54 protein-coding genes (2 of these 54 only partly in view) are annotated in these 55,976 nt (G+C 59.5%); 30 read left to right on the top strand and 24 right to left on the bottom strand.

Annotated elements, in window-relative coordinates; all coding sequences use genetic code 11:
* Window positions 1-154 carry the 5' end (the start) of a ribonuclease P protein component gene (gene rnpA, locus AC1DXW_RS03605; RefSeq protein ID WP_056727027.1) on the bottom strand. The gene continues 248 nt to the left of window position 1, outside the view, so only the first 154 of its 402 coding nucleotides appear in the window; its start codon is at window positions 152-154; the stop codon falls past the left edge of the window.
* 16 nt (window positions 155-170) lie between these two features.
* Complete coding sequence (gene rpmH / locus AC1DXW_RS03600; protein WP_003213577.1) at window positions 171-305, bottom strand: 50S ribosomal protein L34; 135 nt, start codon at window positions 303-305, stop codon at window positions 171-173.
* A 566-nt stretch (window positions 306-871) separates the two neighbouring features.
* On the opposite strand from rpmH, the gene dnaA reads away from it, so the two are divergent.
* From dnaA to gyrB, 4 genes are read left to right on the top strand one after another with little or no spacing between them, the layout of a single operon-like run.
* Window positions 872-2,392, top strand: a complete 1,521-nt coding sequence (dnaA, locus tag AC1DXW_RS03595) for a chromosomal replication initiator protein DnaA (RefSeq protein WP_477759768.1) — start codon at window positions 872-874, stop codon at window positions 2,390-2,392.
* Window positions 2,393-2,431: 39 nt separating this feature from the next.
* Complete coding sequence (gene dnaN / locus AC1DXW_RS03590; RefSeq protein ID WP_007969885.1) at window positions 2,432-3,535, top strand: DNA polymerase III subunit beta; 1,104 nt, start codon at window positions 2,432-2,434, stop codon at window positions 3,533-3,535.
* A 20-nt stretch (window positions 3,536-3,555) separates the two neighbouring features.
* Window positions 3,556-4,659, top strand: a complete 1,104-nt coding sequence (recF, locus tag AC1DXW_RS03585; protein ID WP_007985068.1) for a DNA replication/repair protein RecF — start codon at window positions 3,556-3,558, stop codon at window positions 4,657-4,659.
* A 5-nt stretch (window positions 4,660-4,664) separates the two neighbouring features.
* Window positions 4,665-7,082 carry a DNA topoisomerase (ATP-hydrolyzing) subunit B gene (gene gyrB / locus AC1DXW_RS03580; RefSeq protein WP_057397325.1) on the top strand — a complete coding sequence of 806 codons (2,418 nt, stop codon included), beginning with the start codon at window positions 4,665-4,667 and terminating at the stop codon, window positions 7,080-7,082.
* Between the two features lie 62 nt (window positions 7,083-7,144).
* Here the strand turns inward: gyrB and AC1DXW_RS03575 are convergent, their stop codons facing one another.
* Window positions 7,145-7,861: a response regulator transcription factor gene (locus AC1DXW_RS03575; RefSeq protein ID WP_477755070.1), complete on the bottom strand. Its 717-nt coding sequence runs from the start codon at window positions 7,859-7,861 to the stop codon at window positions 7,145-7,147.
* A gap of 170 nt (window positions 7,862-8,031) precedes the next feature.
* On the opposite strand from AC1DXW_RS03575, the gene AC1DXW_RS03570 reads away from it, so the two are divergent.
* Window positions 8,032-9,567 (top strand): sensor histidine kinase, encoded by a 1,536-nt coding sequence (locus AC1DXW_RS03570; RefSeq protein ID WP_477755069.1) that lies wholly within the window; start codon window positions 8,032-8,034, stop codon window positions 9,565-9,567.
* 203 nt (window positions 9,568-9,770) lie between these two features.
* Here the strand turns inward: AC1DXW_RS03570 and AC1DXW_RS03565 are convergent, their stop codons facing one another.
* From AC1DXW_RS03565 to glyQ, 4 genes are all read right to left on the bottom strand, one after another.
* Window positions 9,771-10,550 (bottom strand): lysophospholipid acyltransferase family protein, encoded by a 780-nt coding sequence (locus AC1DXW_RS03565; RefSeq protein ID WP_477759767.1) that lies wholly within the window; start codon window positions 10,548-10,550, stop codon window positions 9,771-9,773.
* Between the two features lie 91 nt (window positions 10,551-10,641).
* Complete coding sequence (gmhB, locus tag AC1DXW_RS03560) at window positions 10,642-11,187, bottom strand: D-glycero-beta-D-manno-heptose 1,7-bisphosphate 7-phosphatase (protein ID WP_477755072.1); 546 nt, start codon at window positions 11,185-11,187, stop codon at window positions 10,642-10,644.
* A gap of 4 nt (window positions 11,188-11,191) precedes the next feature.
* The gene (glyS, locus tag AC1DXW_RS03555; protein ID WP_477755067.1) at window positions 11,192-13,246 is read right to left on the bottom strand and encodes a glycine--tRNA ligase subunit beta; all 2,055 of its coding nucleotides are present in this window, start codon (window positions 13,244-13,246) and stop codon (window positions 11,192-11,194) included.
* Complete coding sequence (gene glyQ / locus AC1DXW_RS03550) at window positions 13,243-14,196, bottom strand: glycine--tRNA ligase subunit alpha (RefSeq protein ID WP_003187265.1); 954 nt, start codon at window positions 14,194-14,196, stop codon at window positions 13,243-13,245. Before glyQ ends, glyS begins: the two co-directional genes overlap by 4 nt.
* Before the next feature lie 81 nt (window positions 14,197-14,277).
* Between glyQ and tag the strand changes: the two genes are divergently transcribed.
* Together tag and AC1DXW_RS03540 are read left to right on the top strand one after the other, a co-directional pair.
* Complete coding sequence (gene tag / locus AC1DXW_RS03545; RefSeq protein ID WP_477755066.1) at window positions 14,278-14,835, top strand: DNA-3-methyladenine glycosylase I; 558 nt, start codon at window positions 14,278-14,280, stop codon at window positions 14,833-14,835.
* A gap of 40 nt (window positions 14,836-14,875) precedes the next feature.
* Entirely contained in the window at window positions 14,876-15,763 is an 888-nt protein-coding gene (locus tag AC1DXW_RS03540) for a lysophospholipid acyltransferase (RefSeq protein ID WP_477755065.1), read from the top strand.
* A 59-nt stretch (window positions 15,764-15,822) separates the two neighbouring features.
* Here the strand turns inward: AC1DXW_RS03540 and AC1DXW_RS03535 are convergent, their stop codons facing one another.
* The 5 genes from AC1DXW_RS03535 to def all read right to left on the bottom strand — a co-directional run bounded on the left by AC1DXW_RS03535 (window position 15,823) and on the right by def (window position 20,554).
* The gene (locus tag AC1DXW_RS03535; protein ID WP_223459118.1) at window positions 15,823-16,146 is read right to left on the bottom strand and encodes a tetratricopeptide repeat protein; all 324 of its coding nucleotides are present in this window, start codon (window positions 16,144-16,146) and stop codon (window positions 15,823-15,825) included.
* Window positions 16,147-16,324: 178 nt separating this feature from the next.
* Complete coding sequence (gene trkA, locus AC1DXW_RS03530) at window positions 16,325-17,701, bottom strand: Trk system potassium transporter TrkA (RefSeq protein ID WP_429386834.1); 1,377 nt, start codon at window positions 17,699-17,701, stop codon at window positions 16,325-16,327.
* 22 nt (window positions 17,702-17,723) lie between these two features.
* Entirely contained in the window at window positions 17,724-19,034 is a 1,311-nt protein-coding gene (gene rsmB / locus AC1DXW_RS03525) for a 16S rRNA (cytosine(967)-C(5))-methyltransferase RsmB (RefSeq protein ID WP_477754539.1), read from the bottom strand.
* Window positions 19,031-19,990 (bottom strand): methionyl-tRNA formyltransferase, encoded by a 960-nt coding sequence (fmt, locus tag AC1DXW_RS03520; RefSeq protein WP_477754538.1) that lies wholly within the window; start codon window positions 19,988-19,990, stop codon window positions 19,031-19,033. Before fmt ends, rsmB begins: the two co-directional genes overlap by 4 nt.
* Before the next feature lie 57 nt (window positions 19,991-20,047).
* A complete protein-coding gene (def, locus tag AC1DXW_RS03515; protein WP_477754537.1) occupies window positions 20,048-20,554 on the bottom strand; it encodes a peptide deformylase in 507 nt (168 codons plus the stop codon).
* Between the two features lie 173 nt (window positions 20,555-20,727).
* Between def and AC1DXW_RS03510 the strand changes: the two genes are divergently transcribed.
* The 3 genes from AC1DXW_RS03510 to tsaC all read left to right on the top strand — a co-directional run bounded on the left by AC1DXW_RS03510 (window position 20,728) and on the right by tsaC (window position 23,352).
* Window positions 20,728-21,552, top strand: a complete 825-nt coding sequence (locus AC1DXW_RS03510) for a peptidoglycan-binding protein (protein ID WP_477754536.1) — start codon at window positions 20,728-20,730, stop codon at window positions 21,550-21,552.
* Between the two features lie 81 nt (window positions 21,553-21,633).
* Window positions 21,634-22,740: a DNA-processing protein DprA gene (gene dprA, locus AC1DXW_RS03505; RefSeq protein WP_477754535.1), complete on the top strand. Its 1,107-nt coding sequence runs from the start codon at window positions 21,634-21,636 to the stop codon at window positions 22,738-22,740.
* A gap of 54 nt (window positions 22,741-22,794) precedes the next feature.
* Entirely contained in the window at window positions 22,795-23,352 is a 558-nt protein-coding gene (tsaC, locus tag AC1DXW_RS03500; protein ID WP_347909892.1) for an L-threonylcarbamoyladenylate synthase type 1 TsaC, read from the top strand.
* An 87-nt stretch (window positions 23,353-23,439) separates the two neighbouring features.
* Here the strand turns inward: tsaC and AC1DXW_RS03495 are convergent, their stop codons facing one another.
* Entirely contained in the window at window positions 23,440-24,417 is a 978-nt protein-coding gene (locus AC1DXW_RS03495; RefSeq protein ID WP_477754534.1) for an NADPH:quinone reductase, read from the bottom strand.
* A gap of 163 nt (window positions 24,418-24,580) precedes the next feature.
* Between AC1DXW_RS03495 and hemF the strand changes: the two genes are divergently transcribed.
* Together hemF and aroE are read left to right on the top strand one after the other, a co-directional pair.
* Window positions 24,581-25,495 (top strand): oxygen-dependent coproporphyrinogen oxidase, encoded by a 915-nt coding sequence (hemF, locus tag AC1DXW_RS03490; protein WP_477754533.1) that lies wholly within the window; start codon window positions 24,581-24,583, stop codon window positions 25,493-25,495.
* Window positions 25,496-25,508: 13 nt separating this feature from the next.
* A complete protein-coding gene (aroE, locus tag AC1DXW_RS03485; RefSeq protein ID WP_477754532.1) occupies window positions 25,509-26,330 on the top strand; it encodes a shikimate dehydrogenase in 822 nt (273 codons plus the stop codon).
* Between the two features lie 131 nt (window positions 26,331-26,461).
* On the opposite strand, the gene AC1DXW_RS03480 is transcribed toward aroE, so the two are convergent.
* The 3 genes from AC1DXW_RS03480 to betC all read right to left on the bottom strand — a co-directional run bounded on the left by AC1DXW_RS03480 (window position 26,462) and on the right by betC (window position 30,672).
* Window positions 26,462-28,030 (bottom strand): SulP family inorganic anion transporter, encoded by a 1,569-nt coding sequence (locus AC1DXW_RS03480; protein WP_477754531.1) that lies wholly within the window; start codon window positions 28,028-28,030, stop codon window positions 26,462-26,464.
* A 190-nt stretch (window positions 28,031-28,220) separates the two neighbouring features.
* Window positions 28,221-29,141, bottom strand: a complete 921-nt coding sequence (gene choX, locus AC1DXW_RS03475) for a choline ABC transporter substrate-binding protein (protein ID WP_477754530.1) — start codon at window positions 29,139-29,141, stop codon at window positions 28,221-28,223.
* A gap of 16 nt (window positions 29,142-29,157) precedes the next feature.
* Entirely contained in the window at window positions 29,158-30,672 is a 1,515-nt protein-coding gene (betC, locus tag AC1DXW_RS03470) for a choline-sulfatase (RefSeq protein WP_477754529.1), read from the bottom strand.
* A gap of 114 nt (window positions 30,673-30,786) precedes the next feature.
* Here betC and AC1DXW_RS03465 point away from each other — a divergent pair, with 114 nt between their 5' ends.
* Entirely contained in the window at window positions 30,787-31,737 is a 951-nt protein-coding gene (locus AC1DXW_RS03465) for a choline sulfate utilization transcriptional regulator (protein ID WP_477759766.1), read from the top strand.
* On the opposite strand, the gene AC1DXW_RS03460 is transcribed toward AC1DXW_RS03465, so the two are convergent.
* Window positions 31,734-32,396 carry an NAD(P)-dependent oxidoreductase gene (locus tag AC1DXW_RS03460; RefSeq protein ID WP_477754527.1) on the bottom strand — a complete coding sequence of 221 codons (663 nt, stop codon included), beginning with the start codon at window positions 32,394-32,396 and terminating at the stop codon, window positions 31,734-31,736. The genes AC1DXW_RS03465 and AC1DXW_RS03460 overlap by 4 nt on opposite strands.
* Window positions 32,397-32,482: 86 nt before the next feature.
* Between AC1DXW_RS03460 and AC1DXW_RS03455 the strand changes: the two genes are divergently transcribed.
* Window positions 32,483-32,809: a DOPA 4,5-dioxygenase family protein gene (locus tag AC1DXW_RS03455; RefSeq protein WP_477754526.1), complete on the top strand. Its 327-nt coding sequence runs from the start codon at window positions 32,483-32,485 to the stop codon at window positions 32,807-32,809.
* Here AC1DXW_RS03455 and AC1DXW_RS03450 read toward each other — a convergent pair whose 3' ends face one another.
* Window positions 32,810-33,211: a GFA family protein gene (locus AC1DXW_RS03450; RefSeq protein WP_477754525.1), complete on the bottom strand. Its 402-nt coding sequence runs from the start codon at window positions 33,209-33,211 to the stop codon at window positions 32,810-32,812.
* Window positions 33,212-33,577: 366 nt separating this feature from the next.
* Here AC1DXW_RS03450 and AC1DXW_RS03445 point away from each other — a divergent pair, with 366 nt between their 5' ends.
* The 9 genes from AC1DXW_RS03445 to AC1DXW_RS03405 all read left to right on the top strand — a co-directional run bounded on the left by AC1DXW_RS03445 (window position 33,578) and on the right by AC1DXW_RS03405 (window position 43,948).
* Window positions 33,578-34,885: a CitMHS family transporter gene (locus tag AC1DXW_RS03445; RefSeq protein WP_477754524.1), complete on the top strand. Its 1,308-nt coding sequence runs from the start codon at window positions 33,578-33,580 to the stop codon at window positions 34,883-34,885.
* An 85-nt stretch (window positions 34,886-34,970) separates the two neighbouring features.
* Window positions 34,971-35,738 (top strand): TerC family protein, encoded by a 768-nt coding sequence (locus tag AC1DXW_RS03440; RefSeq protein ID WP_477754523.1) that lies wholly within the window; start codon window positions 34,971-34,973, stop codon window positions 35,736-35,738.
* Between the two features lie 299 nt (window positions 35,739-36,037).
* Entirely contained in the window at window positions 36,038-37,696 is a 1,659-nt protein-coding gene (locus AC1DXW_RS03435) for a Na/Pi cotransporter family protein (RefSeq protein ID WP_477753455.1), read from the top strand.
* A gap of 56 nt (window positions 37,697-37,752) precedes the next feature.
* The gene (locus tag AC1DXW_RS03430) at window positions 37,753-39,129 is read left to right on the top strand and encodes a M16 family metallopeptidase (protein ID WP_477753454.1); all 1,377 of its coding nucleotides are present in this window, start codon (window positions 37,753-37,755) and stop codon (window positions 39,127-39,129) included.
* 228 nt (window positions 39,130-39,357) lie between these two features.
* Window positions 39,358-40,386 carry a DUF5924 family protein gene (locus AC1DXW_RS03425; RefSeq protein ID WP_477753453.1) on the top strand — a complete coding sequence of 343 codons (1,029 nt, stop codon included), beginning with the start codon at window positions 39,358-39,360 and terminating at the stop codon, window positions 40,384-40,386.
* Window positions 40,387-40,439: 53 nt separating this feature from the next.
* The gene (locus AC1DXW_RS03420; RefSeq protein WP_477759765.1) at window positions 40,440-41,588 is read left to right on the top strand and encodes an ABC transporter permease; all 1,149 of its coding nucleotides are present in this window, start codon (window positions 40,440-40,442) and stop codon (window positions 41,586-41,588) included.
* Complete coding sequence (locus tag AC1DXW_RS03415) at window positions 41,585-42,388, top strand: ABC transporter ATP-binding protein (protein WP_477759764.1); 804 nt, start codon at window positions 41,585-41,587, stop codon at window positions 42,386-42,388. Before AC1DXW_RS03420 ends, AC1DXW_RS03415 begins: the two co-directional genes overlap by 4 nt.
* Window position 42,389: 1 nt before the next feature.
* Window positions 42,390-43,328, top strand: a complete 939-nt coding sequence (locus tag AC1DXW_RS03410) for an MlaD family protein (RefSeq protein ID WP_477753450.1) — start codon at window positions 42,390-42,392, stop codon at window positions 43,326-43,328.
* Window positions 43,325-43,948, top strand: a complete 624-nt coding sequence (locus tag AC1DXW_RS03405) for an ABC-type transport auxiliary lipoprotein family protein (RefSeq protein WP_477753449.1) — start codon at window positions 43,325-43,327, stop codon at window positions 43,946-43,948. The genes AC1DXW_RS03410 and AC1DXW_RS03405 overlap by 4 nt, the downstream gene beginning before the upstream one ends.
* 126 nt (window positions 43,949-44,074) lie before the next feature.
* On the opposite strand, the gene AC1DXW_RS03400 is transcribed toward AC1DXW_RS03405, so the two are convergent.
* Window positions 44,075-44,725, bottom strand: coding sequence for an HAD family hydrolase (locus AC1DXW_RS03400; protein ID WP_477753448.1), 651 nt, complete (start codon window positions 44,723-44,725; stop codon window positions 44,075-44,077).
* A 26-nt stretch (window positions 44,726-44,751) separates the two neighbouring features.
* Complete coding sequence (locus AC1DXW_RS03395) at window positions 44,752-45,297, bottom strand: gamma carbonic anhydrase family protein (RefSeq protein WP_477753447.1); 546 nt, start codon at window positions 45,295-45,297, stop codon at window positions 44,752-44,754.
* A gap of 88 nt (window positions 45,298-45,385) precedes the next feature.
* Between AC1DXW_RS03395 and prlC the strand changes: the two genes are divergently transcribed.
* Window positions 45,386-47,437: an oligopeptidase A gene (gene prlC, locus AC1DXW_RS03390; RefSeq protein WP_477753446.1), complete on the top strand. Its 2,052-nt coding sequence runs from the start codon at window positions 45,386-45,388 to the stop codon at window positions 47,435-47,437.
* Entirely contained in the window at window positions 47,434-47,721 is a 288-nt protein-coding gene (locus AC1DXW_RS03385) for a YheV family putative zinc ribbon protein (protein WP_008018424.1), read from the top strand. The genes prlC and AC1DXW_RS03385 overlap by 4 nt, the downstream gene beginning before the upstream one ends.
* A 41-nt stretch (window positions 47,722-47,762) precedes the next feature.
* Here the strand turns inward: AC1DXW_RS03385 and AC1DXW_RS03380 are convergent, their stop codons facing one another.
* The 3 genes from AC1DXW_RS03380 to AC1DXW_RS03370 form a co-directional block, all read right to left on the bottom strand.
* Window positions 47,763-48,407 (bottom strand): phosphatase domain-containing protein, encoded by a 645-nt coding sequence (locus AC1DXW_RS03380; protein ID WP_477753445.1) that lies wholly within the window; start codon window positions 48,405-48,407, stop codon window positions 47,763-47,765.
* 109 nt (window positions 48,408-48,516) lie between these two features.
* Complete coding sequence (locus AC1DXW_RS03375) at window positions 48,517-49,065, bottom strand: hypothetical protein (RefSeq protein ID WP_477753444.1); 549 nt, start codon at window positions 49,063-49,065, stop codon at window positions 48,517-48,519.
* A gap of 85 nt (window positions 49,066-49,150) precedes the next feature.
* Entirely contained in the window at window positions 49,151-49,453 is a 303-nt protein-coding gene (locus AC1DXW_RS03370) for a hypothetical protein (RefSeq protein WP_056726732.1), read from the bottom strand.
* 219 nt (window positions 49,454-49,672) lie between these two features.
* Here AC1DXW_RS03370 and AC1DXW_RS03365 point away from each other — a divergent pair, with 219 nt between their 5' ends.
* From AC1DXW_RS03365 to AC1DXW_RS03355, 3 genes are all read left to right on the top strand, one after another.
* A complete protein-coding gene (locus AC1DXW_RS03365) occupies window positions 49,673-50,731 on the top strand; it encodes a PA0069 family radical SAM protein (RefSeq protein WP_477753443.1) in 1,059 nt (352 codons plus the stop codon).
* Between the two features lie 245 nt (window positions 50,732-50,976).
* A complete protein-coding gene (locus AC1DXW_RS03360) occupies window positions 50,977-51,708 on the top strand; it encodes a carbonic anhydrase (protein WP_477753442.1) in 732 nt (243 codons plus the stop codon).
* Window positions 51,709-51,798: 90 nt separating this feature from the next.
* Entirely contained in the window at window positions 51,799-53,328 is a 1,530-nt protein-coding gene (locus AC1DXW_RS03355) for a SulP family inorganic anion transporter (RefSeq protein WP_477753441.1), read from the top strand.
* Window positions 53,329-53,448: 120 nt separating this feature from the next.
* Here AC1DXW_RS03355 and AC1DXW_RS03350 read toward each other — a convergent pair whose 3' ends face one another.
* Window positions 53,449-54,099, bottom strand: a complete 651-nt coding sequence (locus AC1DXW_RS03350) for a hypothetical protein (RefSeq protein WP_477753440.1) — start codon at window positions 54,097-54,099, stop codon at window positions 53,449-53,451.
* A 370-nt stretch (window positions 54,100-54,469) separates the two neighbouring features.
* Here AC1DXW_RS03350 and coxB point away from each other — a divergent pair, with 370 nt between their 5' ends.
* Both coxB and ctaD read left to right on the top strand, forming a co-directional pair.
* Entirely contained in the window at window positions 54,470-55,597 is a 1,128-nt protein-coding gene (gene coxB, locus AC1DXW_RS03345; protein ID WP_477753439.1) for a cytochrome c oxidase subunit II, read from the top strand.
* 82 nt (window positions 55,598-55,679) lie between these two features.
* Window positions 55,680-55,976 carry the start of a cytochrome c oxidase subunit I gene (gene ctaD / locus AC1DXW_RS03340; protein ID WP_477753438.1) on the top strand. The gene runs 1,302 nt beyond the window's last position, so 297 of the gene's 1,599 nt are visible here — the first part of the coding sequence; the start codon lies at window positions 55,680-55,682; the stop codon falls past the right edge of the window.

Genomic DNA, 55,976 nt, shown 5'->3' with positions numbered 1-55,976 from the left:
CGATAACCAACCCGAGACGGGGGTGATCGAGATCGTTGTTGCGCGCAAGGAGCAGGAGATTTTTCCCCGGAACCTTGCCGGTAGGGGAGTCAAAGACTGCCTTGAATTGCCGGGGGGTAAGCAGACGCTTTTCCCGACTGAAGTCCTGACTCACCTCCAGTGCCGGATTATCAAACTGCCAGACGCGCACGACCTTTGGCGCGACGACGCGACAGGACGGCACGACCGTTCTTGGTAGCCATGCGAGCACGGAAACCGTGGGTACGAGCGCGTTTGATAGTGCTTGGTTGGAAAGTACGTTTCATTGTCGTGTTACCTGGTTCGTCCACAACGGGCCGGAATGGCCCCCGTTTTAAGAGACCGGGGATTCTAGAGAAAGCAAGCCTTCAGGTCAATTTCCAACCAGCGTTTCCTTATAAATAGATCTCCGGGCGTTTTGCGCTGAACGAACCGTTGGCAAATATAAAAATAAGAAAGGAAAGTATTTAAAGCTTTTCTGTAAAGCTTATAAAAGCTAGGCCCGCACCCATCTGTGGATAAGTCGATTCAGCCCTTGTGTTACCTGATGTACAGAGAATGACAACTACAGTGGAAAACAGTGTTCAGCCTGTGCTGCGCTGTCGGATAACCTGTGTGTGGAAGCTCGGTTTATCCACAGGCCGGTTATCCACCGAGTTCCGCCCCCACTTGTGCAATGACCTTAACCCCGGTTATCCACAGAGCTTATGCACAGACCACTGGTCGTCTTTTTTGCGTATAAAACGGCGATTCTTCTTGGTCGATGAACCACCTTCGTGTGGATAAGTCGGCGTCTGGTCGCTACAATGGCCGCTTGTTTTTGCCTCACCGGCTTTCAACTTAGGGGATATCCGTGTCAGTGGAACTTTGGCAGCAGTGCGTGGAGCTTTTGCGCGATGAGCTGCCTGCCCAACAATTCAACACTTGGATCCGTCCACTACAGGTCGAAGCCGAAGGCGACGAGTTGCGTGTCTATGCACCCAATCGTTTTGTTCTGGACTGGGTCAACGAAAAGTACCTGGGGCGTGTTCTCGAATTGCTCGATGAGCACGGCAATGGCATGGCGCCTGCGCTTTCCTTGTTAATAGGCAGCAAACGCAGTTCGGCACCCCGTGCCGCGCCCAATGCTCCCCTGGCTGCCGCCGCTTCCCAGGCCCAGGCTGCTCAAGCGCCTGCCAGTCCACCGCCAGCACCTGCCGCCGCATCGACCAAACGTACGACGCGAAAAGTGGATGAGGTCACCGAGCAAGAACCTTCTCGTGACAGCTTCGACCCCATGGCCGGCGCCAGTTCGCAACAGGCCCCGGTTCGCGCCGAGCAACGTACCGTGCAGGTCGAAGGTGCGCTCAAGCACACCAGTTACCTGAATCGCACCTTTACCTTCGAGAACTTCGTTGAAGGTAAATCCAACCAGTTGGCGCGCGCCGCCGCCTGGCAGGTGGCAGACAACCCCAAGCACGGTTACAACCCGCTCTTCCTTTATGGTGGCGTCGGCCTGGGTAAAACCCACTTGATGCACGCTGTGGGTAACCATCTATTAAAGAAGAACCCGAATGCCAAGGTGGTGTACCTGCATTCCGAGCGTTTTGTGGCGGACATGGTCAAGGCTCTGCAACTGAACGCGATCAACGAGTTCAAACGCTTCTACCGTTCGGTGGATGCATTGCTGATCGATGACATTCAGTTCTTTGCCCGCAAGGAGCGTTCCCAGGAAGAGTTTTTCCACACCTTCAACGCCCTGCTCGAAGGTGGCCAGCAGGTCATTCTCACCAGTGACCGCTACCCGAAGGAAATCGAAGGCCTTGAAGAACGTCTCAAATCCCGTTTTGGCTGGGGCCTGACCGTAGCGGTCGAGCCGCCGGAGCTGGAAACCCGCGTGGCGATCCTGATGAAGAAGGCCGATCAGGCCAAAGTCGAGTTGCCGCACGACGCCGCGTTCTTCATTGCCCAACGCATTCGCTCCAACGTACGTGAGCTGGAAGGCGCGCTCAAACGCGTGATCGCGCACTCGCACTTCATGGGCCGCGATATCACCATCGAGCTGATTCGCGAATCCCTGAAGGACTTGTTGGCGTTGCAGGATAAACTGGTCTCTGTGGATAACATTCAGCGCACCGTCGCCGAGTACTACAAGATCAAGATATCCGATTTGCTGTCCAAACGCCGTTCGCGTTCGGTCGCTCGTCCGCGTCAGGTCGCCATGGCGTTGTCCAAGGAACTGACCAACCACAGCCTGCCGGAAATTGGCGATGTGTTTGGCGGTCGCGACCATACAACGGTCTTGCACGCGTGCCGCAAGATCAACGAACTTAAGGAATCCGACGCGGACATCCGCGAGGACTACAAGAACCTGCTGCGTACACTGACCACTTGATGAATACCAGCGCAGCTAATTAAGGCAAGGGACTAGACCATGCATTTCACCATTCAACGCGAAGCCCTGTTGAAACCCCTGCAACTGGTCGCAGGCGTCGTCGAGCGCCGACAGACCTTGCCGGTGCTTTCCAACGTGCTGCTGGTTGTCGAAGGCCAGCAATTGTCGCTGACCGGTACCGACCTGGAAGTCGAGCTGGTCGGTCGTGTTCAACTCGAAGAGCCGGCGGATCCGGGTTCCATCACCGTGCCGGCGCGCAAGCTGATGGACATCTGCAAAAGCCTGCCGAACGATGCGCTGATCGACATCAAGGTCGATGAGCAGAAGCTCGTGGTCAAAGCCGGCCGTAGTCGCTTTACCCTGTCGACACTACCGGCCAACGATTTCCCTACCGTGGAAGAAGGCCCGGGTTCGCTGACCTGCAGCCTGGAGCAAAGCAAACTGCGTCGTCTGATCGAGCGCACCAGCTTCGCCATGGCCCAGCAGGACGTGCGTTACTACCTTAATGGCATGCTGCTGGAAGTGTCCGCTGGCGTGATCCGCGCCGTGGCCACTGACGGTCACCGTCTGGCCATGTGCTCGATGCAGGCCGATATCGGTCAGCCGGATCGTCACCAGGTCATCGTGCCGCGTAAAGGTATCCTCGAGCTGGCTCGTCTGCTCACCGAGCCAGACGGCAATGTCAGCATCGTGCTGGGTCAGCACCACATCCGCGCCACCACCGGTGAGTTCACCTTCACCTCGAAGCTGGTCGACGGAAAATTCCCGGACTATGAGCGTGTTCTGCCTAAAGGCGGCGACAAGCTGGTACTGGGCGATCGCCAGGCGCTGCGCGAAGCGTTCAGCCGTACCGCGATTCTGTCCAACGAGAAGTACCGTGGTATCCGTCTGCAACTGGCCAGCGGTCAGCTGAAGATCCAGGCGAACAACCCGGAGCAGGAAGAAGCGGAAGAAGAAGTGGGCGTTGAATACAACGGTGGCTCTCTGGAAATCGGCTTCAACGTGAGCTACCTGCTCGACGTACTGGGCGTGATGACCACCGAGCAGGTTCGTCTGATCTTGTCCGACTCCAACAGTAGCGCGCTGGTGCAGGAATCGGATAACGACGACTCGGCCTACGTTGTCATGCCGATGCGTCTGTAATCTTGCTCAGCAGAAGCTAGATGTCCTTAAGTCGCGTCTCGGTCACCGCGGTGCGCAATCTGCATCCGGTGACCTTCTCCCCCTCCCCCCGCATCAATATTCTTTACGGCGCCAACGGCAGCGGCAAAACCAGTGTTCTGGAAGCCATTCATCTGCTGGGGCTTGCCCGTTCGTTTCGCAGCACCCGTCTGTTGCCGGTCATTCAATACGAACAGCTTGCCTGTACAGTATTTGGCCAGGTTGAACTGGCGGAGGGAGGGCATAGCGCCCTGGGCATCTCACGGGATCGCCAAGGTGAATTCCAGATCCGTATCGATGGGCAGAACGCACGCAGTGCCGCGCAACTGGCCGAGATCCTTCCGCTGCAACTGATCAATCCGGACAGCTTTCGATTGCTGGAAGGTGCGCCGAAAATTCGCCGACAGTTTCTCGACTGGGGCGTGTTCCACGTGGAACCGCGCTTCATGTCAACCTGGCAGCGCTTGCAGAAGGCCCTGCGCCAGAGAAACTCTTGGCTGCGGCATGGTACACTTGACGCCGTTTCGCAAGCGGTTTGGGACAGGGAACTGTGCCAGGCCAGCGCTGAAATTGATGAATACCGCCGCGCTTATATCAAAGCCTTGAAACCAGTCTTTGAACAAACCTTGAGCGATCTGGTTGAGCTTGAAGGCTTGACGCTCAGCTATTACCGCGGCTGGGACAAGGACCGTGAACTGAGTGCTGTGCTCGCTGGGTCTCTTCAGCGGGACCAGCAAATGGGGCATACCCAGGCCGGACCACAACGCGCTGATTTGCGTCTCAGACTGGGTGCGCACAACGCCGCGGACATCTTGTCCCGTGGCCAGCAGAAGTTGGTGGTTTGCGCATTGCGGATTGCCCAAGGGCACTTGGTCAGCCAGGCTCGGCGCGGTCAATGTATTTATCTGGTGGATGACTTGCCGTCCGAGCTGGACGAGCACCACCGTCGTGCGCTTTGCCGCTTGTTGGAAGACTTACGCTGCCAGGTCTTTATCACCTGTGTAGATCACGAATTATTGAGGGAAGGCTGGCAGACGGAAACGCCAGTCGCTCTGTTCCACGTGGAACAGGGCCGTATCACCCAGACCCACGACCATCGGGAGTGAAGGCATTGAGCGAAGAAAATACGTACGACTCAACGAGCATTAAAGTGCTGAAAGGCCTGGATGCCGTACGCAAACGTCCCGGTATGTACATTGGTGACACCGACGATGGCAGCGGTCTGCACCACATGGTGTTCGAAGTGGTCGATAACTCGATCGACGAAGCTCTCGCCGGCCACTGCGACGACATCAGCATCATCATTCACCCGGATGAGTCCATCACCGTTCGTGACAACGGTCGCGGCATCCCGGTAGACGTGCACAAAGAAGAAGGCGTTTCGGCAGCCGAGGTCATCATGACCGTGCTGCACGCCGGCGGTAAGTTCGACGACAACTCCTACAAAGTATCCGGTGGTCTGCACGGTGTAGGTGTGTCGGTGGTGAACGCACTGTCCAAAGAACTGGTCCTGACCGTTCGCCGCAGCGGTAAAATCTGGGAACAGACTTACGTCCACGGTGTTCCACAAGAACCGATGAAAATCGTTGGTGAGAGTGAAACCACGGGCACCCAGATTCACTTCAAGCCATCGGCCGAGACGTTCAAGAACATCCACTTCAGCTGGGACATCCTGGCCAAGCGGATTCGTGAACTGTCCTTCCTCAACTCCGGTGTCGGCATCGTCCTCAAGGATGAACGCAGCGGCAAGGAAGAGTTGTTCAAGTACGAAGGCGGCCTGCGTGCGTTCGTTGAATACCTGAACACCAACAAGACTGCGGTCAACCAGGTGTTTCACTTCAACATTCAGCGCGAAGACGGCATCGGCGTGGAAATCGCCCTGCAGTGGAACGACAGCTTCAACGAGAACCTGTTGTGCTTCACCAACAACATTCCACAGCGCGACGGCGGTACTCACCTGGTGGGTTTCCGTTCCGCGCTGACGCGTAACCTCAACACCTACATCGAAGCAGAAGGCCTGGCGAAGAAGCACAAAGTTGCCACCACCGGTGACGATGCCCGTGAAGGCCTGACTGCGATCATTTCGGTGAAAGTACCGGATCCGAAGTTCAGCTCCCAGACCAAAGACAAGCTGGTTTCTTCCGAAGTGAAGACCGCGGTCGAACAGGAAATGGGCAAGTACTTCTCCGACTTCCTGCTGGAAAACCCGAACGAAGCCAAGCTGGTCGTCGGCAAGATGATCGATGCGGCGCGTGCTCGTGAAGCGGCGCGTAAAGCCCGTGAAATGACCCGTCGCAAAGGTGCGCTGGATATCGCCGGCCTGCCGGGCAAACTGGCCGACTGCCAGGAAAAAGACCCTGCCCTTTCTGAACTTTACCTCGTGGAAGGTGACTCTGCTGGCGGCTCCGCCAAGCAGGGACGTAACCGTCGGACCCAAGCCATCCTGCCGCTGAAGGGCAAGATCCTGAACGTCGAGAAGGCGCGTTTTGACAAGATGATCTCTTCGCAAGAAGTGGGCACCTTGATCACCGCGCTGGGCTGCGGCATCGGCCGCGACGAGTACAACATCGACAAGCTGCGTTACCACAACATCATCATCATGACCGATGCTGACGTCGACGGTTCGCACATCCGTACCCTGCTGCTGACCTTCTTCTTCCGTCAGTTGCCGGAGCTGATCGAACGCGGCTACATCTACATCGCTCAGCCGCCGCTGTACAAAGTGAAGAAAGGCAAGCAAGAGCAATACATCAAAGACGACGACGCCATGGAAGAGTACATGACGCAGTCGGCCCTGGAAGATGCGAGCCTGCACCTGAACGAAGAAGCTCCTGGCATTTCCGGTGAAGCACTTGAGCGTCTGGTGAATGACTTCCGTCTGGTGATGAAGACCCTCAAGCGTCTGTCGCGCCTGTACCCACAGGAGCTGACCGAGCACTTCATCTACTTGCCAGCGGTGAGCATGGAGCAACTGTCCGATCACGCAGCGATGCAAGATTGGCTGGCTCAGTACGAAGTTCGCCTGCGCACCGTCGAGAAGTCCGGCCTGGTTTACAAAGCCAGCCTGCGTGAAGACCGTGAACGTAACGTCTGGCTGCCAGAGGTCGAACTGATCTCCCACGGCCTGTCGAACTACGTCACCTTCAACCGCGACTTCTTCGGCAGCAACGATTACAAGACTGTTGTTTCCCTCGGCGCTCAACTGAGCACCCTGCTGGACGACGGCGCGTATATCCAGCGTGGCGAGCGCAAGAAGCCGGTGACCGAGTTCAAGGAAGCCCTTGAATGGCTGATGGCTGAAAGCACCAAGCGTCACACCATCCAGCGATACAAAGGTCTGGGCGAAATGAACCCGGATCAGCTATGGGAAACCACTATGGACCCAAGCCAGCGCCGGATGCTCAAAGTGACCATCGAAGACGCCATTGGCGCGGACCAGATCTTCAACACCCTGATGGGTGATGCGGTCGAACCTCGTCGTGACTTCATCGAAAGCAACGCCCTGGCGGTGTCCAACCTGGACTTCTGATCCCGGTCGACGCCAACGAAAAGGCCAATGCATTTGCATTGGCCTTTTTTATTACCTGCGTTTCACTCGCTCGCCGACGCCACACTCTCCAACCGATACCCATACCCATAAATCGTCAGCAACTGCCAACCGCGATCCGCCGTCAGCCCAAGTTTGTTGCGCAGGCGATAGATGTGAGTGTCCAGCGGTCGCGACGACGACATTTCTTCATGGGGCCAGAGTCGTTCGTACAGGTAATCCCGCGACAGCGGTCGACCGAGGTTGCTGAACAGGCAATGCGCCAGGCGGTATTCGCGTTCGGTCATGACGATCGGTTTGCCGTCGCGAGTGACGGTCAGTTCGGCGTCGTCGAACACCAGATCATTGAAGCTCAACCCTTCGGCAGTCGCGCGCTGCTGGCCATGTCGGCGCAGAACCGCGCCAACACGGGCTTTCAGTTCATTGGGGCGGAACGGTTTGCTGACGTAGTCGTCGGCGCCAGCATTCAGGGCCTGAACGATATCGCTTTCGCCGTCGCGACTGGTGAGCATGATTGCCGCCGGCGGCGCTTCCATATGTTCGCGGGTCCATAGCAGCAATGACAAACCCGTGCGGTCTGGAAGTTGCCAGTCGAGGATCAGCAGGTCGAAGGTCTCCCGACGCAGTTGGCGCAACAGGTCTTCGGCCCGTTCGAAGCTGTGCAGCGCCCACGGCTGCTCTCCGGTTTCGGCCATCTGTTGCAGGCTTTGTTCGACCCGGCGCAGTTCGGCGGGCTCATCGTCCAGAATCGCAATGCGCATACACGGTGATTCCTTGTCGCTTGGGCAGCTCTTTATCGACGATAGCGGCTCAATCGATACAGTGAAAGCAAGCGGCCCGCCGTTGGTCGCGGCGTCCGCTATGATTCTTTGAGTCGACACCTCTGGCGTAGGAATCATGAAACCATTCACCCCGCCCTGCCCTGTTGGCCATGTTTGACCAACGCCGCCGTGAAAGCCGAGAGCCAAGCCAGGTACAGCGATTGTTTCGGCAATTGGTCCGCGAGTGGTTGTGGATAAGTCTCGTGCTGTTGCCGCTGACAACGTTGCTGTCCTATCGCGCGCAAATCAACTTGGGCGATGCATCCCCAGGCTTGAGTGCATGGCTTTCCCTTGGTCTGGTGACGTGCGTGCTTGGGCTGTTGCTGTGGCGCCCACGCCTGGCGCTCTGGCTGACGCTCACGGGGATGGCTTGTGCGTTGCTGACCAGCGCTGGCCTCGCGGAGCTCAAGCGCTGGTGGTGGTCACCGACGCCTGCGGTGCTGGGTATGCTGTTTGGTTATCTGATCTGGAACTGGCGGCGCCTCAGTGTGGTGCTGACCTATTTCGGTTGGGAATTGGCGCGGCTGGACAGCGAGCCGAAAGTGTTTCCGGAGCGCCGTCGTGCCCAGTATCCCGGTGGCGACCGTTTGCAGAAGCAGATCATGGCGCTGGAACAAGCCATGAGCCTGACCCGCGATACCCACCGATTCATCGCCGATGGTCTGGAGTACTTGCCGGTGGCCACGTTGATCAGCGATCCCCAAGGGCAGATTCTGCTCGGCAACCGCAAGGCCCGTGACCTGTTTGGTGGGAATCTGGTCGGTGATGATGTGCTAGAGCGACTTGAACGGCTCGGTTACCCGGATATGAGCCGCAGGCCGGGTTCGCCTTTATCGACACTGCCGCTGCTTGAGTTTCGCGACCTCAAGGAGCGTAGCCTGCGTCTGGAGCGTGCCGAGCTGTTACCAGTAGACGGGGAAACCCCTGTCGGCTGGTTGTGGAACCTGACTGATCTGAGTGTCGAACGTGATGCAGAAGAGCAACGCGCAGTCCTGTTGCGTTTTCTGTCCCACGACCTGCGGGCACCCCACTCGGCCATCCTCGCGCTGCTCGATGTGCATCGTCATCAGGTGGGCGGTGATCTGCAACTCTTCGATCAAATCGAAAGGCAGGTGCGCCGGGCCCTGGAACTGACTGACGGTTTCGTACAACTGGCGAGGGCCGAGTCCGAGGCTTATCAGTTTCAGCCGAGCCTGTTTGCGATGCTGGTGCTGGATGTGTTCGATCAAGCGCTGCCCATCGCGCAGCTGAAACAGATCGAACTGGTTCATCAAGTGGAAGAGGAGGCCCAGGAAAGTCTGGTTCTGGCGGATCAGGCGCTGCTGACTCGGGCGTTGTTCAATCTGCTGGAAAATGCCATCAAGTACAGTGTTTCAGGTACTCGTATCCATTTGCGCGTCAGTCAACGCGACGGCTGGCTGATCTGTGAGCTCATCGATCAGGGCAAAGGCATCGCCGCTGAGGAGTTACCCGAACTGTTCAGCCAATACCGACGCTTTTCTTCCGCCCAGGGTATCGATGGTGTGGGATTGGGATTATCGATGGTCAAAGCCGTTGTGGATCGGCACGGCGGGCGAGTCGAGTGTCAGAGCGAGGTGGGTCAGGGCACGACATTCAGGCTGCAATTTCCGCTGTTTACAGAATGAAAGCGAGCGATCCAGGTCGACAGTCAGCGATTGCTCCGGGCATAAAAAAACCGGCTATATCAGCCGGTTTTTTTACGTCCGAAAAAAACTTATGCACGTTTTTATGGTTTTTATCTCTCTGAGAAATATGTAAAAAAATCATAAAGTTACGTACAAATAACGACGGTTTTCAATGAAACGGTACACAGGTTATCCACAGAATCTCAGACAGCCACCTGATCGTTTGAAACCGGCGCTTGCGGAGCCGGTGGCAGCGAGCCCATTTCCCGTTGCATCTGCTCGTTCCACGCCTGGACCCGGTCGTTCAATTCGGCAATGGCTCGTGGCCCGTTGCCTTCGGCATACATCGGCTCGCCAATGATCACAGTGATGATGCCCTGCTTCTTCGCCCAACCGGTTTTCGGCCAGAACTTGCCTGCGTTGTGCGCAATCGGCAGCACCGGCAATTCGGCATTGACCGCTAATGCGCTGCCACCGCGCGAGAACTTTCCGACGGTGCCGAAAGGAACGCGCGTGCCTTCAGGGAAGATCAGCACCCAGACATTGTCCTTGAGCAGTTCATCGCCCTTCTTCGCAACATGCTTGAGTGCGGCTTTCGGGTTGTCGCGATCGATGGCGATCGGTCGCAGCATGGCCATGGCCCAACCGAAGAACGGCACATAGAGCAATTCACGTTTGAGCACCTGGCTCAGCGGTGAAAAGTAGGCAGAGAGAAAGAACGTCTCCCACGTGCTCTGGTGGTTCGACTGAATGACGCAAGGCCGTTCAGGTACGTTCTCGGCACCCTTCACTTCGTAGCGGATACCCAGAAACACTTTGCTCAGCCATAAGGCGCAGCGGCACCAGTACACGTTGATAAAGCGGTAACGTGCCTTGAATGGCAGAAACGGCGCGATAAAAAAGCTCAGGCTGCACCACAGCAAGGAGCTGGTGCCCAGCAGCAGGTAAAAGAGGAAGGTTCTGATGGCCTGCAATATCGACATGGTGACGTTTACCGTTGCGGGAATTGCCCGTCCTATATAAAGCGCACTTCCCTTTCATCCCTGGTCAGGACCAATCGAAGCGCACACTTACTCAAGGGCATTTGTGGATAAGTTCTGCGGCAATCGCCGCCAGATCGTCAAAAATCAATGTGCCTACCGGAAGGGTCTTGCCCAAAGTCTTTTCGCCTTTCCCGGTCTTTACCAAAACTGGCTGTGAATCGACGGCTTTGGCGGCTTCCAGGTCACCAAGGCTGTCGCCGACGAACCAGAGATTGGTCAGCGACACGTTGTAATGAGCGGCGATGGTTTTCAACATCCCGGGTTTCGGCTTGCGGCAATCGCAGCCTTCGTCCGGCCCGTGCGGGCAGTAGACGATCAGGCCGACTTCACCGCCCTGCTCCGCCACCAGCGCGCGCAAGCGCTCGTGCATGGCGTCCAGAGTGGCGAGGTCGTAATAGCCGCGAGCGATGCCCGACTGGTTGGTAGCGACCGCTACCGTCCAGCCGGCCTTGCTCAACTGCGCGATGGCCTCGATTGATCCGGGGAGCGGAATCCACTCCTCCACCGACTTGATGTAAGCGTCGGAGTCGTAATTGATCACCCCGTCCCGATCGAGAATCAGCAGTTTCAACAGCAGTCCCTCAACCCAGCAGCGAAATGTCGGCAACGCCGAGGAACAAACCACGCAGACGCGCCAGCAATGCATAACGGTTGGCGCGGACTTTTGCGTCCTCCGCATTGACCATCACGGCTTCGAAGAACGCATCGACCGGCTCGCGCAAGGCGGCCAGACGCGCCAGCGATTCGCTGTACTGACGGGTCGCAGCCATTGGCTGCACCGCTTGATCCGCTTGCTGGATCGCCGAGTACAGGGAGAACTCGGCGGCGTTGTCGAAGTACTTGGCTTCGACGGTGGTCGGCATGCTGCCTTCGAGTTTGCTCAGCAGGTTCGATACGCGCTTGTTCACCGCGGCCAGTGCAGCGGCTTCCGGCAATTTGCGGAACGCTTCCACCGCTTGTACGCGCTGATCGAAATCCAGGGCCGAACCCGGTTTCAGGGCACGTACCGACAGGTAGGTGGCGACGTCGACGCCTTCGTCTTCGTAACGGGCACGCAGACGGTCGAAGATGAACTCCAGCACCGAATCAGCCAGGCCGGCAGCCTTGACCTTGCTGCCGAACGAGTTGACGGCGAAGGCCACGGCGTCGGTCAGGTCGAGGTCGAGCTTCTTGTCGATCAGGATCCGCAGCACACCGAGCGCGGCACGGCGCAGGGCATACGGGTCTTTGCTACCGGTGGGCAGCATGCCGACACCGAAGATCCCGACCAGGGTGTCGAGCTTGTCGGCGATCGCCACGGCCGCACCGGTCAGGGTGGTCGGCAGTTCAGCACCGGCACCGCGCGGCATGTATTGCTCGTTCAGCGCCAGCGCGACATCTTCCGGCTCGCCATCGTTGAGGGCGTAGTAGTAACCGGCGACACCTTGCATCTCCGGGAACTCACCGACCATCTCGGTCGCCAGATCACATTTGGACAGCAGACCGGCACGCGCCGCCCATTGAGCGTTACCGCCAATGTGTGGAGCGATGAACGCGGCCAGTCTGGAAACGCGTTCGGCCTTGTCGTAGACGCTGCCGAGTTTTTCCTGGAACACCACGTTTTGCAGGCGCAGGTTGAAGTCTTCGAGCTTCTGCTTCTTGTCTTGCTTGAAGAAGAACTCAGCGTCGGTCAGGCGTGGGCGAACCACTTTCTCGTTACCGGCGATGATCTGCTGTGGATCTTTGCTCTCGATGTTGGCCACGGTAATGAAACGTGGCAGCAACTTGCCGTCGGCGTCCAGCAGGCAGAAATATTTCTGGTTGTCCTGCATGGTGGTGATCAGCGCTTCTTGCGGCACATCGAGGAAGCGTTCCTCGAACGAGCACACCAGCGGCACTGGCCATTCGACTAGCGCGGTCACTTCATCGAGCAGGGCTGGCGGAACGATTGCCGTGCCTTCCTGACGGGTGGCCAGCTCTTCGGTGCGCTTGCTGATGATCTCGCGACGCTCGTTGGCGTCGGCCAGCACATAGGCGGCACGCAGGTCGGCCAGGTAGCTGGACGGCGAGCCGATGCGCACGCTTTCCGGGTGGTGGAAGCGGTGACCACGGGAATCGCGGCCGGCCTTCTGGGCGAGGATGGTGCAATCGATGACCTGGTCACCGAGCAGCATCACCAGCCATTGGGTCGGACGAACGAATTCTTCCTTGCGCGCGCCCCAACGCATGCGTTTCGGGATCGGCAGGTCGTTCAGGGAATCTTCGACGATGGTCGGCAGCAGGCTCGCGGTCGCCTTGCCGGCGATGCTCTGGCTGTAGCGCAGCTTCGGGCCGCTCTGATCGATTTCGCTCAGATCGACGCCGCACTTCTTGGCAAAGCCCAGTGCCGCTTGGGTCGGGTTGCCTTCGGCATCGAACGCGGCCTGACGTGGCGGGCCGTCGAGGTTGATGCTGCGGTCCGGCTGCTGGGTGGCCAGTGCGGTGATCAGCACGGCCAGGCGGCGCGGGGCGGCATAAACGGTTTTGCTTTCGTAGTTCAGGCCGGCGGCTTGCAGGCCCTTGTCGATACCGGCGAGGAACGCCTCGGCCAGGGTGTTCAGGGCTTTGGGTGGCAGTTCTTCAGTGCCCAGTTCAACCAGAAAATCCAGAGCACTCATTGTGCAGCCTCCAGCTTGGCCAGTACTTCATCACGCAGGTCCGGGGTCGCCATCGGGAAGCCCAGCTTGGCACGAGCCAGCAGGTAGGCTTGCGCAACGGAACGCGCCAGGGTGCGTACACGCAGGATGTATTGCTGACGCGCGGTCACCGAGATCGCCCGGCGCGCATCCAGCAGGTTGAAGGTGTGGGAAGCCTTCAACACCATTTCGTAGCTCGGCAACGGCAGCGGCTGGTCGAGTTCGATCAGGCGCTTGGCTTCGCTTTCGTAGAAATCGAACAGTTCGAACAGCTTGTCGACGTTGGCGTGTTCGAAGTTGTAAGTGGACTGCTCCACTTCGTTCTGGTGGAACACGTCGCCGTAGGTCACTTTGCCGAACGGGCCATCAGCCCAGACCAGGTCGTAGACCGAGTCCACGCCTTGCAGGTACATGGCCAGGCGCTCGAGACCGTAGGTGATCTCGCCGGTCACCGGATAGCACTCGATGCCGCCCGCTTGCTGGAAGTAGGTGAACTGGGTCACTTCCATGCCGTTGAGCCAGACTTCCCAGCCCAGACCCCAGGCGCCAAGGGTCGGCGATTCCCAGTTGTCTTCGACGAAGCGGATGTCGTGGACCAGCGGGTCCAGGCCGACGTGCTTGAGGGAGCCCAGGTACAGTTCCTGGAAGTTGTCCGGGTTCGGCTTCAGGACCACCTGGAACTGGTAGTAGTGCTGCAGACGGTTCGGGTTTTCGCCGTAGCGGCCGTCAGTCGGACGGCGGCTTGGCTGCACGTAGGCGGCGTTCCAGGTTTCCGGGCCGATGGCGCGCAGGAATGTAGCAGTGTGGAAAGTGCCGGCGCCTACTTCCATATCGTAGGGCTGAAGTACCACACAACCTTGCTCGGCCCAGTATTGCTGGAGGGCGAGGATCAAGTCTTGGAAGGTACGCACGGCTGGCGTAGGCTGGCTCACGAAATTCACCTGTTTCTTGGGCTGCGATTTAAAGAGCGGGAGTATACCCGATTCATGGCTGCGCACGCCCCCTGGAGCCTTATGCCACGCTGCTTTTGGTGTTCCGAAGATCCGCTGTACATGGCTTATCACGATCAGGAGTGGGGCACGCCGCTACGCGATGCGCAGGGATTGTTCGAGTTGCTTTTGCTCGAAGGGTTCCAGGCCGGCCTTTCCTGGATCACCGTGCTGCGCAAACGCGAGCATTATCGTCAGGTGATGTTCGGTTTTGATGTCCAGCGCGTGGCGCAGATGAGCGATGCCGAAATCGACGAGTTGATGCTCGATCCGGGCATCATCCGCAACCGCCTCAAGCTCAACGCGGCCCGGCGCAATGCCCAGGCCTGGCTGGCGCTGGAGGACCCGGTGGAATTTCTCTGGTCGTTCGTCGGTGGCACGCCTGTGATCAATCATTTCAAGGATCGCAGCGAAGTGCCGGCCGTGACGCCGCCCGCCGTGGAAATGAGCAAAGGCTTGAAAAAAGCCGGTTTCACCTTCGTCGGGCCGACCATTTGCTACGCGCTGATGCAGGCCTCGGGCATGGTCATGGATCACACCCGCGATTGCGACCGCTACGCGCAGCTGGCGAACGCCGGTTAGAATGGCCGCCTCGCGCACAGCACAAGATCAGGAGTGACCTGTGGATAAGTTGAAAGGCGCCTTGCTGGTAGGCGCTCTGCGGCTGTTTGCCCTGCTTCCGTGGCGGGCCGTGCAGGCCGTGGGCTCGGCAATTGGCTGGGTCATGTGGAAAACCCCGAACCGTTCCCGCGACGTGGTACGGATCAATCTGTCCAAGTGCTTTCCGGACATGGACCCCGCCGAGCGTGAACGCCTGGTGGGCCAGAGCCTGAAGGATATCGGCAAGTCCCTGACCGAAAGCGCCTGTGCCTGGATCTGGCCGGCCCAGCGCTCCATCGACCTGGTGCGCGAGGTCGAGGGCCTCGACATATTGAAGGACGCCCTCGCCTCCGGCAAAGGCGTGGTCGGCATCACCAGCCACCTGGGCAACTGGGAAGTGCTCAACCACTTCTACTGCAGCCAGTGCAAACCGATCATTTTTTACCGTCCGCCCAAATTGAAGGCGGTGGATGAATTGCTGCAAAAGCAGCGGGTGCAACTGGGTAACAAGGTCGCTGCTTCCACCAAGGAAGGCATCCTCAGCGTCATCAAGGAAGTGCGCAAAGGGGGGGCAGTGGGCATTCCGGCTGACCCGGAACCGGCCGAATCCGCCGGGATCTTCGTGCCGTTCTTTGCCACTCAGGCCTTGACCAGTAAATTCGTGCCGAACATGCTCGCGGGTGGCAAAGCGGTCGGCGTGTTCCTGCACGCCCTGCGTCTGCCCGACGGTTCGGGCTACAAAGTGATCCTCGAAGCCGCGCCAGAAGCCATGTACAGCACCGATACCGCGGAGTCTTGCGCGGCCATGAGCCAGGTGGTCGAGCGCTATGTGCGGGCGTATCCGAGCCAGTACATGTGGAGCATGAAGCGCTTCAAGAAGCGTCCGCCGGGTGAAGCTCGCTGGTATTGATGCAAAAAATCAAAAGATCGTCCGAACGCGGCCCGAGCCTTCGGACGATCTTTTGATCTTTATTGGCCTGCGTGCGCCTGACGCTCGAGCTTCTTCAGGAACACCGTCATTTCCTTCTCGGCCTGTTTGTCACCATGGCCGCGAGCAGCTTCCAGGCCTTGCTCCCAGGCTTGCCGCGCGGCCGCAAAGTCCGCCAGCGCCAGATGGGCCTTGCCCAGTAGTTTCCACGCCGCCGAATACTTCGGATCGAATTCGACGCAGCGTTGAAAATGCTCCACTGCCTTGGCGTTCTCCCCCAGATCCAGATAGCCCTTGCCCAGGCCGAAGCGTAGCAAAGCGTTATCCACACCTTTGGCGAGCATTTTTTCCAGGGATTCGATCATTGGTGGATTCCTTTTTGGGGCGTGTCAGGAAGTTATCCGGGATCTGGAAGTCCGCTATCGCGAGCAAGCTCGCTCCCACAGTTGATCTTCAGAAACACAAATGGTGTGTACGACCGAGAACCCTGTGGGAGCGAGCTTGCTCGCGATGAGGCCAGTCTGATCACCAGAAAAATCTGGATCAGAAGAAGCTCAACCCCACATGGAACAGCTTCTCCACATCGCGAATATGCTTTTTATCCACAAGGAACAAAATCACATGGTCGCCCGTTTCGATCACGGTGTCGTCATGGGCAATGATCACTTCTTCGTCGCGGATAATCGCACCGATAGTGGTGCCCGGTGGCAGGCCGATGTTCTCGATGGCCTTGCCGATCACCTTGCTCGATTTCGCATCGCCATGGGCGATCGCCTCGATGGCTTCTGCCGCACCCCGGCGCAGTGAGTGCACGCTGACGATGTCGCCCCGGCGCACGTGGGCCAGCAAGGTGCCAATGGTCGCCAGTTGCGGGCTGATGGCGATGTCGATGTCGCCGCCCTGGATCAGATCGACATAAGCCGGGTTGTTGATGATGGTCATCACCTTCTTCGCACCGAGGCGTTTGGCCAGCAGCGAAGACATGATATTGGCTTCGTCGTCGTTGGTCAGGGCCAGGAACAGATCGGCGTCGGCAATGTTCTCTTCCATCAACAGGTCGCGGTCCGAAGCGCTGCCCTGCAACACCACGGTGCTGTCGAGGTGGTCCGAGAGATGACGGCAACGTGCCGGATTCATCTCGATGATCTTTACCTGATAACGGCTTTCGATGGCCTCGGCCAGACGCTCGCCGATCTGCCCGCCACCGGCGATGACGATGCGTTTGTAGGTTTCGTCGAGACGGCGCATTTCGCTCATGACCGCGCGAATGTTCGCTTTGGCGGCGATGAAAAATACTTCGTCGTCGGCCTCGATCACCGTGTCGCCTTGGGGCAGGATCGGTCGGTCGCGACGGAAAATCGCCGCGACGCGGGTTTCCACGTTCGGCATGTGTTCGCGCAGCTGCCGCAGTTGCTGACCCACCAGCGGCCCGCCGTAATAAGCCCGCACGGCCACCAGTTGCGCCTTGCCTTCGGCGAAGTCGATCACCTGCAAGGCGCCGGGATGCTGGATCAGGCGCTTGATGTAGTTGGTAACCACTTGTTCCGGGCTGATCAGCACGTCCACCGGAATCGCTTCGTTCTGGAACAACTGCTCTTCGCGGGTCAGGTACGCGGCTTCGCGAACCCGGGCGATTTTGGTCGGAGTGTGGAACAGGGTGTGGGCGACCTGGCAGGCGACCATGTTGGTTTCGTCACTGTTGGTCACCGCGACCAGCATGTCGGCGTCATCGGCCCCGGCCTGACGCAGCACGGTCGGGAATGAACCGCGACCCTGCACCGTGCGGATGTCCAGGCGGTCGCCGAGGTCGCGCAGGCGTTCGCCATCGGTGTCGACCACGGTGATGTCGTTGGCTTCGCTGGCCAGGTGTTCCGCCAGCGAACCGCCCACCTGCCCTGCTCCGAGGATGATGATTTTCATCCATTCACTCCATTGAATCCATTTAACCGCGAGCGGCGGCGATCTTGATCAGCTTGGCGTAGTAGAACCCGTCGTGGCCGCCTTCCTGGGCCAGCAACTGGCGACCATGGGGCTGTTTGATGCCGGCCGCCGTGGCGAGGTCCAGTTCACGGGCGCCCGGCGTGCGGGCGAGGAAGGCTGCGATGACTTCAGTGTTTTCGGTCGGCAGCGTGGAACAAGTGGCGTACAGCAGAATGCCGCCCACCTCCAACGTGTTCCACATGGCGTCGAGCAATTCGCCTTGCAGCAGCGCCAGCGCGGCGATGTCGTCGGGTTGGCGGGTCAGCTTGATGTCCGGGTGACGACGAATCACACCGGTGGCCGAACATGGCGCGTCCAGCAGGATGCGCTGGAACGGCTTGCCGTCCCACCACGCCTGGGTGTCGCGGCCGTCGGCGGCAATCAGTTCGGCGCTCAGTTTCAGGCGTTCGAGGTTTTCCCGCACCCGCACCAGGCGCTTGGCCTCCAGGTCTACCGCCACGACGCCGGCCAGTTTTGGCTCGGCTTCGAGAATATGGCAGGTCTTGCCGCCGGGTGCGCAGCAGGCGTCCAGCACCCGTTGGCCCGGCGCCAGATCCAGTAGATCAGCGGCCAGTTGCGCGGCTTCGTCCTGCACACTGATCCAGCCTTCGGCGAAACCCGGCAGGCTGCGTACGTCAGCGGCGGCTTCGAGCACGATACCGTCGCGGCTATAGACACACGCAGTCGCGACGATACCGGCGTCGGTCAACAAGCCGAGGTAGGCGTCACGGCTGTGGTGGCGACGGTTGACCCGCAGGATCATCGGCGGATGCGCGTTGTTGGCGGCGCAGATGGCTTCCCATTGCTCTGGCCAGAACGCCTTCAGGGATTTTTGCAGCCAGCGTGGGTGCGCGGTGCGCACCACCGGATCACGCTCCAGCTCGGCGAAAATCGTTTCGCTTTCGCGCTGAGCGTTACGCAGAACCGCGTTGAGCAAGGCCTTGGCCCATGGTTTTTTCAACTTGTCGGCGCAACCGACCGTCTCGCCAATCGCGGCATGGGCCGGGACGCGGGTGTAGAGCAACTGATAGAGGCCGACCAGCAACAGGGCCTCGACATCGGCGTCGGCGGCTTTGAACGGCTTCTGCAGCAGTTTGGCCGCCAGTGCCGACAAGCGTGGCTGCCAGCGCGCGGTGCCGAACGCCAGGTCCTGGGTGAAACCGCGATCACGGTCTTCGACCTTGTCCATCTGGGTCGGCAGTGAGCTGTTGAGCGAAGCTTTTCCGCTCAGGACGGCAGCGAGTGCCTTGGCGGCGGCCAGACGCGGGTTCATTGAGTGTCCGCCGCTTGACCGAGGATCGTGCCGGTGGCGAATTTCTCACGGCGGCTGTTGAACAGGTCGCTGAAGTTCAGCGCCTTGCCGCCGGGCAATTGCAGACGGGTCAGGCACAAGGCCTGCTCACCGCACGCGACGATCAGACCGTCCTTGCTGGCGCCGAGGATTTCACCCGGGGCACCTTTGCCTTCGGCGAGGTTCGCGGCCAGCACTTTCAGGGCTTCGCCGTTCAAGGTGCTGTGGGTGATCGGCCACGGATTGAAGGCACGCACCAGACGCTCCAGCTCAATCGCCGGGCGACTCCAGTCGATGCGTGCTTCGTCCTTGTTCAATTTGTGCGCATAGGTAGCGAGGCTGTCGTCCTGCACTTCGCCCTCCAGGGTTGCGGCGGCGAGGCCGGCAATCGCCTGGACCACGGCCGGCGGGCCCATTTCGGCCAGACGATCGTGCAGGCTGCCGCCGGTGTCTTCGGCGCTGATCGGCGTGGCGACTTTCAGCAGCATTGGCCCGGTATCGAGGCCGGCCTCCATACGCATCACGGTCACGCCGCTTTCGGCGTCCCCCGCTTCCACGGCGCGCTGGATCGGCGCCGCACCACGCCAGCGCGGCAGCAGCGAGGCGTGACTGTTGATGCAACCCAGGCGCGGAATATCCAGCACCACTTGCGGCAGGATCAGGCCGTAGGCGACCACCACCATCAAGTCCGGCTTCAGTGCAGCCAGTTCAGCCTGAGCATCTTCGTTGCGCAGGGTCGGCGGTTGCAGCACCGGGATATTGTTCTCTAGAGCAAGCTGCTTGACCGGGCTCGGCATCAGTTTTTGCCCGCGACCGGCCGGACGATCCGGTTGGGTGTAGACCGCGACGATCTCGTAAGGGCTGTCGAGCAGGGCCTTGAGGTGTTCGGCGGCGAATTCCGGGGTGCCGGCAAAGACAATGCGCAGTGGCTCAGTCATGGGTGACGTCTCTTGAAAAGAAAAAGGCTTGCCGCAGCAAGCCTTTGAAGATGGGCATCAGGCGTTCTGGCGATGGAGCTTTTCCAGTTTCTTCTTGATGCGGTCGCGTTTGAGCGTGGACAGGTAATCAACGAACAATTTGCCGTTGAGGTGGTCGCATTCGTGCTGGATGCACACGGCGAGCAAATCTTCGGCGATCAGTTCGTAAGGCTGGCCGTCGCGGTCCAGCGCCTTGACCTTGACCCGTTGCGGGCGATCGACGTTTTCGTAGAAACCCGGCACCGACAGGCAGCCTTCCTGATACTGGCCCATCTCGTCGGTCAACGGTTCGAGCTCGGGGTTGATGAACACTCGCGGTTCGGTGCGGTCTTCGGAGAGGTCCATCACGACGATACGTTTGTGCACGTTGACCTGGGTAGCGGCGAGGCCGATGCCAGGCGCTTCATACATTGTTTCAAACATGTCGTCGACCAACTGACGCACTTCGGCGTCCACTACGGCCACTGGCTTGGCGATAGTGCGCAGGCGCGGATCAGGGAATTCGAGGATGTTCAAAATGGCCATAAGCTTGATGATTGCACGTGTGAAGTAAGGTCGGGTCGATGGCCTGGCGGGTCCGAAGAAATGCAGGCTACCGTTGTAAAACGTAGCTCCCTTCTGTTGACAAGCAAGCCGGGAGCGAGCCATTGACGGCTCTGGCGTTTCACGCGAACGTACATAATAAAGGGATTCACCGCATGAGGAAATCACTACTCGCCCTGCTGCTCCTGGCCTCGGCCGGTCTGGCGTACGGGCAAGTGCAACTTCGGGAAGATATTCCCACCATAAAGCTGTCGCCTCAGGTGCGCAGCAGCCCGGTGACCGAGGCTATCCCCGGCATTGCGCTGAAATCGATCAACAGCTTTCTGCTGAGCAACCGCATCGTCGACAAGGCCGAGGATTTCGACAAGGCGCCCTACATCGTCGCTGGCGATGCCGAACGCGTACTCAGCGGCGCGGGTGACCGTATCTTTGCCCGTGGCCATTTCGATCCGGCGCAACCGGTGTACGGCATCTTCCGCCAAGGCAAGGTCTACACCGATCCGCAGAGCAAGGAAATTCTAGGGATCAACGCCGACGACATCGGCGGCGGTGAGGTCGTGGCCATCGAAGGCGACGTTGCCACCCTGGCGTTGCAACGCACGACCCAGGAAGTGCGCATCGGCGATCGCTTGTTCAGCGGTGAAGAGCACGCGATCAACTCGACCTTCACGCCCAACGCACCGAGTCACGAAATCAACGGTTTGATCATCGATGTGCCGCGTGGGGTCACGCAGATCGGCGAGTTGGACGTGGTTACGCTGAATAAGGGGCAGCGCGACGGCCTGGCCGAAGGCAATCTGCTTGCGGTGATGAAGACCGGCGAAACCGTGCGCGACCGGATCACCGGCCAGCCGTTGAAAATTCCCGATGAGCGCGCTGGTCTGCTGATGGTTTTCCGTACCTACGACAAACTCAGTTATGGGTTGGTGCTTAGCGCTTCGCGCTCGCTGTCGGTGATGGACAAGGTGCGAAATCCGTAAGCGTGCTTCACAAGTTACCAACAGAGTTATCCACAGCTTATTCCCGTTTGTACGGGTGCTTATTACGATCAAGGATGATCCATGTCGCTGTCTACTGTTACACCGGTTTCCCCCGCGGAGCTGGAAGCTCGATTACGTCTGCATCGTTTGCCGGAACTCGGTCCTGCGCGTTTCAAGAAATTGCTCGAAGCCTTTGGTTCGGCATCCAAAGCCATTAGCGCACCGGCCAGTGCCTGGCGTTCGCTGGGTTTGCCACTGGCGTGTTCCGAGGCCAGACGAAGCACCGAGATTCGTGACGGCGCCAGCCACGCATTGGCCTGGTTAGAGCACCCGGCCCAGCATTTACTGATGTGGGACCAACCGGACTACCCGGCACTGCTGGCACAAATCAGCGATGCACCACCGCTGTTATTTGTCGCGGGCAATCCGGGCATTCTGGAAAAACCACAACTGGCAATGGTCGGCAGCCGGCGCGCGTCCCGGCCGGGGATGGACACCGCTGCGGCGTTTTCCCGCAGCCTGGCCGGTGCCGGTTTTGTCATTACTAGCGGCCTGGCCCTGGGCATTGACGCCGCCGCGCACCAGGCCGCGCTCGACGTCGGTGGGCAAACGGTCGGTGTGCTCGGCACGGGGCTCGAGAAGTTTTATCCACAGCGAAATAGACGCCTGGCGGACGCCATGATCGCTTCGGGCAGCGCAGTGCTTTCGGAGTTTCCGCTGGATGCAGGCCCCAGCGCCGGCAACTTCCCCCGGCGCAACCGGATCATCAGTGGTTTGTCTCTCGGGGTGCTGGTGGTCGAAGCCAGTGTCGCCAGCGGTTCACTGATCACCGCGAGGCTGGCGGCGGAACAGGGGCGCGAGGTGTTTGCGATGCCCGGGTCGATCCATCACCCCGGCGCCCGCGGCTGTCATCAGTTGATTCGGGACGGTGCGGTGCTGGTGGAAACCATCGAACATATCCTTGAAGCCTTGCGCGGTTGGCAACGACTGTCGTTATCCACGCAAACCTGCACTCCTATGACGACTCACCCACTGCTGAAGCTGCTGCATGCCGCGCCTCTCACCAGCGAAGCGCTGGCCGACGCAAGCGGCTGGGCCTTGCCAAAAGTGCTGGCTGCGTTGACGGAACTGGAAATGGATGGCTGCGCCGTGTGCGAAAGCGGACGCTGGTTTGCGCGGGTGAGCTAGGTTTTATAAACAAGATCGGTAAACTGCGCAGAGCCTTATTCTGGAGTGTTTTTCATGGTCAACAGTTGGCGTGTGCAACAAGCCGCGCAAGCAATTCGCGCCGGGGCGGTGATTGCCTACCCAACCGAAGCAGTCTGGGGCCTGGGGTGCGACCCGTGGGACGAGGAAGCGGTGGAGCGTCTGCTGCTGATCAAGGGCCGGTCTGTGGATAAGGGGCTGATTCTGGTCGCCGACAATATCCGTCAATTCGATTTCCTCTTCGAAGACTTTCCCGAGTTGTGGATGGACCGCATGGCCAGCACGTGGCCAGGTCCGAACACCTGGCTGGTGCCGCACCAGAACCTGCTGCCGGAGTGGATTACCGGGGTGCATGAGACGGTAGCGCTACGCGTCAGCGATCATCCGCTGGTACGGGACTTGTGCGCGCTGGTCGGGCCGTTGGTGTCGACGTCGGCCAACCCGCAGGGGCGCCCGGCGGCACGTACGCGGATTCGCGTCGAACAGTATTTCCGTGGCCAGGTGGATCTGGTGCTGGGTGGCAATCTGGGCGGGCGCAAGAACCCGAGCGTGATTCGCGATCTGGCGACCGGCAGGGTTGTGCGCCCGGACTGATATCACGTCATCGTTCTTCGCTGGCAAGCCAGCTCCTACAGGTTTATCGCGAAACTTGTAGGAGCTGGCTTGCCAGCGAAGGCGTCCTCAGGGCAACAAAACAACCGAGCCCGTCGTACGCCGCGCCGACAACTCGGTCTGCGCCTTCGCCGCTTCAGCCAGTGGATAACGCTGGCTGATGTCCACGGTCAGCTTGCCGCTGATGATCATCTCGAACAACTCGTCGGCCATGCGTTGCAGGTTCTCGGCGTTGTTCGCATAAGTGCCGAGGGTTGGCCGGGTCACGTACAGCGAGCCTTTCCCTGCCAGGATCCCCAGGTTCACGCCGTCGACCGCGCCGGACGCATTGCCGAAACTCACCACAAGCCCGCGTGGCGCGGCGCTGTCGAGTGAAGTCAGCCAGGTGTCTTTGCCAACGCCGTCGTACACCACCGGGACTTTTTTGCCGTCAGTCAATTCCAGCACGCGTTGCGCGACGTTTTCATGACTATAGTCGATGGTCGCCCAGGCTCCGTTGGCCTTGGCCAGTGCAGCTTTCTCTGCCGAGCTGACCGTGCCGATCAGCTTCACGCCCAAGGCTCTGGCCCATTGGCAGGCCAGGGAACCGACCCCACCGGCCGCCGCATGGAACAAGATGGTTTCGCCACCCTTGAGTTCATAAGTCTGGCGCAGCAGGTACTGCACGGTCAGGCCCTTGAGCATCACGCCGGCGGCCTGTTCGAAGCTGATGGCGTCCGGCAGTTTCACCAGATTGGCCTCGGGCAAGACGTGAACATCGCTGTAGGCGCCCAGAGGGCCGCTGCCATAGGCCACGCGATCGCCAATCTTGAAGCGGGTCACGTCGCTGCCCACTGCCTCGACCACGCCCGCACCTTCTGAGCCAACACCCGACGGCAGGGACGGTGGTGGATACAAACCGCTGCGGTAATAGGTGTCGATGAAGTTCAGGCCGATGGCCTTGTTGGTCACGCGCACTTCCTTCGGACCTGGCTCGGCGGGTTGGTAATCCACATATTCGAGCACTTCGGGGCCGCCATGGGCGCGGAACTGGATACGCTTTGCCATCAGAACTCTCCATAGGTCGTTTTACCAAGCGCCCTATCGGACTCCTAAGCTTGATCTTCGTCAACTGCGAAGGGGTAACTTGCGATGTTATGCTACGGGCCCATTTGCGCAGGCTGAGCTCCAATGGAGCACCGCGTAGTTTTGCCCGATTCAAGGTGATGACATGACGACCCGCACCGAGGCCGTAAAAGCCTACCTGCTCGACCTGCAAGAGCGCATTTGCGCTGCCCTGGAAGCCGAAGACGGCGGCACGCAATTCGTCGAAGACGCCTGGACCCGGCCTGCCGGCGGTGGCGGTCGCACCCGCGTGATCGAAAACGGCGCGGTGATTGAAAAGGGCGGCGTCAACTTTTCCCATGTCTTCGGCAGCGGTCTTCCACCGTCTGCCAGCGCTCATCGACCGGAACTGGCGGGCCGTGGCTTTGAAGCCCTGGGCGTGTCGCTGGTGATTCACCCGCACAACCCGCACGTGCCGACTTCCCACGCCAACGTGCGCTTTTTCATCGCTGAAAAAGAAGGTGAAGAACCGGTCTGGTGGTTTGGCGGCGGCTTCGACCTGACCCCGTATTACGGCAACGAAGAAGACTGCATCCACTGGCACCGCGTCGCCGAGCAGGCCTGTGCGCCGTTTGGCCCGGACGTTTACCCGCGTTACAAGGCCTGGTGCGACAGCTACTTCCACATCAAGCATCGCCACGAGCCGCGCGGCATCGGCGGGTTGTTTTTCGACGACCTGAACGAGTGGGACTTTGACACCAGCTTCGCCTTCATGCGCGCCATCGGCGACGCGTACATCGACGCCTATCTGCCGATCGTGCAGCGCCGCAAGAACGATGCGTTCACAGCCAAGCAGCGCGAGTTCCAGGAATTCCGCCGTGGCCGCTATGTTGAATTCAATCTGGTCTACGACCGTGGCACGTTGTTCGGCCTGCAATCGGGTGGACGGACCGAGTCGATCTTGATGTCGCTGCCACCACAAGTGCGCTGGGGTTACGACTGGAAGGCCGAGCCTGGCAGCGAAGAAGCGCGCCTGACCGAGTATTTCCTGCAAGACCGCGATTGGTTGGCCGAAGCCTGAATGAGGAATCCTGATGGACCGTTATGTCGTATTCGGTAACCCGATTGGCCACAGCAAGTCGCCGTTGATCCATCGTCTGTTCGCCCAGCAGACCGCGCAAAAGCTGGACTACAACACGCTGCTGGCGCCACTCGACGACTTTTCCACCTGTGCCCGGACGTTTTTCCTCGAGGGTCGCGGTGCCAATGTGACGGTGCCGTTCAAGGAAGAAGCCTATCGATTGGCGAACAGCCTGACGGCGCGGGCGCAACGGGCCGGAGCGGTGAACACCCTGAGCAAACTGGCCGATGGCAGTCTGCTGGGCGACAATACCGACGGTGCCGGGCTGGTGCGCGATCTGACGGTCAACGCCGGATTCAGCCTCAAGGGCAAACGCATCCTGTTGCTCGGCGCTGGCGGCGCGGTGCGCGGTGCTTTGGAGCCGTTGCTGGCCGAGCAACCGGCATCGGTGATCATCGCTAACCGCACGGTGGACAAGGCCGAGTTGCTGGCGGAACTGTTCTGCGATCTGGGGCCGGTCTCGGCCAGCGGCTACGACTGGTTGCAGGAGTCGGTGGATCTGATCATCAATGCGACCTCCGCGAGCCTGACGGGCGATGTGCCGCCGATTGCGCCCAGCCTGATCGAACCGGGCAAAACAGTGTGCTACGACATGATGTACGGCAAGGAACCGACCTCGTTCTGCCGCTGGGCCAGCGAACACGGGGCGGCGGTGGCGATGGATGGCTTGGGCATGCTGGCCGAGCAAGCGGCGGAGGCGTTCTTCCTGTGGCGCGGCATACGCCCGGATACGGTACCGGTGTTGGCTGAACTTCGCCGACAGTTGGCCCTATAACCTACTGTAGGAGCGAGCTTGCTCCGGGCGGCGTTCCGACGAAGGTCGTGAACGATAATGCGCAAAACCAGATGCCCAGCTGCGCTCTCAGGTTTTTCGCGAGCAAGCTCGCTCCTACAGAGAGCGGTGTTTCAATCCTCAAACCGGATCGGGCATTTTTCCGCCCCTTCCAGCTTCCTCAGCTCTTCCACCACCTGCGGCCGAGCCCGGCGCAAGGTCAGGCTGCGGTCCTGGCGCAGCAGGCGCCGCGCTTCCTGATGCAGCATTTCCACCCCTGAATAGTCGATGAAGTTGATCTGCTGCGCCTCGATCACCACGCGCGCGCCGTGCATGCGTTGCAGGCGCACTTGCAGGTAATGGCTGGCGCCAAAAAAGATCGAACCGCCCACCCGCAGAATGTCCTCCTCGCCATCTCGCACATGCTGCACCCGTGGTTGCGATGTGCGCTTGAGGTAGAAAAAAAGCGAGGCCAGCACGCCAGCGTAGATCGCTGTCTGCAGTTCCAGCAGCAGCGTGGCGACGCAGGTCAGCGCCATGACCACGAACTCAGCGCGGCTGACCCGCAACAACGCGCGAATGCCGCGATGGTCCACCAGTCCCCAGGCGATCAACAGAATGCTGCCGGCCATGGCCGGAATCGGGATGTGCGCGATCAGGCTCGCGCCGAAGATCGCAAACAGCGCCACCCACAATGCCGAAAAAACCCCGGCCAGTGGCGAACAGGCCCCTGCTTCATAGCTCAGGGCTGAGCGAGTGAAGGAGCCGGCCGACAGCGAGCCGGAAAAAAACGCACCGACGAAGTTCGACAGGCCTTGGGCACGAACTTCCTGATTCGCGTCGAGTAATTGCTGCGAACGTGCAGAAATCGAGCGGGCAATCGACAGGCTGGTGACCAGCCCGAGCATTCCGACCGCTACCGCGCTGGGTAGCAGGCGCAGGATCAGATCGAGGTCCAGCGGCAACGGACTGAAGGGCGGCAGTTTGCCAGTGAAGGCGCTGACCAGTTGCACATGGCCAAACATTGATGGCCAGAGCCAAACCAGCAAACCGCCGAGAATCAGGGTGATCAAGAGCGTCGGCCAGCGTGGCAACCACAGCTTGAGGATCACGCCCACCACCACCGTCGCCAGCCCCAGCGCCAGCGAAGGTTTGTCCATTTCGCCTAGATGGCGCAGCAACGTGATGAAACTGTCCAGCGCGGTGGCCTGGCTGGGCAAGTCCAGCCCCAGCAGGTTAGGCAATTGACCGATGGCAATCACCACGGCAGCACCCAGGGTGAAACCCAGCACCACCGAGTGAGAGACGAAATTCACCAGGGCGCCAAACCGCAGCAAACCCAGCAGCCACTGAAAGAGGCCGGCAAGAAACGTCAGCAACAGGATCAACATGACGTAGTCCTGCGACGCCGGAACGGCCAGAGGACTGACGCTGGCGTACAAGACAATCGAGATGGCCGCCGTAGGACCGCAGATCAGATGCCACGACGAGCCCCACAGGCAGGCGATCAATACCGGGATGATCGCCGCGTACAGGCCGTATTCAGGTGGGAGACCCGCGATGAGTGCGTAGGCAATGGATTGCGGCAACGCGAGAATCGCGCCGCTGAGGCCAACGATCAGGTCACGACCAACACTGGCGCGGGTTTGCCGGGGTAGCCAGGTGAGGAAAGGGAAGAGTGAATGGCGGCTTGGCAGGGCCATGGGGCCTCTCGGGTGGGATTTTTACGAAAGAGTATCAGGACCGGACAATCATTGTGGCGAGGGAGCTTGCTCCCGCTGGACCGCGCAGCGGTCCCAAAAGGGTAATCACGATGTGTCTGTCTCATCGAGGTAACCGGATTGCGTCTGCTGCGCAGCCGAGCGGGAGCAAGCTCCCTCGCCACAGATGGCGTTACAACTTGGCTTTGACCGCCGGCAACGCGTCCTTGCCATCCACGGTCTTCACGCCATCGAGCCATTTATCCAGCACCGCCGGGTTGGCCTTGATCCACGCCTTGGCCGCGTCGGCATTGCTGACTTTCTTGTTCACCACCTCGGCCATGATGCTGTTTTCCATGTCCTGGGTGAAATTCAGGTTGGTCAGCAGTTTGCCAACGTTCGGGCAGGCCTGTGCATAACCTTTACGGGTCAGGGTATGCACACTGCCGGTGTCGCCGAAGTATTTCTCGCCACCCTTCAGATAGTGCATTTTCAGCTGCACGTTCATCGGGTGTGGGGTCCAGCCAAGGAAGGTCACGAATTTCTGTTTTTTCACCGCGCGGGACACTTCTGCCAGCATTGCCTGCTCGCTGGACTCGACCAGTTTCCACTGGCCCATATCGAAATCGTTTTTCTTGATGATCTCTTGCAGCGAGATGTTCGCCGGCGCGCCGGAGCCGATGCCGTAGATCTTGCGGTCGAACTTGTCGGCGTATTTGTTCAGGTCGGCAAAGTCATGCACACCCGCGTCCCACACGTAGTCCGGAACGGCGAGGGTGAATTCGGTGCCGTCGAGGTTCTTCGTCAGTTGCGTGACATCGCCGTTGGCGACGAACTTGTCATAGAAGCCCTGCTGCGCCGGCATCCAGTTACCCAGGAACACATCGACCTGGCCATCCTTGAGCCCGCCAAAGGTGATCGGTACCGCGAGGGTGTCGACCTTGGCCTTGTAGCCCATGCCGTCGAGCAGAAACCCGGTGATGGCATTGGTCGCGGCGATGTCGCTCCAGCCCGGGTCGGCCATTTTCACGGTCTCGCAACTCTGATCGGCAAACGCCGATGCACTGCCCAGAGTCAGGAGCCCGACCGTCAGTACTGTGGATAACCTTTGCATGGACTTCCCCTTAACATTATTGGTTTTGGCAGGGTTGTGGATAACGTGCTTTACGCTCCAGATCGTCGAGGTCGATGTGGTTGCGCATGTACTGCTGACTGGCGTCCACCAGTGGCTGGTGATCCCAGCTCTTCAGCTTGCCGAGGGTCAGTGCCTCGGCCACGAAGCGCCGACGCCGCTGGCTGGCGAGCACCTGCTGGTGAATCGCCGGAATGTTCCATTTGGCCCGCGCTTCGGCAAGAAAATCGTCGAAAAGATGGTGATGTTGCAGCGAATGACTGAGTTCTTCCAGTTCGCTAGGGTCGTTGTGTACGTCGAAGAGTAGGCAAGGGTCGTCTTCGCTGTAGATGAATTTGTAGGCACCGCGACGGATCATCATCAGCGGGCTGATGGTGCCTTCGGCCATGTATTCGCCGAACACCTCGTCGTGGCCGCCCTGCCCTTGCAGGTGCGGGACCAGAGAGCGGCCGTCCAGCGGCAAGCCCGGCTCCAGCGAGCCGCCGGCCAGTTCGACGAAGGTCGGCAACAGGTCCGCCGTGGAAACACTGGCGCTGACCCGACCAGCGCCGAACTGCCCCGGTGCGCTTATCAGCAGCGGCACCCGTGCGGCCATTTCATACCAGTGCATTTTGTACCAGAGGCCGCGCTCGCCGAGCATGTCGCCGTGATCGCCGGAAAACACGATGATGGTGTCATCGATCAGCCCGGTATCTTCGAGGGTTTGCAGGAGTTTGCCGACGTTGCTGTCGATATAGCTGCACGCGCCGAAATAGGCACGGCGGGCATCGCGGATCTTATCCACAGGCAGCGGCTTGTCCCACAGGTCGTAGACCTTGAGCAGACGTTGCGAGTGCGGATCGAGGGCATGCGGGTCCGGGGTTGTAGGCAGCGGGATATCGGCATCGTCGTACAGATCCCAGAAAGCCTTGGGAATCGTGTACGGATCGTGTGGGTGAGTCATCGAAACAGTCAGGCAGAACGGCTGGTTGCCATCCTCGCGGATATGGTCGAACAGGTACTGCTGGGCCTTGAACACCACCTCTTCGTCGAAATCCAACTGATTGGTGCGCACGCACGGGCCGGCTTGCAGCACCGACGACATGTTGTGATACCAGGTCGGGCGCACGTCCGGTTCATCCCAGTTCACCGCCCAGCCGTAGTCGGCCGGGTAGATGTCGCTGGTCAGGCGTTCTTCGTAGCCGTGCAACTGGTCCGGGCCGCAGAAATGCATCTTGCCCGACAGGGCAGTGCGGTAGCCGAGGCGGCGCAGGTAGTGGGCGTAGGTCGGTACGTCGGCGGGGAAATCGGCGGCGTTGTCGTAGGCGCCGATCTTGCTCGGCAACTGGCCGCTGACCAGGGTGAAACGCGACGGCGCGCACAGGGGGCTGTTGCAATAAGCGGAGTCGAACACCACGCCTTGTGCGGCGAGGCGGCTGAGATGAGGCAGTTTGATGGGCGATGGGCCGTAGAACGGCAACATTGGCGCGGCCATTTGATCGGCCATGATGAAAAGAATGTTCTTGCGCTTCATGTGATCGCGGCATTCCATAGTGGATGTTTATGCGAGAGTGCTGGCTTCGAGAATGAAACCCCGGCACCTTGCGGTAAAGCCCACGCACGGCAATGACTAGGATAAGTACAGCTTATGTATGACGCCCTTGGTGACCTGTCACTGGATCTGCTTCGCGCCTTCGAAGCGGCGGCCCGTCAGCGCAGCTTTACCGCGGCGGCGGTTGAACTGGGCACCACGCAACCGGCCATCAGCCAGCAGATCAAGCGCCTGGAAGAACAACTGGCGACACGCCTGTTCGACCGTATTTATCGCGGTATTGAGTTGACTGAGGCCGGGCAGATACTTTTTGAGCAGGTTCAGCTCGGTTTGCAGAACATAGACGCAGGATTGAGCGCAATCAGCGCACAGCAACAGCATGAAGTGCTGCAGGTGGCCACGGATTTTGCCTTCGCCGCCTATTGGTTGATGCCGCGTTTGCACCGCTTTCACGCGGCCAATCCGCAAGTGGATGTCAGCCTGGTCACCAGTGAACGCAGCCATAACATGCTACGTACCGATATCGATGTGGCGGTGCTGTTCGGCGATGGCCGCTTCAAGCAGGGTGAGAGCCATTGGCTGTTCAGCGAGGAAGTGTTTCCGGTATGCAGCCCGCAGTTGTTGAGCGAACGTCCCCTGCCCTTGCCGGCCCAGGCATTGCTGGAGTTTCCGTTGCTGCACCTGCGTGGGGAACACAGCAGTAACTGGTTCGACTGGAGTGGTGTGTTCCGCGAGCTGGGCATCACCTCGCCCCCGGCGCCCGGGCAGTTGCGCTTCGACAATTACACTTTGTTGATTCAGGCGGCGATTGGCGGCCAGGGCGTAGCCATTGGCTGGCGGCACCTTGTGGATAACTTGCTGGCGCAAGGATTGTTGTGCCGACCGATCGGCGAAACGGTGATGTCGAGGCTGGGTTACTACGTGGTGCTGCCCCAGCGCAAAAGACGCGGAGCGTTAATTCAACAGTTTGTGGATTGGTTGATGGCCGAGCAGGCCCGCAGTGCGCAATCGCTCAACGGCCTGACGCTGCCGTCCATTGCGGTTTAGCTGTCGGTTGCGATGAAGTTGACGTGCTCTCGGATGTGCAGGTTCAAGTGCAATTCATCGGCAATGCCCACGGCGGTGCGGGCCAGCCGTTCCAGCGGTTCGGCCAACCGCGGCTCGAGGTTGCCACCGATTTCGGCAAAATGTTCGATGGTCAGCCCCGGTACTCCGCGCGGTTCGTTAACCAGCGTCCACTTCAAAGGACTGCTTTGCAGTGCCTCGCGGATTTCCTCGGCGGCGTGACGTTGCAAGCTGTCCTCGACTTCCGGATCGTCCAGCACGTCGAAATCACCCACCAGAAACAATCGGGAAATGTTTGCTGTCTGCATGCCATCGATTAGTGCATCCACTGCCAGCACCTGCTCGACTGGGCCCGGTACGATGGTTTTTTCTACGTGTTCGCTGTTGAACGGTAAGCCTGGAGCGTCCAGTAAACAGATGACCACGGAGCTGCCGGCCACACTCTGCTTGACCCGTTGTGCGTCGAACAGATCGCCAGTCTTGGTGCGCAGCCCCGGACGGGGTGCCAGTGCATTGAGGTCATCGAGAATTGCGATCACTTCATGCTGGCGCCGCAGCATTTCAGCCATCAGCGCACTGCCCAGGCTACTCATGGCACCATACAGCACCACTTTCACGACGGGGGTTTCGGCATTTTTCATGGCTGGGCTTCCTGTTTTCCAGCGCCTATATGATGTTTGACCCGCAGGAACCGGCGAGGGTTCGAACAGTTTTCAGAGGGGTTCAGATGCAGCAGATCACGGGTTACCACGCCCACGTTTATTTCGATGCCAGCACGATCGGGCAGGCGCGGGCCTTGTGTGAACAGGCGGCGCGTTTGTTTCCACTGAAAATGGGTCGCGTGCACGAACGCCCGGTCGGTCCGCACCCGGACTGGAGCTGCCAGTTGGCGTTCGAGCCGCAGGTGCTGGGCGACGTGCTGCCGTGGCTGGCGCTGAACCGCAAGGGTCTGGTGGTATTTCTGCACCCGGACACCGGCAACGATCTGCTTGACCACACCGAGCACGCGATCTGGATGGGCGCTATTCGTCCGCTGGACCTGTCTATTTTTTGATCAGAGTGTTTCTCCAGCCTCGCCGGGCAAATGTTCGTCCAGGTGCAGCCATGGCAAACGGTTGTCGGTCCAGATGTGCCGCTCGGCCGGTGCTTGCTCGGGATGGTCGAGGGTGGCGATGGTCAGGTCGATGCTTTCCGGGCTCAGGTGCGTCACCAGCGCCAGTTGCGCCCCACAGTGGCCGCAGAAATATCGCGCACAGGTGGATGAAGAATCGTACCGCGATGGCGTCCCGGCCAGCCATTGAAAGGCTGATGCTGGCACGGTGATCCAGGTGGTCACGATGCCGCCGCTGACCCGCCGGCAAATCGAGCAATGGCAGTGGGCGATGTCGTGCGGCGGCCCGCTGAATTGATAGCGCAGTTGCCCGCAGTGGCAGCCGCCGGTGTGAACTTCGACCATGCTGTTTCCTCCTGACGTGGATTGACTGACGCCTTCGCGAGCCTGCTTGCGAAGGCCTCAACCCGATTTACACCTCATTGTCCCAATCCGACGACCGGTTGTACTTCCGGTCAACGCTTTCATTCTCGAAAGCTGGCTGAAAGCTTCCCCGATTAGGATCGCCCCCACTACCGGCAACAGACCGGTTGGCCAATGCCAGCGTTTTATTGCTCGCACAGCCCATTTAACAACAACAATGGTGATTCTGATGTCCTCTTCTACCCGCCACTTCGCTGTAACTCCGCCCGTACGTCTCGTGCTTCCCGTTCTGCGCTGATCCCGCCCGATCTGCCCATTCCCTAGTCGCGCTACGCCTGGAGTATTCCCATGCTGACTTTCCTTGGCTTCGCCATGGTCATCACGTTCATGTTCCTGATCATGACCAAGCGCCTGTCCGCGCTGATCGCCCTGATCATCATTCCGATCATCTTTGCCCTGTTCGGCGGTTTTTCGCCGAAGATCGGCCCGATGATGCTCGAAGGCATCACCAAGCTTGCGCCAACCGGCGTGATGCTGATGTTCGCTATTCTGTACTTCGCCCTGATGATCGACTCCGGCCTGTTCGACCCGGCCGTGCGCAAGATCCTCAAACTGGTCAAGGGCGACCCGCTGAAAGTTTCGGTCGGCACCGCCGTACTGGCGCTCGTCGTTTCCCTCGATGGTGACGGCGCGACCACTTATATGATCTGCGTGGCTGCCATGCTGCCGCTCTACAGCCGTATCGGCATGAGCCCGCGGATCATGGCCGGCCTGATCATCCTCGCCGGTGGCGTGATGAACATGACCCCATGGGGCGGCCCGACCGCTCGCGCTGCCAGTGCGTTGCATGTTGACCCGTCCGACATCTTCGTACCGATGATTCCTGCGATGTTGGCCGGTGTGGTGGCGATCCTGGTCATCGCCTACTTCTACGGCAAGCGTGAACGTGCTCGCCTGGGTGAACTGCACCTGGTGGGCGATGAAATCGACCACAGCGAAATCAGCGTTTCGCAGTTCCCGGATGCCCGTCGTCCGAACCTGATCTGGTTCAACGGCGCCCTGACCCTGGCCCTGATGGGCACCCTGATCGCCGGCCTGCTGCCGTTGCCGGTGCTGTTCATGGTGGCGTTCAGTATCGCCATGATCGTCAACTATCCTTGCCTGCAACAGCAGAAGGATCGCGTGGCGGCTCACGCCGGTAGCGTTCTGGCGGTAGTCGGGTTGATCTTTGCGGCCGGTATCTTCACCGGTATCCTGACCGGCACCGGGATGGTCGATGCCATGTCGAAAAGCCTGCTGGCGGTGATTCCGGATTTCCTCGGCCCGTACCTGGCGGTGATCACGGCGCTGGTCAGCATGCCGTTCACCTTCTTCATGTCGAACGATGCATTTTATTACGGCGTGTTACCGGTTCTTGCCGAGGCCGCCAGCCATTACGGTATAACCGCGGTGGAAATGGCACGTGCCTCGATCGTCGGTCAGCCCGTCCACCTGTTGAGCCCGCTGGTTCCATCGACCTACCTGTTGGTGGCCCTGGCCGGCATCGATTTCGGTGACCACCAGCGCTTCACCCTCAAGTGGGCAGTGCTGGTTTGTACCTGCATACTGATTGCTGCATTGCTGTTGGGGACTTTCCCGGTGTTCAGCACTCTATAAGCCCAAGACTCACCACTTCGGGTCCAGGCTTCGCTGTTTGAAGCCCGGGCCCGTTGTGGTTTAACAATTGCTCAAAGGAATACACATGGAATGGCTGACCAACCCTGAAATCTGGGTTGCCTTCTTCACCCTGACCGCCCTGGAAATCGTCCTGGGTATCGATAACATCATCATGATTTCGATCCTGGTCAGCCGCATGCCCAAGCACATGCAGGCGCGCACCCGGATTTTCGGTCTGGCGCTGGCCATGGTCACGCGAATCCTGCTTCTGCTGTCGATCACCTGGGTCATGCGCCTGACGGCGGACCTGTTCGTAGTCTTCGGCCAGGGTATTTCCGGACGCGACCTGATCCTGTTCTTCGGTGGTCTGTTCCTGCTGTGGAAAAGCTCGCAAGAGATGTACCACGCGCTGGAAGGTGAAGATGAAAGCAACGACGAACCTTCGGGCAAGGGCGGCAACTTCCTCTACACCATCATCCAGATCGCAATCATCGACATCGTGTTCTCCCTGGACTCGGTGATCACCGCGGTCGGCATGGTCTCCCACGTTCCGGTCATGATCGCCGCGATCATCGTGGCTGTGCTGGTGATGATGTGGGCTTCCGGCACCATCAGCGAGTTCATCGACAAGCACCCGTCGCTGAAAATGCTGGCGCTGTCGTTCCTGTTGATCGTCGGTACGGTGCTGATTGCCGAATCCTTCGACGTGCACGTGCCAAAAGGCTACGTCTACTTCGCCATGGCGTTCTCGCTGGCGGTGGAAGCGATCAACATCAGGATGCGCACTGCCATCACGAAAAAGAAGAAACAGCAGGATCCGGTAAAGCTGCGCAAGGACATTCCGGGCCAGTAACCCTGTAGGAGCGAGCTTGCTCGCGATGGACTCGAGCGCTCCGTGTTTACCTCGTAAACACGCGTTTTCGTTAACGACCATCGCGAGCAAGCTCGCTCCTACATAAAATCGGGGCCTTCGGGCCCCTTTTGCATGCCTGCGTGAACACGGTTTCATGACAGTTTTGTTTCAATCCCTTCTTTGGCTATGCGATGCTGGCGCGAAGACCGTTAGCCAACTACAGCTTAAGTACAGAACGTAGAACGTCGCGCGGTACCGTCAACTTGCTCCATTGGGGCGCTACACCACAGGGGGTCATTATGCTCACCCTGCTCAATTTGCTTTCTGCCGTGGCCCTGCTGATCTGGGGCACGCACATCGTCCGAACCGGCATCCTGCGGGTCTACGGCACCAATTTGCGCCATGTCATCAGCCATAACATGTCCAACCGCTGGCTGGCTTTCGTCTCCGGGATCGCCGTGACGGCGATGGTCCAGAGCAGCAACGCCACCGCCATGCTGGTCACTTCCTTTGTCGGCCAGGGCCTGATGGCGCTGACCCCGGCACTGGTCACCATGCTCGGTGCCGATGTCGGTACGGCCCTGATGGCGCGGGTGCTGACGTTCGATCTGTCGTGGTTGTCGCCCCTGCTGATTTTTGCCGGGGTGATTTTCTTTCTGTCGCGCAAGCAGACCCGACTCGGGCAGATGGGCCGTGTCGCCATTGGCTTGGGCTTGATCATTCTGGCGCTGCAACTGATTGTCGAAGCCGCGCATCCGATTACCCATGCCAAAGGGGTGAAGGTGATTTTCGCCTCGCTCACCGGCGACCTCCTGCTCGACGCCCTGGTCGGCGCGCTGTTCGCGATGGTTTCCTATTCCAGCCTGGCCGCAGTGTTGCTCACCGCGACTCTGGCGGGCGCCAACGTGATCAGCCTGCCGGTGGCCATCGGGCTGGTGATCGGCGCCAATATCGGCAGCGGCGTACTCGCCTTCCTCAGCACCAGCATGCAGAACGCCGCCGGGCGGCAAGTGGCGCTGGGCAGCCTGCTGTACAAACTGATTGGTCTTTTATTGATCATTCCGGTACTTGATCCGCTGGTGCGCTGGCTCGATGGCCTCGACTTCAGCCCTCAGGAAATGGTCATCGGCTTTCACCTGCTCTACAACACCGTGCGCTGTCTGATCCTGCTGCCCAGTGTCGGGCCGATGGCCAGATTTTGTGCCTGGGTACTGCCGGAGCGCCTGCAGGCCAACGGCACGGCCAAGCCCCGGCACCTTGACCCCACAGCGTTGGTCACGCCCGGTTTGGCGCTGGCCAACGCGGCCCGGGAAACCCTGCGCATGGGCGACCTGATCGACAACATGCTCGAAGCCATGCTCGACGTGTTGCGCGGCAAGCAAACCGCCGTCACCCAGGAAATGCGCCGCCTGACTGACGATGTCGAAGCGCTCTACAGCGCGATCAAGTTGTATCTGGCGCAAATGCCCCGGGAAGATCTCAGCGATCAGGACAGTCGGCGCTGGGCGGAAATCATCGAACTGGCGATCAACCTGAAACTCGCCAGCGATTTGATCGAACGCATGCTGCGCAAGGTCCAGCAGCAGAAAACCTCGCAGCGCCGGTCGTTTTCCGAAGTCGGGCTGGACGAATTGACCGGGTTGCAGACGCAGTTGATTTCCAACCTGCGACTCGGGATGTCGGTGTTTCTCAGCGCCGACCCGGAAAGCGCTCGCCAGTTGGTGCGTGAAAAACGTCGTTTCCGTGCACAGGAGCGGCGCCTGGCCCATGCTCATGTCAGCCGTTTGCAACGTAAAATCGTGCAGAGTATCGAAACCAGTTCGTTGCACCTGGAGCTGATCGCCGACATGAAGCGTCTGAATTCGCTGTTTTGCAGCAGTGCCTACGTGGTGCTGGAAACATCAGACACCGGCGCGCTGGTGGTCGACGATTTGACTGACATTACGCATTCACCCTGAACGTCCACAGTTACTTGAAGTCTGTTGAACTCACGCTAGCCGTACGGAAGCTTGTTATGCGTTGCCTGTTGTTCGCCTGCCTGTTGCTTGGTTCTTTTCCGTCGCTGGCCCTGGATCGCTTCCAGGTCGAGGGCTACACCCTGCGCAACGGTTTGCAGTTGCTACTCAAACCCGGCACTGACCGCGGGCATGTGGCGATCCGGCTGGTGGTCGGCGTTGGCCTGGACGATTTCAATTGCGAAGAAAAGGAATTGCCGCATCTGCTGGAACACCTGTTGTTCAGCGGCATCGACGCCAGTGGCGAAGGTGGCCTGGAAGAACGCATGCAGGCCCTGGGCGGTGAGTGGAACGCCTTCACCAGCAATGCCGATACGACTTTCGTCATCGAAGCGCCGGCGAAAAACCAGCGCAAGGTGCTCGACCTGCTGCTGGCGCTGCTGACCCAGACCCGTTTCGACGACAACGCCATCCACGCGGCCAAGCAAGTGGTCGAGCGTGAAGACGGTGGCCACTACTCGCACCTGCAACGCTGGCTCGATCGTCAGGACCTCGGCCACACGGCTAGCAACCAACTGGCCGTGGAGCTGGGCCTCAAGTGCCCGGAGCGTGCGCAAGTCGATGATCTGACCCATGAGCAACTGGAGCAGGTGCGCAAGGACTGGTATGCGCCGAACAACATGACCCTGATCGTGGTCGGCGACCTCGACAAGTTGCTGCCGGCCTATCTGGAGCGGGCGTACGGCGCGCTGGACGCGATTACGCCTGGCGAGCATCCGCCGCTGCCGCAAATCCAGGCCAGCGCCGCCCATGAGCGCACCTTGACCCACGGTCTGGTCGGCAACAGCGCCAAGTTGCACTGGCTGGTGCCGGAGCCGGTGCTGGACGACGGGCACGACCAAACCTTCGATTTGCTCAAGGACTACCTGGATTGGGCGCTCTATCGGCAGCTGCGCCTGGCTCACGCTTTGTCCTACGGCCCGTGGGCGGAACGCGAGGTGTTCGGCGGCGTGGGTTTCATGAGCCTCAATGCCGACCTTGAACGCGACGACGTGCTCGCGGCCGAACAAGTGCTCGATGACTTGAAGGCCGGACTGCTCAAGGACGGCCTCAATGCCGACACCTTCAACCGCCTCAAACAGGCCGCGATTGCCCGTCAGGCCTGGGCCGTACAAGGCAACAGCGCGTTGGCCGACTACTACTGGAGCGCCATCGGTGATTACGAGGACGGCCGCTTCACTGCCCCGGCCCGTGAGCTGCAAGGGGTGACGCTGGAAGAGGCGAACAAGGCCGTGCGTGAGCTGCTGTTGCAGCCGGGGTATTTGCGGATCGAGAAGCCGCTGTTCAGCTATGACCAGTTGATGTGGTTGGCGGTCGGGGGGGCGGGCTTGATCATGTTGATGCTGGTGGGCTGGCGTTTGCATCGCAGGAAGTAACCATTCCATGTGACAACGGACTGATAGACCTTGCCGGTTACCTGTGGGAGCGAGCTTGCTCGCGATAGCGGATTGTCAGCCGACGAAAAATGTTGGATGTGCCGACCTCATCGCGAGCAAGCTCGCTCCCACAGGTGCGCGGTGTAACTGACCGTGAGCCCTCGCCACAGAGTCGCACCAACGGTACCCTGTCGAGGTTTTTTCCTACGACGACTGTGAAACCGCCGAATGCAAAACCTGACCCTTTTCGTACAGCGCATCCTTGAATTGATGAAGCGCTACCCTGGGGTCATTGCGCTCTGTGGTTTCATCTCCGGGGTGGGCAGTTTCATTCTGGTCGATCGCCAGCAAGGCCTGGCGAGCTGGATCACCACCATCATGCTGATCAGCTGGATCTGGTTGATGCTGGAAAACAGCCTGACCAAGCTGTTCACGCGCATTTTCAAGCGCGAAATACCGGAACCCTTGCTGCGTTACGCAACGCAGATGATCCATCAGGAAAGCCTGTTCTTTGTCCTGCCGTTCTTCTTCATCACCACGACGTGGAACAGCGGCCAGCTGGTTTTCACCGGGCTGCTGGGCGTCGCGGCGCTGATTTCGATCATCGACCCGCTCTACTACAAGTGGCTGGCGCCACGGCGCTGGGCGTTTCTGGCCCTGCACACCCTGACCCTGTTCGCCGCCCTGCTCACTGCGTTGCCGGTGATCATGCACCTGACCACCGCACAAAGTTTCAAATGGGCGCTGGGCATCTCGGTGCTGTTGTCGTTTCCGAGCCTGGCGTCGATCTTCCCGATTCGTACCATACGCAGTGCGTTGGCGATTTTGAGTATCACCCTGGGCATTGGCGTCGTTGGTTGGGAGCTGCGCTCGTGGGTGCCGCCGGCGACGCTGTGGATGACCGACGTGGCCATCAGCACGCAAATGCAGGACCGCACGCCTGGTGCCAGCCTCGAAGAAGTCAGTGCCGAACAGATACGCAATGGCGGGCTCTACGCGTACACCGCGATCAACGCCCCGCGTGGCCTGGACGAGCGGATTTATCACGTCTGGCAGTTCAACGGTAAAGAGGTCGACCGCATTCCTCTGGATATTCACGGCGGGCGCAAGGAAGGTTACCGGGCCTGGACCCACAAGCAGAATTTCCCGGGCAACCCGGCTGGCAAATGGCAGGTTCGGGTGCTGACCGAAGATGGCCAGGTCATCGGCGTGCTGCGCTTCAAAGTCACGGACAGCACAGCGATCAAAGAAAAGTAATCCGGTTCGTGCTATTACGTAGGCTGCGTAATCACTGAACAAGCACGGAGCTTATGATCAGCAGCACGATGGCCGGCAACGCCCGATTAGACACGTCGCTTACCCCTGCGCGGTTGCGGGTGACGGGCGACTGGACGCTTACCCATTACGCTGACCTCAAACTGTTGAGCGAAAAGCTCCACGGCCAGTACGACGCCAACACCCCCATCGATCTCAACGGTCTCGGCGCCCTCGACACCGCCGGCGCCTCGCTATTGGTAGAGCTGCTCGGCTCCGAGCGCATTGGCCGCTCCGCCGAACATCCTGATTGCACACTCTGCGCCGCCGATCGGGCGTTGCTGCAAACCGTCTACTGCTCGTTGACCGATTTCTGCATACCGATCAAGGAGCCGGAAGTCAGCGTTACCATTCAGTTGCTGACCCGCATTGGTCGCGCTGTGGACATCGTCTGGCAGGACACCCTGCAACTGCTGGGTTTCGTCGGCCTGATCATCGAAACCATCGTCCGCGGCCTGTTCCGTCCCAAGCGCTGGCGCGTCACACCGATGATCGCCCATATCGAACAGACCGGTCTCGACGCCGCCCCCATCGTTGCGTTGCTGACTTTTCTGGTGGGCGCCGTGGTGGCGTTTCTCGGGTCGACGGTGCTGGCCACTTTCGGCGCCACCGTCTTCACCGTGGACCTGGTGGGGTTTGCCTTCCTGCGCGAGTTCGGTGTGTTGCTGACTGCGATCCTGATGGCCGGGCGCACCGCCAGTGCGTTCACGGCGCAAATCGGTTCGATGAAGGCCAACGAGGAAATCGACGCCATCCGCACCCTGGGTCTCGATCCCGTGGAGTTGCTGGTGGTGCCGCGGGTCCTGGCGTTGCTGATCGCCCTGCCGATGCTGACCTTCCTGGCGATGCTGTCGGGGATTATCGGCGGTGCCGTGGTCTGCGCGCTGGCGCTGGATATCTCGCCGGCGATGTTCCTGTCGCTACTGCAAACGGACATCGGCGTTCAGCACTTTCTGGTGGGGATCGTCAAAGCACCGGTCTTCGCCTTCCTTATCGCTGCCATCGGTTGTCTTGAAGGCTTCAAGGTCAGTGGCAGCGCCGAGTCCGTCGGCGCCCACACCACGTCGAGCGTGGTGCAGTCGATTTTCGTGGTGATCGTGATGGATGCGATAGCCGCGATGTTTTTCATGGAGATGGGTTGGTGAGTCGTGTCCCCCGTGCGCCCTCCGAGGCGGTGATTGAAGTCCGTGGACTGTGCAACCGCTTTGGCCGCCAGAGCGTGCACGAGAACCTCGACCTGGACTTGTACAAAGGCGAGATCCTCGCCGTGGTCGGCGGCTCCGGCAGCGGCAAATCGGTACTGCTGCGCAGCATTGTCGGGCTGCGCCAGCCCAGCGAAGGCGTGGTGAAAGTCTTCGGGAAAAACCTGCCGTCCTTGTCCGAACACGAGCGTTCGCTGGTGGAGCGGCGATTCGGCGTGCTGTTCCAGAAAGGCGCGCTGTTCTCTTCGCTGACCGTAACCGAGAACGTCGCCCTGCCGCTGATCGAACACGCCGGCTTGAGCCGCAACGACGCCGAGCACCTGGCAGCGGTGAAAATGGCCCTGGCCGGGTTGCCGCTGTCGGCGGCGGAGAAGTATCCCTCGTCGCTGTCCGGTGGCATGATCAAGCGTGCCGCGCTGGCCCGGGCATTGGCGCTGGATCCGGACATCCTGTTTCTCGACGAGCCCACCGCCGGCCTCGATCCGATCGGTGCCGCTGCGTTCGACCAATTGATCCTGACCCTGCGCGATGCTCTGGGCCTGAGTGTCTTTCTGGTGACTCACGACCTCGACACGCTCTACACCATCACTGACCGGGTGGCGGTGCTGGCGCAGAAAAAAGTGCTGGTGGCGGACGCCATCGACAAGGTGTCGGAAACCAACGATGCGTGGATTCACGAATACTTCCATGGCCCTCGTGGCCGCGCGGCATTGACGGCCGCCCAACAGCTCAACGAGGTCTGACATGGAAACCCGAGCCCATCATGTATTGATCGGCCTGTTCACGGTGATTGTGGTGACGGCCGCGCTGCTGTTCGGCCTGTGGCTGGCCAAGTCCAGTGTCGACACCGAGTTCAAGGACTACGAAGTCGTGTTCAACGAGGCCGTCAGCGGTTTGTCCAAGGGCAGTTCGGTGCAGTACAGCGGGATCAAGGTCGGCGACGTGATCTCGCTGCGCCTGGACCCGAAAGACCCGCGCCGGGTACTGGCGCGAATTCGCCTGGCCGGCGATACCCCGGTCAAGGAAGACACCAATGCCAAGCTGGCCCTGACCGGGGTCACCGGGACCTCGATCATCCAGCTCAGTGGCGGCACGCCTCAGAGCCCGACGCTCAAGGGCAAGGACGGCAACCTGCCGACCATTATCGCCTTGCCCTCGCCCATCGCCCGCCTGCTCAATGACAGCGAGGACCTGATGGCCGGGGTGACCACGCTGATGCATAACGCCAACCTGATGTTCTCCACGGAAAACATCGAGCGCATCAGCAACACCCTGGAGCATCTGGAGCAAACCACCGGGACCATTGCCGAGCAGCGCGGCGATATCCGCCAGGCCATGCAGCAACTGGCCTCGGTGGGCAAGCAGGCCAACACCATGCTGGAGCAGACCACGGCGTTGATGCGCAATGCCAACGGGCTGCTCAACGAACATGGCAAGGAAGCGCTGGGCAGCGCCGAGCAGGCGATGAAGTCGCTGCAGGAGAGCAGTGGCACCCTCAACAAACTGATCACCGCCAATCAGGATTCTCTCAACAGCGGCATGCAAGGCCTCAATGGCCTGGGCCCGGCGGTGCGTGAGATGCGCGAAACCCTGAGTTCGTTGCGCACCATTACCACACGCCTGGAAGCCAACCCCAGCGGTTACCTGCTGGGCAGTGAAAAGACCAAGGAATTCACGCCATGAAGCTGATTCGGATTGCCCTCTTCGCTGGCTTCACGCTGATCAGTTCGTGCTCGATCCTGCCCAAGCCCGAGCCCTTCGAAGTCTATCGATTGCCGTCGGCTCAGAGCGCATCGGCCAGCCATGGCACGCCGCAGCGCTGGTCGCTGCGCCTGAGCAAGTTCCAGTCCAGCGAAGCGTTGAACAGTCCGAATATTGCCGTGATTCCTCAGGGCGATGTGATCAGCCACTACAAGGGTTCACGCTGGAGCGACCCGACGCCGGTGCTGGTGCGCAATCGCCTGCTGGAAGGTTTCCAGCATGACGGACGGGTGCCGTTGCTGAGCACCGATGACAGCATTTTCCAGACCGATCTTGAATTGGGCGGCAGCCTGCAGGCGTTCCAGACTGAATACCAGGGCACGAATGCCAGCACGGTCGTGCGTCTGGATGCATTGCTGGTGCGCAGTTACGACCAGCGCATCCTCGCCAGCCGCCGCTTTGAAGTGCGCCAGCCACTCAGCGATGTGCAGGTCCCGGCTGTGGTGGTCGGGTTCGGTCAGGCGAACGATCAGTTGACCACGCAGGTGGTGAACTGGGCGGTTGAGCAAGGGCAGAGGCTGGCGCCGTCACCCAGACCTTGAAAGCCTGCGCAGTCCCCTGTGGGAGCGAGCTTGCTCGCGATGACTGAGGTACATTCACAATCAATGTGCCTGACACACCGCTATCGCGAGCAAGCTCGCTCCCACAGTTGATTTGTGTCGGCCGTATCAGCTCTGCAAAAACGCCTGATGCAGTTCAACCAGCGTTTCAAAATGATACGCCGGCGCTTCGGCGCTCAACTCTTCGTGGCTGCCGAACCCGTAACCCACCGCTGCCGCGTCCAGCCCGTTGCTGCGTGCGCCGATCAGGTCGTGCTTGCGGTCGCCGATCATCAGGGTGTTGGCCGGGTCCAGGTTTTCTTCGGCCATCAGGTGAGCAATCAGCTCGACCTTGTTGGTCCGGGTGCCATCCAGTTCGCTGCCGTAAATCACCTTGAAGTGTTTGGCAAAGTCGAAATGCCGGGCGATTTCCCGGGCGAACACCCACGGCTTCGAGGTCGCAATATACAGCTGTCGGCCTTGCCCGCTCAGGGTTTCCAGCAACGGCGTGACACCATCGAACACCCGGTTTTCGTAGAGTCCGGTGACCTTGAAGCGCTCGCGGTAGAAATTCACCGCCTCCCACGCCTTCGGCTCGTCGAAATCGTAGAACTGCATGAACGCCTGCAACAGCGGCGGGCCAATGAAGTGTTCGAGCTTGCTCAGGTCCGGCTCTTCGATCCCTAGTTTGCTCAAGGCAAATTGAATAGAGCGGGTGATGCCTTCGCGTGGGTCGGTCAGGGTGCCATCGAGGTCGAACAAAACGGTTTGGTAATGCATGTTGAATCCTGAATAAGAGTGCCGGGTCAAAGCTGGTCGTAACCTTCGGCCAGATGCAGGTCCTTGAGCTTCACGTAGTTCGCTGCGCTGTAGGTGAAAAAGGCGCGCTCCTTGTCGGTCAGCGGGCGGATCTGCTTCACCGGGCTGCCCACATACAGGAAGCCGCTTTGCAAATGCTTGCCCGGCGGCACCAGGCTGCCGGCACCGATGATCACATCATCGTCGACGACCGCGCCGTCCATGACGATGCTGCCCATGCCGATCAACACTCGGCTGCCTACCGAACAACCATGCAGCATGACCTTGTGGGCGATGGTCACGTCATCGCCGATCAGCAATGGAAAGCCATCCGGGTTGAACGGCCCGGCGTGGGTGATGTGCAACACGCAGCCATCCTGCACGCTGGTGCGCGCGCCGATGCGGATGCGGTGCATGTCGCCACGAATCACTGTCAGCGGCCAGATGGAGCTGTCTTCGCCAATTTCAACGTCGCCGATCACCACCGCCGAGCCGTCGACAAAAGCGCCTTTACCCAGCAGTGGCGTGTGGTTCTGATACTTGCGAAGGTTCACGATAGGGTTTCTCTCTGTTGCTGATAGCTGCGGTGAGCGTCGATTGTAATTAAGATGACTGCATGTTTCTCCAGCCAAGGTATCAACCGTGAGCGTGAACAACCCTCTTTTGCAGTCCTACGACCTGCCGCCGTTCTCCGCCATCCGCGCCGAACACGTACAACCGGCCATTGAACAGATCCTGGCTGACAACCGTGCCGCCATCGTCGAGATCCTCAAGACCCAGGCCAAACAGCCAACGTGGGCCGGCCTGGTGCTGGCGATGGACGAGCTCAACGATCGCCTGGGCGCCGCCTGGAGCCCGGTCAGCCACCTCAATGCCGTGTGCAACAGCGCCGAACTGCGTGAAGCCTACGAGTCGTGCCTGCCGGCCTTGAGCGCCTACTCCACCGAGCTGGGCCAGAACCGCGAACTGTTCCAGGCCTTCGAAGCCCTGGCCAGTAGCCCGGAAGCGGCCGGTTTCGAGGTGGCGCAGAAAACTATCCTGGAACACTCCCTGCGTGACTTCCGTCTGTCGGGTATCGACCTGCCGGAAGCCGAGCAGAAGCGTTACGCCGAAGTGCAAAGCAAGCTGTCCGAGCTGGGCAGCCGTTTCTCCAACCAGTTACTCGACGCCACTCAGGCGTGGACGAAACACATCACCGATGAAGCCGCCCTCGCCGGCCTGACGGATTCCGCCAAGGCGCAAATGGCCGCCGCGGCCCAGGCGAAGGACCTGGATGGCTGGCTGATCACGCTGGAATTCCCGAGCTATTACGCGGTGATGACCTACGCCCAGGACCGCGCATTGCGTGAAGAAGTTTACGCGGCGTACTGCACCCGTGCGTCGGACCAAGGCCCGAATGCCGGCCAGAACGATAACGGCCCGGTCATGGAAGAAATCCTCGACCTGCGTCAGGAACTGGCAAAACTCTTGGGTTTCAGCAGTTTCTCCGAGCTGAGCCTGGCGACCAAAATGGCCGAATCCAGCGATCAGGTACTGAGTTTCCTGCGCGATCTGGCCAAGCGCAGCAAGCCGTTCGCCGCCCAGGATCTGGAGCAGCTCAAGGCTTACGCCGCCGAACAAGGCTGCCCGGATCTGCAGAGTTGGGACAGCGGTTTCTACGGTGAAAAACTCCGTGAGCAGCGTTACAGCGTGGCCCAGGAAGCCCTGCGCGCCTACTTCCCGATCGACAAGGTGTTGAGTGGTCTATTTGCCATTGTTCAGCGCCTGTACGGCATCGAAATCGCCGAGCTCAAAGGCTTCGACACCTGGCACCCGGATGTCCGCCTGTTTGAAATCAAGGAAAACGGCCAGCACGTCGGTCGCTTCTTCTTCGACCTGTACGCTCGCGCCAACAAGCGCGGCGGTGCCTGGATGGATGGCGCCCGCGACCGTCGCCGCACGGCTGGCGGCGTGCTGCAAAGCCCGGTGGCGAACCTGGTGTGCAACTTCACCCCGGCCGACAGCGGCAAGCCTGCGCTGCTGACCCATGACGAAGTCACCACCCTGTTCCATGAATTCGGTCACGGCCTGCATCATCTGCTGACCCGCGTCGAGCATGCTGGCGTGTCCGGCATCAACGGCGTGGCCTGGGATGCGGTCGAACTGCCAAGCCAGTTCATGGAAAACTGGTGCTGGGAGCCGGAAGGTCTGGCGCTGATTTCCGGTCATTATGAAACCGGCGAACCACTGCCGCAGGACCTGCTGCAGAAAATGCTCGCGGCGAAAAACTTCCAGTCCGGCCTGATGATGGTGCGCCAACTGGAGTTCTCGCTGTTCGACTTCGAACTGCACGCCACCCACGGCGACGGCCGCAGCGTGCTGCAAGTGCTCGAAGGCGTGCGCGACGAGGTTTCGGTGATGCGACCACCGGCCTACAACCGTTTCCCCAACAGCTTTGCGCATATCTTCGCCGGTGGTTATGCCGCGGGTTATTACAGCTACAAATGGGCTGAAGTGCTGTCGGCCGATGCGTTCTCGAAGTTCGAAGAAGAAGGTGTGCTCAATGCCGACACCGGTCGCGCCTTCCGTGAAGCGATCCTGGCACGCGGCGGTTCCCAGGAGCCTATGGTGTTGTTCGTCGACTTCCGTGGCCGTGAGCCATCGATTGACGCACTCTTGCGCCACAGCGGCCTGAGTGAGGGCGCAGCAGCATGAGTGAGGGACCTGTGATTACGAAAAAACGCTTTATCGCCGGGGCGGTCTGCCCGGCATGCAGCGAGCCGGACAAATTGATGATGTGGAATGAAGACCAGGTCCCGCACCGTGAGTGCGTGGCCTGCGGTTACTCCGACACGCTCAATGAACAAGGGCTATCGGTGCCCAAGGAGTTGGGTACGCGGGTTAATACCAGCGCACTCAAACCAGCCGACACCAAGGTTCAGGCGGTTCAGTTCTTCCCGAACCCGAAACTGAAGAAAAAGCCGGACGAACAGCACTGAGTGAAAAAAAGCCCCCTTGCGCCATGCAACGGGGGCTTTTTTTATTCAATATGGGCGGACTTGAACCAGCTCTTCATCGAGCACGTGGCGAACGGGCTGGTGCTGCAATCGCCATTGGCCAGGGCCGTGCGCAGTTTTTCGACGTCGGCCTGCATCATGTAGCGGATGCCGTCCTTGAAGTGGGTACTGTCACCAAAGCCGCCCTGGGTCATTTCGTTCAGGGCCTCTTCCTTGGTCCAGCCCTGGATGACAACCCGGTACATGGCTGCCATCAGGCCGGTACGGTCGGAGCCGTGTTTGCAATGCATCAGCACCGGGCCTTTGGCTTCGGCAGACTTGATGGCGCGCAAGGCCTTGAGTACATCGGCGTCATCCACATGGTTGGTGCGATAAGGCAGTTGTACTTGAGTGATGCCTGGCGTAGACAACCAACTGGAGTCCGCTTCAGGCAGGAAGTTGATCACCGTCCCGACCTTGAGTGTCTCCAGCAGCGGCACCGCCCCCTTGTCCGGCAAGGCGCTGCGATAGAGCGTCGGCGACATCTGGAAGAGGTTGTATTGCTTCTCTACCGGTTGAGCCCAGTCTGCCGGACGGTGCATCACACTGTCGTCAGCAAGTGCCGATGTCAGGTTAACGAGTGCGACCAGCGACAGGCATATTGCAGATAAAAAACGTGGTAAAGGCATGCTTGAGCGACCGTTCAGAAAGGGACGGGAAGATGGTGGCAAGGATTAGTCATGCACGGTCAAAGGCCTGTGAGCGGACCGTCAAAGAATCGTGAAGTCCGCGCTCGGGTTACAGTTTCAGTTTGATGAATGTTTTGAGCAACTCGTTCAGTGCGGTCCCATAGTCAAACACCTGTCCAGTTTCAGGGTTGCGCTCACTTCCTTCAAAAGGCGAGCCGGAGTCCGCAGATTTGGTCTCGTACACACCGAGGCTATACAGTTGGTGATCCTCTTCATCAATGTCGAAGACCTCAACATCTACTCGAAGCTCGGGTGGTTCAGCGGGAAGACGATAAAGATACGCTATGCCCTCAGGAGCAATTATTTGTTGATGATAAAAAGCGAGTGCAAGCTCCGTAAGAGCTGCATTGTCCTTTTCGTCGATACTATTGTCTGGGGTAACATTAATGTCGGACCACGGGTCAAAATCGAGCTTTAAAGTTTTACCGTCGTCTTTTATATGGAGTGTCACGGATGGAGCAGTCGCGAGAGCATCAGCGAACTGCCCCATTGTTTTGTTCAGATACTCGCCTGCCCTTATTAGCTTGATAACTACCTGCACATCTTCCGGCGTTTTTATTTGTTGTAGATAAGCACCGGTTTTTATGGGCGTGGACATTTTTATCCTCGTGGCTGCCTGGAATGCATGCGGGAGCCCGCATGCATTCGGCAATAGCGCTTTCCAGTGATTGAAAAGTCAGGGCTCAGGGATTGACGATACTGGCATAAGCCTTTGCCAGCGCCTGTAGCTTGGCTTTGTCGTCGGCATCGACGTCACCGTCACCGTCTACATCCTTTCCAACGACCCTGATGCTGAAAGAATTACCGCCGTCAGAGGAAACGGCATTGAAAAAAACCGAATCCACCAGTGCTTCAACTTGCTTTTCGTTATCGGCATCCCAGCTTAGTTCCTTGCGTGCCAGTTGCAGAGAAACAACTGTATTGGGCTCCGAAAGGCTCGGTTGCATCAGTTGGAGGAAGATACCGCGCTGATTAAAAAAAGACATCAATAAATCCTTTTATTGGTTAGGTGTAGGTGGCGTTGCAGGAGAGGTGAATATACGATTTGGTATTGAATTCAGCCACGCGCTATATGTTTCGTTAGTTTGCGGCTGGCGTGTTAATTATCAGCTGAGCGATCTGCCATCGAATCGCAGGCCGAACGGTACTGGGCGCTAGCGACGCTTTCGTGTACTGTATGAATATACAGTCAAGAGGGTCCGTCGATGACCACTTCACTACCCCCTCGCGGCCGCGGCACCGCAACCAACCCGCACAACCGTTTTGCCCCCAGCCATTCGGTGGTTGAGGACGACGGCTGGTACCAGGAAGTACCGCTCACACAGGGCACCGAGGTGCGCATCGAAACGGCGAAAACCATCATTACCCGCAACACGTCGCCGGACTTGCCCTTCGATCGCTCGATCAATCCCTATCGCGGCTGCGAGCACGGTTGCATTTATTGCTATGCGCGCCCCAGTCACGCCTATTGGGACATGTCGCCGGGGCAGGATTTCGAGACGAAACTGATCGCCAAGACCAATGCCGTGGATGTGCTGGAAGAGCAACTGTCCAAACGTGGTTATCAATGCGCACCGATCAATCTGGGTTCCAACACCGACCCGTATCAACCGATTGAGCGTGAATACCAAATCACCCGCCGAACCCTCGAAGTGTTGCTGCGCTACCGCCATCCGGTAACCATCGTTACCAAGGGATCGCTGATTCTTCGCGACCTGGACTTGCTGACCGAGCTTGCCAGCCAAAGACTGGTTGCGGTAATGATCAGCCTGACCACCCTGGACGACGAACTCAAGCGCATCCTCGAACCGCGCGCCGCAGCGCCCAAGGCCCGGTTGCGGGCGATCAGGGTCATGCGCGATGCAGGCATCCCGGTGGGCGTGCTGTGTTCACCGATGATTCCGATGATCAACGACAGCGAACTCGAAAACCTGCTCACCGAGGCCCATGCGGTCGGGGCACAGAGCGCCGCTTACATGATGCTGCGCTTGCCACTTGAAGTGGCGCCCCTGTTCGAGGAATGGCTGGCGGCCCACTACCCTCAACGGGCGGCGCATGTGCTGAGCCTGATTCGCCAGAGCCGTGGCGGCGAGCTTTATGACAGCCGCTTTGGTGCGCGGATGCGCGGTGAAGGCCCGTTTGCGGACCTGCTGGCGCAGCGCTTTGCCAAAGCGATCAAACGGCTGGGGCTCAATCACCGGGAGGGGTTCAATCTGGACTGCGAAGCCTTTTGTCCGCCCGGTCGCCAAATGTCGTTGATTTGAGGACAATTGGCCTATGGTTGAGTACTGAAGATCGCGCTCACGCCTTAGGCTGGTCACGTTTTTTGTGACCTGGAACACGCGTCCTAGAGCGTTTTATTCAGTTTCAATTAAGATTCGGCCGCTACCTTGTTCATCGAGTGACTGATGGGTCGAGATGTTTGGCCTGGATGTTTTTTAACCAGCCACTGGCATCACCCCCGGAACACACGGGATGACTCCCTGAGCCCGCCAATGAGGATGAATTGATGAGTGACAAGGATAAACAGCCGTTGGCTGCGTCGGCTTCAGCCCAACCCGAGACGGAAACCGCCGATGCAGCGTTGCAGCACATCGTTGACGGCTTTTTGCATTTTCATCATGAGGTCTTTCCCCAGCAGGAAGAGCTCTTCAAGAAACTCGCCACGGCCCAGCGGCCGCGAGCGATGTTCATTGCCTGCGCCGATTCGCGCATTGTTCCTGAATTAATCACTCAAAGCTCCCCAGGCGATCTGTTCGTGACTCGCAACGTCGGCAATGTTGTGCCGCCTTACGGGCAAATGAACGGCGGTGTTTCCACGGCTATCGAGTACGCCGTGCTGGCCCTCGGCGTGCATCACATCATCATTTGCGGGCATTCCGACTGCGGCGCGATGCGTGCGGTGCTCAACCCGGACAGTCTGGAAAAAATGCCCACGGTCAAAGCCTGGCTGCGTCATGCCGAAGTGGCCAAAACCATGGTGCAGGAGAACTGCAACTGCTCCAGCGAAAGCGAAAGCATGCACATCCTCACCGAAGAGAACGTGATCGCCCAATTGCAGCATCTGCGCACCCATCCGTCGGTGGCCTCGCGCATGGCCAACGGTCAGCTGTTTATCCACGGCTGGGTCTACAACATCGAAACCAGCGAAATCAAAGCGTACGACGCCGATCGAGGCTGTTTCCTGCCGCTCAATGGCAGCCTGCCGATTCCTGTGGCGACGCCCAAAGCGCGCTTCTAAACCCTCCTAAATCGTTGTGTGGTTCATCCGAGGCTGCCGTTCAGGCAGCCTGGCTTTGCCATGCCTGAAGAAAACTTCGGGAGATTCACCATGCGTGCTGCTCGACTCAAAGCTGTTCTGCCACGGGAGCTGCTGGCTTCGGTGGTTGTTTTTCTGGTCGCCCTGCCCCTGTGCATGGGCATCGCGATTGCCTCGGGGCTGCCGCCGGCCAAGGGTCTGATCACCGGCATCATCGGTGGTCTGGTGGTCGGCTGGTTGGCCGGTTCGCCACTGCAAGTCAGCGGCCCGGCGGCGGGCCTGGCCGTTCTGGTATTCGAGTTGGTCCGCCAGCATGGCATCGCCATGCTCGGGCCGATTCTGTTGCTGGCGGGTTTGCTGCAACTGGTTGCTGGCCGATTGAAGCTGGGCTGCTGGTTTCGGGTGACGGCGCCTGCGGTGGTGTACGGCATGCTGGCCGGGATTGGCGTGTTGATCGTGCTGTCTCAGGTGCATGTAATGCTTGATGCCGTGCCCAAGCCCTCGGGCCTGGATAACCTGGCAGCTTTCCCGGCAGCGCTAGCTCAGGCGTTGCCCACGTTTGGCTGGCAAGCCGGTTTACTCGGTTTGTCGACGATCGCCGTCATGTGGCTGTGGGAGAAATTCCGTCCGCAATCCCTGCGCTTCATTCCCGGCGCGCTACTCGGCGTCGGTCTGGCCACGCTTGCCAGCCTGGTGTTGGCATTGCAGGTCAAACGGGTTGAGGTGCCGGCCAACCTGACGGAGGCCATCGACTGGCTGAAGCCAGCGGATCTGCTCAACCTGGCTGATCCGACCTTGCTGATCGCGGCGTTTGCCGTGGCATTCATCGCCAGCGCCGAAACCTTGCTCTCAGCCGCCGCGGTTGATCGCATGCACAGTGGTCAGCGCTCGGACTTCGACCGGGAATTGTCGGCGCAAGGTGTCGGCAACATGCTGTGTGGCCTGCTAGGGGCGTTGCCGATGACCGGCGTTATCGTGCGCAGCTCGGCGAACGTTCAGGCCGGAGCAACCACGCGGTTTTCGACCATTTTCCACGGCCTGTGGTTGTTGGCGTTCGTGCTGTTGCTGTCCAGCGTGCTGCAAAGCATTCCGGTGGCGAGCCTGGCGGGCGTGCTGGTGTACACCGGTTTCAAACTGGTGGATCTCAAGGTCTTCCGTGGTTTGGGCCGATATGGTCGGGCGCCGATGTTCACTTACGCGGCAACCGCGCTCGCCATCGTTTTCACGGACCTGCTGACTGGCGTGTTGATTGGCTTCGGTCTGACGCTGGTGAAGCTGGCGCTTAAAGCCTCGCGCTTGAAAATCAGCCTGATCGACCTGCCTCAGGAAGGGCAAATGGAATTGCGCCTGGTGGGCGCGGCGACCTTCCTCAAAGTGCCGGCGCTGACCCAGGTGCTGGGCAGCATTGCGCCGGGCACAACAGTGCATGTGCCACTCAACAATTTGAGCTACATCGATCACTCGTGTCTGGAACTGCTGGAGGAATGGGGGCGGGCGAATGCGGCCAAGGGTTCGAAGCTGTTGATTGAATCGCGGGGGTTGAAGCGCAGGCTCGAGGGGCGGGTGCGGACGAATACCGGCGTCGGTTCGACAGTGGTTTAACGACAGTCCTTTGTGGGAGCGAGCCTGCTTGCGATGAACGATAACGCGGTCTGCCTGACAAACCGCGTCGACTGAATCGCGAGCAGGCTCGCTCCTACAGGTACTGTGTTGAGCTCTGGATCAAGCTGCCGGCTGATCCAGTTCCAGGCCCACACCCAAACGGCGGGACATGCACGGCCAGCGTTTCCACGCGGCGCCGGTGTCCGGGCTGTTGAGCTTTTCACGGTAGGCTTCCACCGACTCCAGCGCGAAGCTTTCGTCATTGAGCATCTCGTCGATGGCGTGATGCACTACTTCGTCCAGTTGGTTGGCAAACTCCTCACCGATCAATTGGTGAGCAATCAGGTTGGCGACAGTCATGTCCAAGGGGATCAGTGGCTGGCCGAAATGCTTGATGTACAGGTCGTTCACCTCTTCGACAAACCGGTGCGCCAGATAGGCTTCATCCAGCAGGCTGTCGAGCCCGACGTGGCCGTCCATGATGGCTGGCGGCTGGAGGAAGTACTGCTCGGCGATTTCCAGCACCGGTTTGATCTGTGACTCAATGCCCGCTTCCCTGGCGACTTCATTGGCTGCATCCAGCAGATCAGGCACTTCTTCGATGTAGGCGGCGACAAATCGCGTCAGTACGCCGTTGGTATCGGTCTCCGGCAACTGGATCGCCGGGTGTAGATGAGGCAGTTTACTTTCCAGCTGACGCGTCAGCAGGCCGGTCTCGGCTTCATGTTGTTGGGCTTTTTGGATCTGCTCGCGCAATGCGGCGGTGTTCATGAAAACTCCAGGAAACAAGGCAATGAAATAGGGAAGACATAACTTAGCTGGCTTATGAAAAATGCTAAGACGCATTTGTCATAATTATTTCATCCTTGAGACGGCCCCGTTATATCGATTAGCCACCACTCGTCTGCATCCTTCTCCATTCGTGCCTTGCAAAGCAAGTTAATGCTGTCTCAGATGATTTACGCCTTCGCATTGCGAGGTCAGAGGTGCTGTCTATACTCGGGTTGGAATGGAGCTAGCTGATGACGCCCGACTGCATGTGCAGCAAGGCCCGGCGATTCAAGTTCGTAGTCTGATGCAGCCGCTCCCTTGCCGCAGGTGAAAGCCGGCGGGATAACAAGAACGATAAGGGGAACCCGCAATGATGCGACATCCACATGTCTGGATGGGCCTCCTGTTGTGGTCGATTTTCAGTCAGGCGCAAGCGGCCTGGACTGTGAATATGGCGCCTGGAGCGACTGAAATCAGTCACGCAGTATTCGACCTGCACATGACCATTTTCTGGATCTGTGTGGTGATCGGCATCATCGTTTTTGGTGCCATGTTCTGGTCGATGATTCTCCACCGCCGCTCGACCGGGCAGGTGGCCGCCAAATTTCATGAAAGCACCACCGTCGAAATCCTCTGGACCATCGTGCCCTTCCTGATCCTGGTGGCCATGGCGGTTCCCGCTACCGCAACCCTGATCAAGATGTACGACGCCAGCGAGCCGGAGATCGATATACAGATCACCGGCTACCAGTGGAAGTGGCATTACAAATACCTGGGCCAGGACGTCGAGTTCTTCAGCAACCTGACCACCCCCCAGGATCAAATCCACAACAAGGAAACCAAGAGCGAGCACTACCTGCTTGAAGTCGACAAGCCATTGGTGCTGCCGGTCGGCACCAAGGTGCGCTTCCTGGTGACCTCCGCCGACGTGATCCACTCCTGGTGGGTGCCGGCTTTCGCGGTCAAGCGCGATGCGATTCCCGGGTTCGTCAATGAGGCCTGGACCCGCATCGACAAGCCCGGCATCTACCGTGGCCAGTGCGCCGAGTTGTGCGGCAAGGATCACGGCTTCATGCCGACGGTGGTCGAGGTCAAGGAAAAGGCCGATTACGAAAAATGGCTGGCCGATCGCAAGGTCGAGGCCGCGCAGCTCAAAGAGCTGACCAGCAAGGAATGGACGCTCGATGAACTCAAGGATCGCGGCGACAAGGTCTATCACACCACCTGCGTGGCCTGTCACCAGGCCGAAGGCCAGGGCCTGCCGCCGATGTTCCCGGCGCTCAAGGGCTCGAAAATCGCCACCGGGCCAAAAGAGGCTCACCTGAGCCTGGTCTTCCACGGCAAGCCCGGCACCGCCATGGCGGCGTTCGGCAAGCAACTCTCGGAAGTCGATATCGCGGCAGTCGTGACCTATGAACGTAATGCCTGGGGCAACAACAAGGGCGACATGGTCACGCCTAAAGAAGTACTGGAGCTGAAACAGGCGGAAAGCAAATGACCCGGTCTATTGCGCACGTACGGAACCGGTCGGGGCTATGCACCCCGGCCTGCCCAGCCCATCTGTTTGCAGGAGACAGGACATGACTGCTGTAATCGATGAACATGTTCATACCGCCACCGCCACCGACCACGCCCACGGCCCAGCCAAAGGCTTGATGCGCTGGGTGCTGACCACCAACCACAAGGACATTGGCACGCTGTACCTGTGGTTTGCATTCTCCATGTTCCTGCTTGGCGGCTCGTTCGCCATGGTGATCCGTGCCGAGCTGTTCCAGCCGGGACTGCAAATCGTCCAGCCGGAGTTCTTCAACCAGATGACCACCATGCACGGTCTGGTGATGGTCTTCGGTGCAGTGATGCCGGCTTTCGTCGGCCTC

This window comes from Pseudomonas sp. P4_C4, from assembly GCF_056402055.1.
This window is presented reverse-complemented; position numbering and strand designations above follow the sequence as displayed.

Excerpts from the sequence above, each read along its gene's own strand:
- AC1DXW_RS03350 (WP_477753440.1), bottom strand. The coding sequence starts at position 54,099 with ATGAACACCGCCGCATTGCGCGAGCAGATCCAAAAAGCCCAACAACAT.
- AC1DXW_RS03510 (WP_477754536.1), top strand. The coding sequence starts at position 20,728 with ATGAGGAAATCACTACTCGCCCTGCTGCTCCTGGCCTCGGCCGGTCTG.
- AC1DXW_RS03465 (WP_477759766.1), top strand. The coding sequence starts at position 30,787 with ATGTATGACGCCCTTGGTGACCTGTCACTGGATCTGCTTCGCGCCTTC.
- dnaN (WP_007969885.1), top strand. The coding sequence starts at position 2,432 with ATGCATTTCACCATTCAACGCGAAGCCCTGTTGAAACCCCTGCAACTG.
- AC1DXW_RS03430 (WP_477753454.1), top strand. The coding sequence starts at position 37,753 with ATGCGTTGCCTGTTGTTCGCCTGCCTGTTGCTTGGTTCTTTTCCGTCG.
- AC1DXW_RS03410 (WP_477753450.1), top strand. The coding sequence starts at position 42,390 with ATGGAAACCCGAGCCCATCATGTATTGATCGGCCTGTTCACGGTGATT.
- def (WP_477754537.1), bottom strand. The coding sequence starts at position 20,554 with ATGGCCATTTTGAACATCCTCGAATTCCCTGATCCGCGCCTGCGCACT.
- AC1DXW_RS03420 (WP_477759765.1), top strand. The coding sequence starts at position 40,440 with ATGATCAGCAGCACGATGGCCGGCAACGCCCGATTAGACACGTCGCTT.
- AC1DXW_RS03425 (WP_477753453.1), top strand. The coding sequence starts at position 39,358 with ATGCAAAACCTGACCCTTTTCGTACAGCGCATCCTTGAATTGATGAAG.
- AC1DXW_RS03435 (WP_477753455.1), top strand. The coding sequence starts at position 36,038 with ATGCTCACCCTGCTCAATTTGCTTTCTGCCGTGGCCCTGCTGATCTGG.
- AC1DXW_RS03380 (WP_477753445.1), bottom strand. The coding sequence starts at position 48,407 with ATGCCTTTACCACGTTTTTTATCTGCAATATGCCTGTCGCTGGTCGCA.
- dprA (WP_477754535.1), top strand. The coding sequence starts at position 21,634 with ATGTCGCTGTCTACTGTTACACCGGTTTCCCCCGCGGAGCTGGAAGCT.
- AC1DXW_RS03355 (WP_477753441.1), top strand. The coding sequence starts at position 51,799 with ATGCGTGCTGCTCGACTCAAAGCTGTTCTGCCACGGGAGCTGCTGGCT.
- choX (WP_477754530.1), bottom strand. The coding sequence starts at position 29,141 with ATGCAAAGGTTATCCACAGTACTGACGGTCGGGCTCCTGACTCTGGGC.
- AC1DXW_RS03450 (WP_477754525.1), bottom strand. The coding sequence starts at position 33,211 with ATGGTCGAAGTTCACACCGGCGGCTGCCACTGCGGGCAACTGCGCTAT.
- AC1DXW_RS03460 (WP_477754527.1), bottom strand. The coding sequence starts at position 32,396 with ATGAAAAATGCCGAAACCCCCGTCGTGAAAGTGGTGCTGTATGGTGCC.
- AC1DXW_RS03565 (WP_477759767.1), bottom strand. The coding sequence starts at position 10,550 with ATGTCGATATTGCAGGCCATCAGAACCTTCCTCTTTTACCTGCTGCTG.
- betC (WP_477754529.1), bottom strand. The coding sequence starts at position 30,672 with ATGAAGCGCAAGAACATTCTTTTCATCATGGCCGATCAAATGGCCGCG.
- AC1DXW_RS03575 (WP_477755070.1), bottom strand. The coding sequence starts at position 7,861 with ATGCGCATTGCGATTCTGGACGATGAGCCCGCCGAACTGCGCCGGGTC.
- AC1DXW_RS03385 (WP_008018424.1), top strand. The coding sequence starts at position 47,434 with ATGAGTGAGGGACCTGTGATTACGAAAAAACGCTTTATCGCCGGGGCG.
- AC1DXW_RS03400 (WP_477753448.1), bottom strand. The coding sequence starts at position 44,725 with ATGCATTACCAAACCGTTTTGTTCGACCTCGATGGCACCCTGACCGAC.
- tsaC (WP_347909892.1), top strand. The coding sequence starts at position 22,795 with ATGGTCAACAGTTGGCGTGTGCAACAAGCCGCGCAAGCAATTCGCGCC.
- trkA (WP_429386834.1), bottom strand. The coding sequence starts at position 17,701 with ATGAAAATCATCATCCTCGGAGCAGGGCAGGTGGGCGGTTCGCTGGCG.
- coxB (WP_477753439.1), top strand. The coding sequence starts at position 54,470 with ATGATGCGACATCCACATGTCTGGATGGGCCTCCTGTTGTGGTCGATT.
- AC1DXW_RS03440 (WP_477754523.1), top strand. The coding sequence starts at position 34,971 with ATGGAATGGCTGACCAACCCTGAAATCTGGGTTGCCTTCTTCACCCTG.
- AC1DXW_RS03445 (WP_477754524.1), top strand. The coding sequence starts at position 33,578 with ATGCTGACTTTCCTTGGCTTCGCCATGGTCATCACGTTCATGTTCCTG.
- AC1DXW_RS03495 (WP_477754534.1), bottom strand. The coding sequence starts at position 24,417 with ATGGCAAAGCGTATCCAGTTCCGCGCCCATGGCGGCCCCGAAGTGCTC.
- AC1DXW_RS03365 (WP_477753443.1), top strand. The coding sequence starts at position 49,673 with ATGACCACTTCACTACCCCCTCGCGGCCGCGGCACCGCAACCAACCCG.
- AC1DXW_RS03480 (WP_477754531.1), bottom strand. The coding sequence starts at position 28,030 with ATGGCCCTGCCAAGCCGCCATTCACTCTTCCCTTTCCTCACCTGGCTA.
- AC1DXW_RS03570 (WP_477755069.1), top strand. The coding sequence starts at position 8,032 with ATGTTTGACCAACGCCGCCGTGAAAGCCGAGAGCCAAGCCAGGTACAG.
- fmt (WP_477754538.1), bottom strand. The coding sequence starts at position 19,990 with ATGACTGAGCCACTGCGCATTGTCTTTGCCGGCACCCCGGAATTCGCC.
- recF (WP_007985068.1), top strand. The coding sequence starts at position 3,556 with ATGTCCTTAAGTCGCGTCTCGGTCACCGCGGTGCGCAATCTGCATCCG.
- aroE (WP_477754532.1), top strand. The coding sequence starts at position 25,509 with ATGGACCGTTATGTCGTATTCGGTAACCCGATTGGCCACAGCAAGTCG.
- rpmH (WP_003213577.1), bottom strand. The coding sequence starts at position 305 with ATGAAACGTACTTTCCAACCAAGCACTATCAAACGCGCTCGTACCCAC.
- rsmB (WP_477754539.1), bottom strand. The coding sequence starts at position 19,034 with ATGAACCCGCGTCTGGCCGCCGCCAAGGCACTCGCTGCCGTCCTGAGC.
- AC1DXW_RS03535 (WP_223459118.1), bottom strand. The coding sequence starts at position 16,146 with ATGATCGAATCCCTGGAAAAAATGCTCGCCAAAGGTGTGGATAACGCT.
- hemF (WP_477754533.1), top strand. The coding sequence starts at position 24,581 with ATGACGACCCGCACCGAGGCCGTAAAAGCCTACCTGCTCGACCTGCAA.
- AC1DXW_RS03370 (WP_056726732.1), bottom strand. The coding sequence starts at position 49,453 with ATGTCTTTTTTTAATCAGCGCGGTATCTTCCTCCAACTGATGCAACCG.
- AC1DXW_RS03455 (WP_477754526.1), top strand. The coding sequence starts at position 32,483 with ATGCAGCAGATCACGGGTTACCACGCCCACGTTTATTTCGATGCCAGC.
- AC1DXW_RS03360 (WP_477753442.1), top strand. The coding sequence starts at position 50,977 with ATGAGTGACAAGGATAAACAGCCGTTGGCTGCGTCGGCTTCAGCCCAA.
- glyS (WP_477755067.1), bottom strand. The coding sequence starts at position 13,246 with ATGAGTGCTCTGGATTTTCTGGTTGAACTGGGCACTGAAGAACTGCCA.
- AC1DXW_RS03405 (WP_477753449.1), top strand. The coding sequence starts at position 43,325 with ATGAAGCTGATTCGGATTGCCCTCTTCGCTGGCTTCACGCTGATCAGT.
- AC1DXW_RS03375 (WP_477753444.1), bottom strand. The coding sequence starts at position 49,065 with ATGTCCACGCCCATAAAAACCGGTGCTTATCTACAACAAATAAAAACG.
- tag (WP_477755066.1), top strand. The coding sequence starts at position 14,278 with ATGCCACGCTGCTTTTGGTGTTCCGAAGATCCGCTGTACATGGCTTAT.